Genomic DNA, 57,671 nt, shown 5'->3' on the forward strand with positions numbered 1-57,671 from the left:
AGTGCGGCTCGAGCAGCCAATCCTGCTTGCCGCGCGGCTTGGCAAGGTCGGCCGGGTCGTCTTCGACGAACACGGTCACCGTCTGCTTGCCGTCGGCCTGCATGGCCGAGGTGATGTCGGCCGAGAACGGCGTGTGCCCGCCCTCGTGGTCGGCCACCAGCTGGCCGTTGACCCAGACGCGGGCATGGTAGTCGACCGCGCCGAAGTGCAGGATGGTGCGCCCTTCGGTGGGCATGACCGTGAACTCGCGCTCGTACCAACAGAAGCGGTGGAAGCCGGTGTCGCCGATGCCGGACATCGCCGTCTCGGGCGCGAACGGCACTTCGATCTCATGGGTCCATTCGGAGACGTCGCCGGGCAGCTTGAAGCGCATCGCGTCGTCGAAACAGAAGCGCCACTTGCCGTTCAGGCTGATCCAGTTGTCGCGCACCAGTTGGGGACGGGGGTATTCAAACTGACTCATTATTTTCCTTTCGTTCAGTCGGTACCGGAATCAGGATGCGGCCTTCGCGGCCCTTCCGGTTGTATTCGGCAAGCGCGGCGGCGGCGGCGGCTTCGGCCAGGCCGGTCTTGCACAGCGCCACGCAGGCGCCGCCAAAACCGGCGCCGGTCAGGCGCGCGCCGACCACGCCGTCCTGCGCGCGCAGCAACTCGCACAACTCATCGAGTTCGGGGATGGATACTTCGTAATCGTCGCGCAGGCTGAAGTGCGACGCGTTCATCAGTTCGCCGAAGCGCTCGGCCGGCACGCCGCCGGCCGCCTCCAGCACCCGCAGGTTTTCCTGCACCACGTGGCGTGCGCGGCGGCGCAGCGGTTCGGGCAGCTCCTCGACCGAGGCTGGGTCCTTCACGTCGCGCAAGGCCTTCACGCCCAGCTTGCGCGAGGCTTCCTCGCACTCGGCGCGGCGCTCGTTGTACTTGCTGCCGGCCAGCTTGCGCGCGATGCCCGAGTCGATGACGATGATCTCGACGCCCTCCGGTAGCGGCGCCAGCCGGTGTTCGAGCGAGCGCGCGTCGATGAACAGCATGTTCGATTCGTCGGCCAGGCTGGACGCCATCTGGTCCATGATGCCGCAGTTGACCCGCGCGTATTCGATCTCGGCACGCTGCGCCAGGCGCGCCAGTTTCACGTCGTCGAGCTCGAACCCGAGCAGCTCGCGCAGCGCGCGCAGGGTCGCCACTTCCAGCGCCGCGCTCGAGGACAGGCCCGAGCCCACCGGCACGTCGGTCGAGACCCAGACGCGCAGCGGCGGCACCGTTACGCCTTCGGCCTCGACCAGGCGGATGCAGCCCTCGATGTAGCTGCCGAAGCCCGGCGGGGCGCTGCCGTCCGGCGCGAAGGTCACGTTGGCGTCGAGCGTGCTCGAATAGAAAATGAAATTGCCGTCGCCGCTGCGCGACAGGGCCACCGTCGTGCGCTGGGGCGTGGCCACCGGCAGCATGAAACCGTCGTTGTAGTCGGTGTGCTCGCCCAGCAGGTTCACGCGTCCCGGCGCCGCAGCGTGGACTTCGGGCGCACCGCCGAAAAAGGAATCGGTCGTCACCATCAGCTTATCTCCAGCCAAAGCGGCCGCTGGCGGCCCTGCACGGTCACGGCAGGCCACTGCGGGTCCAGGGTCAGGTTGTCCAGCCCCTGCGGGCCGAGGAGGAAGGTGTCTTCCATCTTCAGTCCCGCGAAGCTGGGGTTGAATGCGAATGCCATGCCGGTCTCCAGTTCGGTCGCCGTGCTGGGCGTGGCGACCAGTTCGCGCGCCAGGTAGCCGGTGATGCCGCCCTGGTGGTGCTCGTCCATCGCGCCCTGCCGGTCGGCGTGGTTGTAGGCCGCGGCAAAGGCGTGGTACACCGCCGACAGCGATTTGCCCGGCACCACGGCGGCAAGGCCGGTGGCCTCGACCTCCATCAGCGCCGCCTGGTCCTGCGGCGCCGAGCCCTCGCCGGCGAAACTCACGCAGCGCGTCAGGTTGGCATACAGGCCGTGGCGGCGCGCGCAGAACACGAGCATCGCCCGCGCTCCGATCCGTTCATGTGTGGGCGTCGGATGGCGGTACAAGGGCAAACGGCGTTCGCCGGCCGCCAGCACCAGCGCCGGGTGGATGCCGCGGCGCCAGAGCTCCGCCGCGCCGCTTGCCGCCAGTTCGTACTCGGTCCATTCCGGACGCGCGCGGCGCAGGGTGGCGGTCATTGCCTCGGCGGCCTCAAGTCCGAGCTGGCGGTAGCGCGCCTGCTCGGACTCGAGCAGCACCATGCGGCGCTGGCGCATCCCGTTCGCCAGCGGCTGCTCGTCGCCGTGCGGGCGGTCGGACAGCACCAGTCCGTCGCCGGCCAGGCCCAGCACGTAGCGTTCGCGCAGCTCGACCTGGGCCCAGGGAGAAGCGTGGAAGGTGAAGCCGGCCGGGATCTCCTCCTCGCGCAGACGCGCCATTTCGATCTCGTCCGTCAGTACGACGGCCTCGTCCTGCGTGACCAGCACTTCGGCCACGCCGGTGTCGGTCGTGTGCAGCACCGCATTCGAGCCGCCGGCGGTGATCCAGGCAAACCAGTCGACCCCGCGCAGGCGCACGGCGACGGCGCCATGCTTGCCGAGGTATCCGCGCAGCAGGGCCAGCTTGGCGCCGGCCTCCTGCGCGCGCTCGGGGCCGTTCATGCATCCTCCTCGATCGACACCGCCACCGCCTGCAGCTCGGCCGCCGTGTTCTCGGGCAGCACGTCCATCGCGAACATGCCGGCGCCGAGCTCGGTGCCGGCCAGGTATTTCAGGCGGTCGCGCGAGCGGTACGGCGGGTAGAACTGGGCGTGCAGCTGGGTTTCCGGATGGTCGGCGCCATCGGTCGGCGCCTGGTACCAGGCCATCAGGTAGGGGAAGGGTCGGTCCCACATCTTCTCGTACTTGAGCAGCACGGTTTTCAGCGCGCGCGCCAGGCCGGCGCGGGCTTCCGGCGTCAGGCTGGCGAAATCCTTGCAGGGCGCGGTCGGCATCACCCACACCTCGTAGGGATAGCGCGCGCAGGCCGGCACGAAGGCGATCGCATGCTCGTTCTGGTACAGCACCCGGCGGCCGTCGGCCGCTTCGTTCTTCGCCATGTCGCACAGCAGGCTGGTGCCGTGCTGCAGGTAGTACTCGCGCTCCTGCGCCAGCATGCGCTCGGGCACCTGGGGCACGAAGGGATAGGCATAGATCTGGCCGTGCGGATGGTGCAGGGTCACGCCGACCTCGCTGCCGCGGTTCTCGAACGGCAGCACGTACTGGATGTGGTGAGTGCCGCCGATGCGGCGGGTGCGGTCGCCCCACACCTGGAACAGCAGTTCGATGCGCGACAGCGGCAGGTGCACCAGCGCCGTGTTCGGGTCCTGGGTGAACACGACCACTTCGCAGTGGCCGTTGGCGGGCGCCGTCGGCACCGTCAGCTGCGGCGGATCGTGCGACGTGAGGGCGAGCGAGGGGAAGCGGTTGTCGAACACCGCAATCTCGTAGTCGCCCTGCGGCATCTCGGTCGGGAAGGCGGGATCCTTCGTCACCGCCAGCGGGTTGTACTCGGGCGGCGGCAGGAAGGTGCGGTTCTGCCGGAATCCGGCATAGGTGACCCACTCGCCGCGCAGCGGATGCCAGCGCAGGTGCGGGTTGGCCTGCAACGGATCGGGGAACGGGCTGGGCGCCTCGATCCCGTCCGGAATCGGCTCGTTGCTGTAGAGAGTAAGGTGTCTTCCGTCCGGCTTCGTCAGTTCTTTGCTGTGCATGTCATCTTTAAATGTCGGGCAGGTCACATACGCTCGCAGGCAGGGATGCCTCGCGAATCGCGGCTAGGGAACGATCCTAACATGGTGTTTTGGCCGCATTTTCCGAGCAGAATGTATGTTTTTTCCAACAGTTAATGACTCAGCGGAGCGTCAGGACGCCGCCCCGGCAGTGGAGAGCCGGCTCTCCTATGAAAAGTGCTTCAAAGCCGTGTTCGGCTGGAAGGGAATTTGAGGCCTTGTAGGATGAAGCCTACAAAACGATTGGAAGTATTTACACGATCCGGCAAGCAGGCCGCCGACAAGCTCAGCAGGGAAGATTTTGTGAGTTTTAAAGCATGGAGGGGTGTTGGGTGGGTACCGTCATGGAAGCTCCCGGCTTCGATGACGGTACCCACCTACGAAAACGACAAAGACGGATTACTTCGCCAGCTCGGCCAGTACCGCCGTGTACATCTGCAGGTTCAGCAGCAACTGCTTGAGCGTAATGAACTCGTGCTCGGAGTGGCCGGTGTACACCTTGCCGGGCATTGCCGGGCCGAAGCTGACCGCGTTCGGGAACAGGCGCGAGTTGGTGCCGCCGCCGATGGCGATCGGCTTCGGGTCCTTGACGCCGGTGAAGTAGGAGAAGACATTCATCAGCACCGGAAGCTGCGGCACGTCCTTGCGCACCCAGGGCTCGCCCGTGCGCACCGAGATGTTCGCCAGCGGCAGGTTGCGGCCCTGCCATTGCGCCAGCGCCGCGTTGACCTCGTTGGTGATCTGCTCGACGCTCTTGCCCTGCGGACGGCGCAGGTTGATCGACACCTCGATGCCCTCGGGCTTCTGGCGGATCACGGTCGGCGCCACCGTCATCGGACCCATGAAGCCGTCGCGGTAGGCGATGTTGCCGAATTTTTCGCCGTACAGCCCGGTCCCGACCAGCTCGTTGAGATAGTTGACCACGCCGCCGGCCGTCGTGTTCGCCCACGGACGCACCGCCAGCGCATCGGCCAGCATGGCGACCGCGTTCACGCCGTCCTCGGGTTTCGACGAGTGCGCCGACACGCCGCGCGCACGGACCAGCAGGTCGCTGCCCTTCCACTCGAATTCGTAGCGCATGCCGTCCTGTTTCGCGCCGCGCGCGCGGATCTGCTTCTCGAGCTCGGGCGTCGCGCTGGCGACCGTGGCGCTGGCGTCTTCCGGGATCTGGCTGCCGAAGAAGCCTCCCGCAAAGGCGGCGATGTGCGGCTCGCCCGCCAGCGCCGCCTGCGCGCCCGCCTTCGGGATCGTCACCGCGATCGTGCCGGACGCCTTTTCCGCGACTACCGCCGGGTATTCGGCGTCGAGCGTGATGTTCATCTGCGGCGGCTCGTGGGTTTTCAGGAAGTCCACCAGCGGCTGCCAGTTCGATTCCTCGCCCATGTAGACGTACAGCTCGATGCGCTTGGACAGCCGCAGTTGCTGCTGCTGGTCCTTCAGCGCCTTCATCGCGTACAGCGCGGTGGCGATCGGGCCCTTGTCGTCCTCGGCGCCGCGCGCCATCAGCTTGCCCGGCTCGCTGGTCTGGTCGAGCACGAAGGGCGACTTCTTCCACTTGCTCGGGTCGACCGGCTGCACGTCGCCGTGGGTCACGATGCCGACCCGCTCGCTGCCCTGCCCCATGCCGACGATCACCACCCAGCCGTGGTCGGCGAAATCGAAACCAAGGCGCCCGGCTTCGGCTTTCAGGTAGTTCTTGAAGGCGATGTGCTGCGGGTCCTGGTCGGACGGTACATCAGGGTTGGCGACGGTGTTGAAGCTGACCAGCTTTCCGAGCGTGTCGACCACCTTCGTGCGGTAGGTCGTGACGGCGTACTTGGCCGCATTCACGGCGGCGGGGCTGGGTACGGCGGCGGCAGGCGCGGACGGCGCAGGCGCCTGGGCCGCGGCATGCACCGCACATGCCAGCAGCAGGCTGGCGAGGATCGTTTTTTTCATGTCTGCAGGGTCTCCATTGCAAATGCGCAACGAGTCTAGCACAGGGTCCGGCCGCACAAATCCACGCGCAATCCTTTATCGTAGCGACATCGAAGACAGCTCCCAAACAAAGGACAACCATGAGCATCAAGAGCGTGCGCCGGATACACCCGGCCCTGCGGGACGACATCGGCGACCTGATCACCCAGCGTCCGGTGCCGAGCAGGCACCTGGACCAGATCGATCCCTTCCTGTTCCTGAACCACCATGGCCCGCAAACCTATCCGCCGCATAACCGCGGCCTGCCCTTCGGGCCGCACCCGCACCGCGGCTTCGAAACCGTCACCTTCATCCTCGAGGGCATGCTGACGCACCAGGACAGTGCCGGCCACGAGAGCATCATCCGCGCCGGCGGCGTGCAGTGGATGACGGCCGGCAGCGGCCTGATTCACGCCGAGATCTCGCCGCGCGAATTCATGGAGCGTGGCGGCCCGCTCGAGATCCTGCAGCTGTGGGTCAACCTGCCGCCGCACCTGAAGATGACGAAGCCGGCCTACACCGGCCTGCAGCGCGACGACATCCCCACCATGCGCCTCGATGAAGGCCGGGTGAGTATGCACCTCGTGTCCGGCGAATTCGGCGGCAGCACGGGGCCGGTGCGCTCGCTGACGGACGTCTTCATGAGCACCGTGGAATTCCAGGCCGGCGGTCGCCTGCGCATGCCGGTACTGGCCCGCCGCAGCGTCTTCCTGTACGTGGTGCGCGGCGCGGTGCTGGCCGGCGTGGCCGAAGACCGCGTGGCCGCCTTCCACCTGGCCGAGATGGCGATGGAGGGCGACGAGCTGGACGTGGTGGCGCCGGAAGGCGCCCTGGTGCTGCTGGGGCATGCCGAGCCGATCGGCGCGCCGGTGGTGTCGCACGGGCCCTTCGTGATGAACTCGCGCGCCGAGATCGAGGAGGCCATCCGCGACTACCAGCTCGGGCGCTTCGGCGCGCCGATGTAGAGATCGAAAGAGTAGAGTAGCCGGACAGTCAACTTCCGCGAGACCCCGCATGCACGCCGTCCCCCTCGTCGCCACCACCCGTGGCTACCCCGACTCCGGCTACGTCGTCGAGAACGTCCACGCCGGTTCGATCGCCGTCGTCGACACCGAAGGCCGCCTGCTGGCCTGGGCCGGCGACCCGCAGTACCCGACCTTCACCCGTTCGGCGCTCAAGCCATTCCAGGCCCTGCCCTTCCTGCTGGCGGAAGGCGCGGCAAAATTCGGGCTGGCGCAGGAAGAACTGGCGCTGTTGTGCGCCAGCCATTCGGGCGAGGAAAAGCACCTGGCGGGCGTGCGCTCGATCCTCGGCAAGATCGGCCTGGACGCCGGCCGCCTCGAATGCGGCTGCGGCGTTCCCCTGCACTACGAGGCGAACGGCCTGCCGGTGCCCCAGGACCGCGAGTGGACGCCGCTGCACCACAACTGCTCGGGCAAGCACAGCGGCTTCCTGGCCTGGTGCCGCATGCACGACGTCCCCACTGCCGGCTATGTCGATCCCGGCCACCCGCTGCAGCGCGCGATCCGGGGTACGCTGGCCGACGCCGCCGGCCTGCCTGAAAACGCGCTGCCGATGGGACTCGACGGCTGCTCGGCGCCGAACTACGCGCTGCCGCTCGCAGGGCTTGCGCAGCTGTTCGCGCGCCTCGGCCAGGGAGCAGCCGACGCGCGCTACGGCAGCGCCTTCGGCCCCCTGTTCGACGCCATGACCGGCCGCCCGGACATGGTCTCCGGCACCGAGCGCAGCGACCTGGTGCTGATGACGGCCGGCCGCGGCGACTGGGTCGCCAAGATCGGCGCTGACGCCGTGCAGGCGATCGGCATCCGCTCGAAAGGCATCGGCATCGCCATCAAGATCGCCGACGGCAACAACCGCGGCCTGCACACGGTCACCTACAACGTGCTCGATCAATTGGGCCTGCTCGACGACGCCAGCCGCGCGGCGCTCGAACGCTTCCGCCGCCCGGAAATCCGCAACGCGCGCGGCACCCTCGCGGGCGACATCCGGTCGGTGTTCAGCTTGCAAATGGCGTGACACTCGTGTCCACGCGTAACGTTCGCGTCGTGCGACAGTCCCGCGTTGCGCTGCATTCCGCATTGCCATAGGTGTCCGGTGAACCCGTAATTGAGGCCATTGGCCCCGATCACTCTACGCCACCAGCCTCCTCAGCATCGCCGCCAGCGGCTCGAGCACCTCCCCATCCTGCCAGTACGAGTTATGCGACAGCGGATTCCAGCTCTTGAGCATCCATCCCACCGCGCCCTGCCCGGCATTGATCGTGCGGTCCTCGACCAGGGTTCGGTAGCCGTTCGACAGGGGCTGCAGCGGCCAGCCGAGCACGTCATCCGGGTCGTACAGGTTCAGCCAGCGAAACAGCGGCGTCGGCGGCGCGATCGGCTTGATGTGCATTTCCTTGTGGGCGGCGACGAAGATGGGGATGTTGCAGCCGGTCGTGACGAGGGCGCTGCAGGTGCCGCCGGCCAGGAAGTGCCGCTCGTGCGCGCTCAGCAGCCGTCCCAGCGCGGGGCGCGACCAGGCATCGATGTCGCGCCAGATGCCGGCGTCGACCCGCCCGCCGCCGAGCGCCTTCTGCGCATCGTAGATGTAGCTGGAGAGCACCTGGCAGCCGAGCGAATGGGCCAGGAACACAACCGGCATGTCGGGGTTGGCCGCATGGGCGGCCAGCAGGGCGCGCGCGATCTCGCCCTGCGCCAGTTCGTAGACGGAACCCGGGTCTTCCTTGCGGTTCTCGAGCCCGGCGGCGTCGGCAAAGCCGAACAGCATGAACTTGCGCAGCCCGGCGTAATGCACCTCGCTGCCGGCGTCGACGCGCTCCCACACGACTTGCTCGTTGCGCTGGAGGATGTGCTGGTAGTAGACCGAGTAAAAGGCGGCCCGTTCGCGCAGCGCGGGGCCGAGCCGGGTGCGCATCTGCCCGAACACGCCGGCCGCATAGTCGCGCGGCGTTTCGCCCATTCCGTGGACGGTGATCAATGCGACCTGGGGCATGGCGGCCTCCTCGTAAGGACTGGGCAAAAAGCGCGGGCAAGTGTGTCAGAACCGGCCTCATCAATGAAGCGGATTCCTACCTCCAGCTTACCACCACACAGCCGGGAACGGCAGCATGGCAGCGCTCGCGCCCCGCAGAGACATAGTCCTTTACGACGTTTGTTATAGGAACTATAATTTTCCCAAATTTAACTATCTTGTCGGTTCATTATGTTTACACGCCCGCTCCCATCGCCATGCTTGCCGCCCCGGCAAGCCGCCGCATGGGACGCGCGTGGCGGGCTCCCGTATCTGTTCCCACACCCGCTGGGACCGGCACCATGACCCCGCTGCTGTTTCCCGACTACGCGGAGGCGATCGGCGCGCTCGACCTGGCGTCGATCGCCGGGCCGGCCGCCATTCCCGAGCGCTTCCTGCTGGCGCGCGAGGGGCGTTTCACGATGCATTACATCCCCTTCGAGCACGTCAATCCGCAGGCGCGCATCGTCATCGTCGGGATCGCGCCCGGTTTCGTGCAATGGAAGATTGCGATGCAGGAGACCCAGCGCCAGCTCGCCAGCGGCGCACCGCAGGCCGAGGTGCTGCGCGCGGCGCGCCTGACGGGCGCCTTCAGCGGCGCCATCCGCCCGAACTTCGTCGCCCTGCTCAACGCCATCGGCATCCAGCGCTGGCTGGGCATCGACAGCTGCGCCACCCTGTTCGACCAGGATGCGCACCTGGTGCAGATCAGCGCCATCCTGCGCCACCCGGTATTCGTCGACGACCGCAACTACAGCGGCACGCCCGGCATGGCAAAGCTGCCTTTCCTGCGCGAGACGGTGCTGCGCTACTTTGCGCAGGAAGCGGCGCAGCTGCCGGACGCGCTCTACATCCCGATGGGCGGCAGCGTCGCCGAAGGACTGGACTGGCTGGCGCGCGAAGGCGTGATCCGGCGCGACCGCATCCTGCATGGCCTGCCCCACCCGTCGGGCGCGAATGCGGAGAGGGTTGCCTATTTCCTGGGTCGGAAGGAGCGTGCGGCGCTGTCCTCGCGCACCAATCCGCGGCAGATCGACGCGGCGCGCGCTACCCTGCTGGCGCAGATGGCTGCTCTCACTGAAGCTTGATAGCGGGGCCTCAGTTTTCGGCGCGGCTGCTCGCCACCGACTGCAGTATCCGCACCAACGCCGCCATGTCGACCGGCTTCACCAGGTGGTGCGCGAAGCCCGCTTCGCGCGCCCGTTCGCGGTCGCGTTCCCCGCCGTAGCCGGTTGCCGCGATCAGCACTGTATCGCGCGTCTCGTCCTGCCTGCGCAGGCGCTCCGCCAGCTGGTAGCCGTCCATGTCCGGCAGGCCGATGTCGACCACCATCGCGTCCGGCCGCTCGGTGCTCGCGCACCGCAGTGCCGCCGCCGCCGTGTACTCGACCAGCACCGTATGGCCTTGCGCACGCAGCAGCGTGGCCAGGCTGTCGGCCGCGTCCTCGTTGTCGTCGACGATGATGACGCGCAGCGGGCGGTAGGCCGCCGGTTCCAGGCTGTGCGGCAGTCCCGCTTGCCCGCCCTCCGTGCCGGCCGCGCCGCCAAGCGGCAGCTCGATCGTGAACACGCTGCCCAGGCCGACGCCGTCGCTGTGCGCGGCCACCGTGCCGCCATGCAGCTCGACCAGCTTCTTCACCAGCGCCAGGCCCAGCCCGAGGCCTCCCTGCGAACGCGCCAGCGTGCGCGCGCCCTGGGTGAAGAGCTCGAACACGCTCGGCAGCAGGTCGGGCGGCATGCCCAGGCCGTTGTCGCGCACCTGCACGCGCGCGCGTTCCTCGTGCACGTCGAGCGCCAGCCGGATGGTGCCGGCCGGCGGCGTGTACTTCGCCGCGTTGTTGAGGATGTTGGCGACCGCCTGGATCAGGCGCGTCGCATCGCCCTGCACCATGACCGGCTGCGGCGGCAGCTGCACGTCGATGCGGTGCGATTTTTCCTCGATCAGCGGGCGCGCCTGGTCGAGGGCGCTGCGCAGCACATCGGCGAGGTCGACCCGGCTCACTTGCAGCGTCACCAGCCCGCGCGTCACACGCGAGACGTCGAGCAGGTCGTCGATCAGGCGGCTCATGTGCTTGACCTGGCGGCTGATGATGGCGCCCGCCTGGCGGATGCGCGGCTCGTCGCGGAACTGGATCGACAGCAGGGCCGCCGAATTGCTGATCGGCGCGAGCGGGTTGCGCAGTTCGTGCGCCAGCATCGCCAGGAACTCGTCCTTCATGCGCGAGAGGCGCTCGGCCTCGACGCGGGCGGCGCGCTCGCTCTGCAGCAGCGCGTCGCGCTCGCGCGCCGACTTCTGCGCGATCTCGTACAGGTGGGCATTGTCCATCGCCACCGCCGCCTGGGCTGCGACGCCGGCCACGACGCGTTCGGTGCGCTCGGTGAACATCCCCGGCTCGGGGTGGCCGAAGAACAGGCCGCCCAGCACCGCGCCCGAGCGCGACACCACCGGCACCGCCAGGTAGCTGCGCACCGGCAGGTGGCCTTGCGGCATGCCGTGGTGCGGACCCGATCGCCCATAGCGCGGATCCTGCGTGATGTCGTCGCTGCGCACCGCGGTCTGTTCGTGCAGGGTCGGATTGAAGATGGCGGTCGGCCCCGGACTGTCGAAATGGGCAAAGGCCTCGAGCGGCGCGCCGGACAGGGTGTAGGGGCGGATGCGCTCCCCGCCCTCCCCTTGCCCGTTGTAGAAAAAGGCGCCGAACTGGGCGCCGCTGAGCTGGGTCGCGGCATCGGTGATGGCCTGCAGCAGGGTCTCGAGGTCGAGCGTGGACGCGAGCGCCTGGCCGGTGCGGTGCAGCACCTCGAGGATGCGCGATTCGTCGCGCAGGGTTTCCTCGACCCGCGCGCGGCGCACCGCTTCGCGCGTATGACGCGCCACATCCTCGGCCAGCGCCGCCTCGCGCGCGGTCCAGTCGCGCGCCTGCGCTTCGTGCAGGTAGAAGATCGCCGCCAGCCGCCCGCTTTCGATGATCGGCACCACGATCATCGCGCGCGCACCGATGCTGGCGTAGCCGTCCGCATAGGGCGCGGCCAGCGGATCGGCGGCGATGTCGTCGAGGCGCAGCACCAGGCCCGCGCGCAGGCGCTCGATCAGCGCCGGGCCGAAGGAGTCCAGCTGCCGGGTCTCGCCGGCCAGGCTGGCGACCGTGCCGTCGGTCCAGTCGCGCTCGACGGTGACGCGCTGGCCGGCGGCGTCGATCTCGCCGTAGCCGACGCGGCCCACGGCCAGGTGCTTGCCCAGCAGGGCGCTGGCCGCTTCCATGATCCCGAGCGGATCGAGCAGTTCGCGCAGGGTCGCGGCCAGCTGCAGGTGGAAGCGGTGCTGCTGTTCGGCCAGCACGCGCGCGGTGGTGTCGGTCAGGATGCAGCAGGCGGCGACGATGGCGCCGCCTTCGTGCACGGGCGAGGCCGACAGGGTCACGTAACGCCGGGTTTCGTGCCCGTCCTGCTGAACGTTGAAGCGCCGGTCCTCGAGCAGCGCCGCCTCCCCCTTCAAGGCTGCGACGACGAAAGGCGCCAGTTCGGACCAGGCGGTCACACCCACCTGCGCCAGCGGCTGTCCGAACGCGGCCGGATGGCAGTCGCCGAGCAGGGCGGCGCAGGCGTCGTTATAGACGATGCGCAGCTCGCGCCCCCAGGCCACGAACATCGGCAGGCGCGCCCCGAAGACCGAGTCGATGACGACGCGCAGCCCGTCGGACACGCCCTCCGGCAAGACGACAGCGGCGCGCGCGGCCGAACGCCGGCATTCGCTGCCGTCGGCAAAGGATGGGGCGCGCATCGGTTCAGTCATGCAGGATGGATCACGGGAGCCAGAGGGATATCCGGGCGATTATAGCCGCCGATCGGCCCTCGCGCAGCGCCTTGCACGCCGGCGCCGACAGGTCATGCGAGGCGGATGAAGGCCTCCTCCGACCTCATGCGCCCCGCATGAAAAGGGGCATCCAGGCCTTGCTAACGCCTGCTCACACGGCCTTCATGGCTCCACGGAGAAGCGAAAGCGCGATTCGGTCTCGTAGGTCTCGCCGGGACGTAGGATGGTGTTCGGGAAGCCCGGCTGGTTCGGCGAATCGGGGAAGTGCTGGGGCTCGAGGCAGAAGCCAGTGCGCCAGGCATAGGTGCGGCCCTTGCCCTGCAGCGAGCCGTCGAGGAAGTTCCCGCTGTAGAACTGCACGCCCGGCTCCTGCGTGAACAGTTCCAGCACCCGCCCGGAGGCGGGCTCGCGCACGCGCGCGGCGCGTGTCATGGTCTTTGGAGCCGGCTTGTTCAGTGCAAAGCAGTGGTCGTAGCCGCCGCCGCGCTCGAGCTGCTCGTCGGGCGCGCCGATCGCCTCGCCGATGGGGCGCGGGGAACGGAAATCGAAAGGCGTGCCTGCCACCGGCGCCAGGCTGCCGAGCGGGATCAGGTCGGCGTCGATCGCGACGAAGGCGTCGGCGTCGAGCAGCAGTTCGTGCCCGAGGATGTCGCCGATGTCGCTTCCGTTCGCGGACAGGTTGAAGTAACTGTGCTGGGTCAGGTTGACCGGCGTGGCGCGGTCGGTCGCGGCCGAAAAGCGCACCACGATTTCGTTGTCGTCGTTCAGGCTGTAGCGCACCGTGGCGTCGAGCGTGCCCGGATAGCCCTGCTCGCCGTCCGCGCTGCGGTAGGCCAGCACCAGTTCGCCCCCATCGATGCGCGCGTTCCACAGGACGCGGTCGAAACCGGGCGTCCCGCCGTGCAGGTGGTTCTTGCCGTTGTTGACCGGCAGTTCGTAATCCTGGCCGTCGAGCGTGAAACGCCCGCGCGCGATGCGGTTGCCGTAGCGGCCGATCAGGGCGCCGAAATACGGGCTGTCGCCGAGGTAGGGATCGACCGTGTCGAAGCCGAGCGCCACATCGGCGAACACGCCCTGGCGGTCGGGCACGTGGATTTCGGTGATGATGCCGCCGAGGTCCAGGATGCGCACCGTCATGCCGCTGCGGTTGACGAGCGTGAACACGCTGACGGCGCGGCCGTCGGGAAGCACGCCGAATGGCGCTTGCAGGATACCGGGTTGCACGTTGTCGAGTCCTTCCTTGTGTTGTATTGGGCGATGCGCCGATCCTAGCATGGGGGCCTTCCGGCGGCGCGCGCCCTTGCCCCAGGCCACACCTTGGCAAGCTCGCCCGCGCGGCGCGATCTGCTACAGTGGTGGAGACATTCATCATGCATATGCCGGATCGACTCATGCCCGCCCCCCGTACGCCCCCCGATGAAGCCGAACGGCTGCAGCTGCTCGAATCGCTGGCCCTGCTCGATACCGAAGCCGAAGAGGTATTCGACCGCATCACCCGCCTTGTCAGCCGCCTGCTGAAGGTGCCGATCGCCCTGTTCTCGCTGGTCGACAACCGGCGCCAGTATTTCAAGTCGCGCGTCGGCATGGACGAGCGCGAGCTGCCGCGCGAACACGCCTTCTGCGCCCACGCCATCGCGCAGGACCAGCCGCTGGTGGTGACCAATGCCGCCAGCGATCCGCGCTTCGCCGACAACCCGCTGGTGACCGGCCCGCCCGACATCCGCTTCTATGCCGGGGTGCCGATCCGCAGCAGGGGCGGCCTGGCGATCGGCACCCTGTGCGCGATCGGCCAGGAGGCGCGCGTGCTGACCGCCGACGAGCTGTGCATCCTGATCGACCTGGCCGACATCGTGCAGCAGGAAGTGCAGTACCGCGAACGGCTCGCCGTAGCCGGACGCCAGACCCTGCGTTCGGCGGCGGTGCTCGACGCCAGCGAGGCGCGCTTCCGCTCGATCTTCGACCTCGCCAGCATCGGCATCGCGCTGGTGGCGCCGGGGGGTGCCTGGATCAGCGTGAACGGCGCGCTGTGCGCGATCCTCGGCTATTCGCAGGAAGAACTGCAGCGCTTGTCCTTCCAGGACATCACCCACCCCGAGGACCTCGACAGCGACCTGCACCTGCTCGAGCGCCTGCGCCAGGGCGAGATCGATCAGTACCAGATGGAGAAGCGCTATATCCGCAAGGACGGCCGGGCGGTCTGGGTCAACCTGAACGTCAGCGCAAAGCGCAACGAGGCCGGCGAGATCGAGTACTACGTGTCGGTCGTGAAGGACATCCAGGCGCAGAAGGAGACCCAGGCCGACCTGGCCGCGGTGTACGCCGAACTGGAAGAGCGCGTGGCCGTGCGCACGCGCGAGCTGCACGAGCGCGAGCTCGAACTGCGCAGCGTGATCGAGAACGCCAACGATGCCTACATCGGCCTGGACCAGGACGGCCTCGTCACGGTCTGGAACCGCGCGGCGGAGCAGACCTTCGGCTATGCGGCGCCGGAGGCCATCGGCCGCCCGCTCGACGACCTGATCATCCCGCCCCACTTCGCCGACCGGCACCGCACCGGCCTGTCGCGCAACGTGGGCGGCGGGCCGTCGACGGTGCTCGGCAAGCGACTCGAACTGCCGGCCGTGCGCAAGGACGGCTCGACCCTGATGGTCGAAGTGCGCATCAACGCGCTGGAAATGCGCGGGCAGAAGGTGTTCAGCGCCTTCCTACACGACATCTCGGAGCGCAAGCAGGCCGAGGCCCTGCGCGAATACGAAAGCCGCCACGACATGCTCACCGGCCTCTTGAACCGGCGCGCCCTGCTCGAGACGCTGCCGCTGGCCCAGGCGCGTGCGGCGCGCACCGGGCGCAGCATGGCGCTGCTGTTCATCGACCTCGACGGCTTCAAGCTGGTGAACGACACCCACGGCCACGAGGCCGGCGACCGCCTGCTGTGCGAAGTGGCGGCGCGCCTGCGCGATGTGGTGCGCAAGACCGACAGCGTGTTCCGCCTCGCGGGCGACGAGTTCACGGTGTTGGTCGAGGGACTGGCCGATTGCGAGGACGACGCCCACATCGTCGCGCTCAAGGCGGTCGAGGCGCTGGGCCGGCCGTTCCAGGTCGACGGCGGCCTGGCGCAGGTCGGCGCCAGCGTCGGCATCGCCCGCTTCACCCCGGGCAGCCGCGCCAGCGTCGACGACCTGCTGCGCGAGGCCGACGGCCACATGTACGACGCCAAGCGCGCCGGCAAGGGGCAGGTGTTCCCGCGCAGAACGCAGACTTAACGCTTGCAGACTTAACGCTTGACCCGCGAAAACGCGTCGCCTTTCTTCCAGGTCGGCATCGTCGGTGCGTTCGCCACCGCATAGCCCAGGTTCAGCGTGAACTGGGCCTGCTGCACCATGCCCGACAGGTCCCAGTCGGGGCGGTATTCGTCGGTCACCTGGTGGTAGTCCTTCTTGTAGCCGACCATCTTCGCGCTGCCCTGCTGCTGGGCGTGCTCGAACTCGAAGTGGCCGTCGCCCGAGAACACGGCCGAGCCGACGTTAAACGCTGGCACGCCGGCCTTGGCGAAGTTGAAGTGGTCGGCGCGGAAGTAGGCGCCGGACAGGTCGGGGATGGTCGGCGCCAGTTTGAGGCCCATCTTCTTCGCCACCACGGCGGCGGTGTCGTACAGGCTGCTGCGCTCGGCGCCGGGCACGCCGATGTCGCGCGTGCGTCCCACGAAGTTCAGACTGTCGAGGTTCAGGTCGGCCGCGGTCTGGGCCAGCGGCACCACCGGGTTGGCGACATACGCGGCGCTGCCCAGCAGGCCCTGCTCTTCGGCGGCCGGCCACAGGAAGATCTGGGTGCGGCGCGCCGGCTTTTTCACCGCTTCGGCGGCCATCGCCAGCAGCGCGGCGGTGCCGGTGGCGTTGTCGATGGCGCCGTTGAAGACGTGGTCACGCCCGTCCGCGCCGACCAGGTTCGGGTCGACGCCGAAGTGGTCCCAGTGCGCCGAATACACGACCGCCTGGGCCTTCAGTTTCGGATCGGTGCCGGGCACGATGCCGACCACGTTGACGTCGTCGACCTTGCGCACCGTCGACTTCATGACGATGCGGGCGCTGGTCTTCAGGTCGACCGGGCGGAACTCGCGCTTCTCGGCGTCGGCGCGGAGTTTATCCAGGTCGAAACCGCTGGCCGCGAACAGCTCGCGCGCCGTGTCTTCGTGCAGCCAGCCTTCGACCGGATTACCGGCGCCGGCCAGGCGGAAGCGCTCGTGCGAGAAGCCGTTGGCCGGCACGTCCCAGGCATAGGAGGCCGATGGCGTCGTGTGGATCAGCAGCGCCCCGGCCGCGCCGCGGCGCACGGCTTCCTCGAATTTATACAGCCAGCGGCCGTACCAGGTGTAGGCCTTGCCGGCAAAGCGGTTCGGCTCGGCGCTGGTGGGCTGCGGGTCGTTGACCATCATGACGAGGATCTTGCCCTTCACGTCCTGGCCCTTGTAGTCGTCCCAGTTTTCCTCGGGCGCCGAGACGCCGTAGCCGACGAAGACCAGCGGGGCGTCGACCGTCAGCTCGGTCTTGCCGGTCGCGGTGCCGAACACGATGCCCTTGCCGAGGGCCGGAGAGATGCGCTTGCCGCCGGCGACGAATTCGGCGGTACTGCCAGGCAGCTGCTTGGTGCCCTGGATCGGCACCGGCTGGCGGTAGCCGCCGCCGGGGATGGGCTTCAGGCCGATGGCCGCGGCCTGGGTCTCCAGGTAGCGCACCGTGAGCGTGCCGCCGCGCTGGCCGGTGCCGCGTCCTTCGAGCAGGTCGTCGGCGAGAAAGGAGAGATGGGCGCGCAGCGCCGTTTCGGATACCGCGGGCGCCTCCTGGGCGGCGGCGGTAGGGGACAGGCTGAGGGCGGAGGCGGCGGTCAGGGCGACGGCCGCGAAGGTGGGACGAAGGCGCATCGGGGCTCCATGAGGTGTTGGTGCCATCATGTTACCGTAGGGTGGGCACCCTGTGCCCACGCGGAAGCTAGCGCAGTGTTAACTCGACAAGAGCATCTTGCCAAACGCGTTTTGCTACCATTTCCACGAGCGTCGACGTAGCGCATCGCCCGGTACGGAATGCGGCCAACACGACGCCAATGTCCGCGTGGGGTAATTCAGGCCGGGGGCCTGAATTACGAGCCGCCCACCCTACCGTCAGGCAGTGGTGCCCTGCCGATGCAGCATCGCATACTTCACCCCATAAAACAGGATGAACAGGTAGCACGCCGCCGGCACCAGGAAGGACGGCTGCAGGCCGGCGCCGTCGGCCACCGCGCCCTGGGCGAAGGGCACGATCGCGCCGCCGACGATGGCCATGCAGAGGATGCCCGAGCCCTGGCCGGTGAAGCGCCCGAGGCCGTGCAGCGCCATGCTGAAGATGGTCGGGAACATGATCGAGTTGCACAGGCCGACCAGGAGGATGGCCGTCATCGCCACCTTGCCTTCGCCGAAGATCGCCACCAGCAGCAGGACGATGGCGCCGGTCGCATTGAAGGCCAGGGTCTTGCCCGGGCTGACGTAGCGCATCACGGCAAAGCCGATGAAGCGCCCGACCAGCGCGCCGCCCCAGTACAGGCTGACGTACTGCGAGGCGGCCGCATGCGAGAGGCCGGCAATGTGCGGCTCGCCCAGGAAGTTGACCAGGAAGCTGCCGATGCTGACTTCGCCGCCCACATAGAGGAAGATGGCGACGGCGCCCAGCACCAGGTGGCGGTGGCTCCAGGCCGAGCCTTCGCCGCCCGTTGCGGCCGGGCCGTCCTCGTGCACTACCTTCGGCAGGCGCGCCAGCGCGAACAGCACGGCGAGGACCGCCAGCGCGGCGGCCAGCGCCAGGTAGGGTCCCTGCACGGCGGCCGCTTCCTGCGCACGGTGGGCTGCCTGTTCGGCGGCCGACATGGCCGCGATCTGGTCGGCGCCGACGGCCGCCGCCGACAGGATCAGCACGCCGCCCAGGGCCGGGCCGACCGTGGTGCCGAGCGCATTGAAAGCCTGGGTCAGCGTCAGCCGGCTGGATGCGGTGCTGGCCGGGCCGAGCACGGTCACGTAGGGATTGGCCGCCACCTGCAGGATCGTGATGCCGCTGGCGAGCACGAAGAAGGCAAACAGGAACAGCGCGTAGCCGCCCTGGGAAGCCGGGTAGAACAACGCGCAGCCGGCGGCCGCGATCACCAGCCCCGTCACCACGCCCTTCTGGTAGCCGATGCGGCGTATCAGCGCGCCGGCCGGCATCGAGACGATGAAGTAGGCGCCGAAGAAGCAGAACTGCACCAGCATCGCCTGCACATAGGTCAGCGTGTAGATCGATTTCAGGTGTGGGATCAGGATGTCGTTCAGCGAGGTCAGCAAGCCCCACATGAAGAACAGGATGGTGACGATGACGAGCGGGCCGACGTTCGACTTCGTTGCGCCGGGCGAGGCCAGCGTGGTGGGGCGTGCGGTGTGGTCCATGAACATTCCTAGGTGTTGATTGGCTGCGGCGCGGCGCCAGACCGGTAGTCCGGCAAAAAAACGACAACAGTGAGCTTCCTGTCAATACTGTTGTTTTGTTTCACCCACGGGGCATGTTACTCTTTTGCGCGCGCCCAAAACAGTAACACTACTACATAAAGAGAACATTATGCACTCATCCATGGGAACGACGGAGATCTTCCTGATCGCGATGCTGGTGATTTTCACCCTGCCCTACCTGATCTGGCGGGTCGGCAAGACCGACTATTGGGCGCCGCTGGTCGTGGTGCAGATCATCACCGGCGTGCTGCTGGGGCCGGGCATCCTGGGCCGCGCCTATCCCGAGTACTACAGCTTCGTGTTCAACCCGCAGGTGATGGGCGCGCTGAACGGCATCGCCTGGTGGGCGGTGATGCTCTTCGTGATGATTGCCGGGATCGAACTCGATCTGAAGAAGGCCTGGGAGCACCGCCGCGAAAGCACGATCACGGCCACGCTGGCTCTCGGCGTGCCGCTGGTGTTCGGCTGCGTGGCCGCCGCCGGCATGCTCGGCTACGCCGGCTGGAAGGGGGCGAACGCCCATGACTGGCAGTTCGTGCTGGGCGTGGGCATGGCCTGCGCCGTGACGGCGCTGCCGATCCTGATCCTGCTGATGGAAAAACTGGAGATCCTGCGCGAGCCGATCGGCCAGCGCGTGCTGCGCTACGCCAGCCTGGACGACATCGCGATTTGGGGCGTGCTGGCGCTGATCCTGCTCGACTGGGAGCGCGTCGGGCGCCAGCTCGGCTTCATCCTGGTGTTCTCCGTCGCGGCCTTCGCTTTCCGCCGCCTGATGGTCTGGCTCGAAGAGCGCGACCGCTGGTTCGCCGCGCCGGTCTGGCTGGCCGCCTGCGCGCTGGCCGCCGACTGGGCCGGGCTGCACTACATGGTCGGCGCCTTCCTCTCCGGCGCGGTGATGGATGCGCACTGGTTCGACCAGAAAAAACTCGACCTGCTGCGCCAGCACGTGCTGCTGACCATGATGCCGGTCTACTTCCTGAGCACGGGATTGCGCACCGACTGGGACGTCGGCGGCACGGCGGTGTTCGCGGCGGCGGCGGTGCTGCTGGTGGCTTCGGTGGCGGGCAAGCTGGCCGGCACCCACCTCGCCGGGCGCATCCTCGGCTGGGGTAAGGGAGAAGCGTCGATCATCGGCTGGCTGCTGCAGACCAAGGCCCTGATCATGATCATCTTCGTCAACATCCTGCTCGACAAGGGCATCGTCACCAACGAAACCTTCACCGCCCTGCTCCTGATGGCGATTGCCAGCACCATGCTGACGGTGCCGGTGGTCTACCCGAAACTGCGGCGCGTGGCGGCGCTGGTGTTCAAGGCGAGCTGACAGGCTCCGGGTCGGCGGATTCGTCCAGCAGGCCGGCCTGCCCGACCGCGCGCGTGAGCGCGGCGAAACAATCGGCGTCGAGCGCGGTGCCGACCGTCTTTTCCATCATGTCCAGCGCCTGCGCCACCGGAATCGCGCCGCGATAAGGGCGCTCGGCGGTGATGGCGTCGAAGATGTCGGCGGTGGTGATGATGCGCGTCTCGATGTCGATCTGCTCGCCCGTCAAGCCGCGCGGATAGCCGCCGCCGTCGAGCCGTTCGTGGTGGGCGCCGGCGATGCGGCCCAGTTCCGCGAAGGCGGCGATGCGGCCGAGAATGGTTTCGGTGTATTCGGCGTGGCGGCGCACGGCGGCCCACTCGTCGCGGTCGAGCTTGCCGGCCTTGTCGAGCACGCTGTTGCTGACGCCCAGCTTGCCGACGTCATGCAGCAGCGCGCCGCGCTTGAGCCAGCGGCGCCGCTCGGCCGGCAGGCCCAGGGCTTCGGCGATCATGTCGGTGTAGAGCGCCACCCGGCTGCTGTGGCCACTGGTAAAGGGGCTTTTCGAGTCGACCACCTGGCCGAAGGCGGCGGCAATGTCGTCGAGGTAATCGTCGTCGAGCGGGATAGTGTGCTCGGCCGGCTCCATGGCGAAGACGGTCTTGTCGAGGCCGGGCGAGGCCAGCGTCTCCCAGAATCCCTCATGCGCGGCCACGCGCTCGAGCGCCGCGACCAGGCGCGGATCGAACCAGCTGCCGGCGCGGCGGCGCGCCTCGCCCAGCGCCGCGGCCGGTCCGCCTTCGGCGTAGAACACATCCACCACCTGGGCCAGCAGGGCAATGCGCGAATACACGGGAATCGCCTCCCCGGCCAGCTGCGCCGGCTTGCCCTTGCCGTTGAAATGCTCGTCGAGGCTGTAGATGCCGCGCGATACCGCCTCGGGAAAACGCAGCAGGCGCGCGATGTCGGCGCCGCGCTGGCAGCGGGTGGCGATCAGCTCCTGGGCAATGGCCGGGCCGTCGCGCAGGATCGTCATCACGCTGCGGAAGCGCTCGGCCAGGCCGGCCTTCAGGCCCGTATGCTTGAGCACGAAACCGAGCACCTGCGGCAGGCTGTCGCCGACGGTCTTGAAGCCGCGCTTGAAACCGAGGTCGTCGGTCATGTACAGCTCGCAGATGCGCGCGGCATTGCTGCTGCAGCCGAGGTCCTTGAGCAGCAGGGTGTAGTACAGCTCCCAGAGCTGGGTCGGGTTCATGCCGGCGTCGCGGCCGATGTGCATGCCGATCCAGCAGACGCGCACGCAATGCCCGGCGGGCTGGCCTTCGGTGAGGTCGAGCGCGTAGCTGAGCGCGCCGATCAGTTCCGACAGTTTCAGTTCCGTGGGGTGCGTGGCTGTTGCCGGGTAAGGGAATCGGTCCATGGCTCGCGATGTTGCCTAAATGAAAGAATCATTGTACGCCGCAATCTGCCCCAGTGCGCATGGGCCGGCCGGTTTGTCGTCAGGCCGCCACGGCGCCCCGCCGGGGCTGGGCGTGCAGCCTGACCGACCAGGTCACGCCGGCCACCAGCAGGCCGATGGCCATTAGCTCGAGCGGCCGCGGCGGCGTGCCGCGGTAGACGAAGCCGTACAACATCGCCGCCACCGTCTCGAACAGGATCAGCTGGCCGGTCAGCGTCACCGGCAGGCGGCGGCTGGCGATGTTCCACAAGCCGTTGCCGACGACCGAGGCGCCCAGCGCCAGCAGTCCGTTATAGAACCAGAACAGCATCCAGTCGCGTTCGACCGGCGGCCCCGCCTCGCCCCCGCCCGTCATCAGCATCGACGCCAGGCCGATCGGCAAGGCAATCAGGCCGCTCGCCAGGCCGTAGAGCGACGACCATTCGCCGCCGCTGAACTGCGGATTGGCCTTCAGGTAGCGCGCGTTGTCGAGCGCGTACCAGGTCCAGCACAGCAAGGCGCCCGCCGCGCAAGTTACGCCCAGCAGGATGACCGGCCAGCCCGCGCCGCTGGCCTGCGCATGCGCCAGCGCGTCGACGTTGATGCAGCCGATCGCCACCGCGACGACCAGCAGCGGCAGCGCCAGGCGGCGCAGCGGCACGGCGCCCTGGTCGCGGCGGCCCAGCAGGGTCACCGCCACCGGCACCAGGCCGATGATGAGCGAGGTCGGCGCTACGCCGGCCAGTTTGACGCCCAGCGCCAGCAGCATGTAGTAGACGAGGTTGCCGCTCAGGGCCTGGCGCAGCAGTGCCAGATAATCGCGCGCCACCAGGCGGCGCAGCAGGCGCCGCAGCCGGGGCAGCACCAGGCCGAGCGCGATGGCGCCGTAAGCCGTGTAGCGCCCGACCGCCAGCTCGACCGGGGAAAACCCGGGCAGCAATTCGGGGACGATGAACACCATGCCCCACAACGCGCCGGCCAGCACGCCACACAACACTCCAGTCAACAAACGCAATCCTCGGCAAACGATCCGTCGCGGCGCCAGTGGGCGCCTGCAAAAGGGCTATTGTGCCAGAAGCAGGGCAGCCACTGCTCATGCTTCCGCGTGGGCACGGAGCGCCCACCCTACGCCCGGGATGACGTCAATGGAATGCCCAGAAAAACGGAGGCGCCGGGGCTACCGGTCGATGGGACCGGCGCGGCGGCGCCATTTTCACGGTAGAGGAGCGACCTCTCCGCTTGCTACATACCCGCAGCTGTCATGCAGCACCTCGGGTCGGTACGACAAGGAATGATCACTTGTCGTTCTTGTGGCTCTGCGAGCCGGCTTTTGCGTGCTGCTCCGGCGAACCGCCGCGGGTGCTCTGGTTGCCACCCTGGTTACCGCTACCCTGGTTGCCGCCCTGGCCGCCGCTTTGCCTGCTGCCGCCACCGCTGCTCTGGTTGTTGCCGTCGTTCTTGTGGCTCATCGAGCCGGCACGGCGTGCTTCTTCCGACGTGAACTCGTGGGCATTGCCCGATGCGTGCGCCGCACGGCCACCTTCGCTGGCGATTTCGCGCTGGCGCTGTGGATCCATCGATGCGAAACCGCGGTTGCTGGTGTCGCCGCTCTGCTTGCTGCCCTGGTTGCCGCCACCACCACCTTGATTGCCCTGGTTTCCGCCTCGGTTGTTTCCACCTTGGTTGTTAGCTGCCATAGTTACCTCCTGTTATCAAGTGAAGTGCTCGCCTGTTACTGGCTGAGACAGGTACATCGTAGTCAGCGCTGGCCTGCCTGACCACCATGTGCATGCCGTGGAGCCGTAGGACTACGCCTTACCCAGACGTCAGTTGGGGCCGCCATTTCGGCTGCAACCTTTGCCTGGTAAAACTTCTCTTGTGCAAGATCTAACTGGGTGTCACGTTTGCCGGCCAGGCGCGCGAACCACTCTGTCTCCGTTCCGGTCTGGCGCGCTGGAGGCGGGTGGCAATGTCGCGCAGCAGTCTCGCCAGGTCTTCGCTGTCGACCGGCTTCACAAAGTGGAAGTCGAAGCCGGCCTGGCTGGACGCCGTGCGGTCTTCGACGCGGCCATAGCCGGTGACGGCGATCAGCACCGCGCCGGCGGTGGCCGGATTGGCGCGCAGGCACTGCGCCAGCGCCAGGCCGTCGATCTCCGGCAGGCCGATATCGAGCAGGTAGACGTCGGCCGGATCGCTCGCGGAAGCGATCAGCGCCGCCTGCGAGGCGTGTTCGGTACGCACCCGGTAGCCGCAGGCTTCGATCATCATCGCCAGCATCTGGGCGGCGTCGACGTTGTCGTCGACCACCATAACGCTCAGCGGTCCGCCGGCGCCCGCCAGCGGCTCCCGGGCGGGAGCCGGCGGCAGCGCTTCGCTGCTGTCGGCCAGCGGAATCGACATCGTGAAGCGGCTGCCCTGCCCCGGCCCGCCGCTCTCGACGCGGATCGATCCCCCGTGCAGGTCGACCAGCCGCTTGACCACGGCCAGGCCGATGCCGAGCCCGCCCTGGGTACGGTCGGCGCCGCGCTCGGCCTGGGCGAACAGCTCGAAGGCGCGCCCGATCAATTCCTCGCTCATGCCGATGCCGTTGTCGCTCACGCTCACCTGGGCGGAGGCGCCATCGATGCGGCTGTCGACCTCGATGCGCCCGCCGGGCGGCGTGTATTTCACGGCGTTATTCAGGAGGTTGGCCAGCACCTGGATCAGGCGCTTGGCGTCGCCCGACACCACCAGCGGCTGCGCCTGCGGGCGCACGTCAAGAAAGTGACGCCGCGCCTGCAGCAGCGGCGTCACCTGCTCGACGGCCTGGGCCAATACCGTGCGCAGGTCGACCCGCTGGCGGTCGATCACGACCAGGCCGCGCGTGACGCGCGAGACGTCGAGCAGGTCGTCGACCAGGCTGGTCAGGTGCTTCACCTGGCGCAGGATCACCGCGCCGGTGCGTTTTACCCGCTCGACGTCGACGCTCGCATGGCCCAGCAGTTCGGCCGCGACCATGATCGGCGCCAGCGGGTTGCGGAGCTCGTGCGCCAGCATGGCCAGGAACTCGTCCTTGCGTCGGCCGGCTTCGCGCAGCGCTTCCTCGGCCTTCAGGCGCTCGCTCATGTCGAGCAGCACCACCACGGCCGCCAGCACGGTGCCCTCGCGGTCGCGGATCGGCGCGGCCGAACACACGACCACGCGGCGATGGGGCGGCTCGTCGAAGGTTTCGATTTCGATCAGCCGGTGCGACTGCGTGACACCCTGCAGCGCCTGCGCCAGCGGCCAGTCGCCAGGCGCGACCGGTTGCCCGTGACGCTCGGAACCGTCGGCCCACCAGCCGCGCCACTCGGAAAAGTCCAGCGGCACGTCCCGCGGCAAGGCGCTGCGGCGCCACAGGGCTTCGTGGGCAGCGTTCGTTTCGAGCACTTCGCCATTGCTGGACACCATCGTGATGCCGACCGGCGCGGCCTCGAGCACGGCTTTCAGGCGCATGCGCCCGGCTTCGGCCTGCGCAGCCGCGTCGAGCGCTTCGCGCTGGCTCAGGCGCAGCGCTTCCTCGGCCTGCTTCTGCTCGGTGACCTCCGTGGTGACGTGATAGATGCAGCGCAGCTCGCCCTGCTGGTCGAAGACCGGGGTGTTGACGGCATTCCAGAAGCGTTCGACAAAGACTTCGGCACCGTCCGCGCCGATCGAGCGCACCGGGTAGCGCTGCGTCTCCATCGCCTGCGCCTCGCCGGTCTCGATGACGCGCGCCAGCGACCTGCCGAGCGCCGTGACGCCGGTATCGTCCTGGTCGTTCGGATCGGCGGGAAAGGCGGCGAACAGGCGCATGCCCACGATCTGCTCGCGGGTGTGGGCAACGTTGCGCAGGAAGGCGTCGTTGACGTCGAGGATCACCGGGTCGTCGCTGGGCGAGAGGATGCAGGCGCCGACCGGCGAACTGGCGAAAATCGGTTGGTAGAGAGACGGGTCCAGCATGCGGGGCTTTCGGGATGGGCAGACTAGTTGCCTAGGCTAGCCCACCCCACCCGCCCCGCCCGTGCGGTGCTTAACGAAATGACACAAATGGCTATTCCGGCGGGGTAAATACACCCCGCCGGAGAGTCGATCAGGCGTCGGCTCAGCCTTTCCGGCGGCGGCGCGCGGCCATGAAACCGGCCATGCACAGGGTCGGCAGCATCAGGGCCAGCGTCGACGGCTCGGGCACGTTGGCGGTGATGACGAAGGTGTCGCCCGCGTTCAGGCCGCGCGTGTCGAGGAACCAGTTGGCGCTGCCCTCGATGTCGAGCGGATTGCCGAAATGGAATTCCGCCCACTCGGGGCTGGCGAAGGCGATGCCGGCGTAGGAAGCGCCGTGCTCGACCTCCCCCAGCGTGCCGAAGGTCGGCGTGACGCTGCCGGGCGCGGCGAACGAGATGCCCTTCAGGCGGAACTGAAACTGGTTCAACGCGGTGCCGCTCAGGTTGCGGACGATGGCGTTCAGGCTCAGGGGCCCGAGCAGGTCGTCTTCTTCGAGCGAGAAACGCAGCGTGGCGGCGTTGAAGTTTTCCAGGTCGAGGTCGAAGGAGACGGCGCCCGGCGTGCTGTAGTCGGTGATCGTGTTGGCCGGCGAGCCGCCGGTGGTGAGGAGGACGGCGGCGTTGGCGGAACCGGCGCAGGCCAGCGCCAGCGTGGTGGCGCAGGCAGCGGCGAAGTGTTTGATGGTCATGGTTTTCCCCTGTTGTGTTGTTGGATTACAGCGGGCCGCGGGCCCAGGGGCCGGCGATCGCGAAGGTGACGCCCGGCGTCTGGATGTTGACGAACAGGTAGCGGCCGGTCGGGTCGAAGCAGGCGCCGCACAGTTCGTTGCGGCGATGGTCGCCCGCCAGGCTGGCCAGCTTGCCGGCGCCGACGAGCTGGGTTTCGCTCAGGACGATGTTGTTCTTGGCGAAGATATACGCGGCGCCGGCGTTCGTGATGCCCATCAGGCGCTGGCCGAAGCCGAACTGGTCGGTCGTGGCGGTCGAGGCGTCCTCGCAGATCAGGATCGCGTTGCGCGGGCTGACGGTCAGGTTGTCGCCCATGTTGCCGACCAGCGTGCTCGGGCTCGAGTAGATACAGGTCAGCACTTGCGTGGCCAGGTCGAGTTCCCAGATCGCACCGCGCGAGATGGCGCCGCCGGCGGTGTCCATCACGTACATCTTGCCCTGCGCATACCAGATGCCCTCGCCGCGGTTCATGCGCAGCGCACCCTGCGTCCAGCCCTGCACGAAGGGACCGGCCGCATTCGTGATCGTGACGCCGGCAGGCCCGGTCGCGTTGCCGCGGTCCTGGTCCGGATCGGCGATGGTCACCCACTCGAGTTCGTAACGCGCGTTGATCGGCGCGGTGCCGAGGTTGACGTTGGCCATGCCCTTGACCTTCGCCATCTGCAGCACGCCGCCCATCGCCAGCGAACCCGGCGCGCCGTTTTTGACGTCCGGCACATAGCGATAGAAGCCCGACTTGCCCGAGGAATCTTCGGTCTCGTAGACGTCGCCGGTAGCCGGATCGACGGCCGCCGCTTCGTGCGCGAAGCGGCCCATGCCGATGATCGGCAGGCCGGTGGTGCGCGACGGGTCGGCCGTCACCTCGAACACATAGCCATGCTTGCGGCCGGAGGCGCTGACGGCGTCGGAACCGACTTCCTCGCAGGTCAGCCAGGTGCCCCAGGGCGTGACGCCGCCGGCGCAGTTGGTCTGGGTGCCGCCCAGGCTCGGCGTCATGCTGACCCAGTTACCGTCGCGGAAAATCAGGTTGGTGGTGCCGCCGCCGAAGCGGTTGTTCGAGCCGACCGTATTCGGACCGCCATCGTAGACGCCCGGCGCATTGAGGAAATTGGCGGCCGACGCGGCGCCGATCTCGTGATTGCGCACCAGCACCAGCTCGCTGCTGCGCCCAACCTTGCGCGACACGATGACGCCCATGCCGTCATGCCCACCCGGGCACGGCTTCCCATCCGTCATCGTATCGCCGCGCCAGCCGAAGCTTTTATAAGTAAAGCCCGGCGGCAGCTGCAGCAGCGGCAGGCCGGTGGTCATGTCGTTGACCGGGCTGATCGGCCCGTAAGGGCTGTCGATCAGCGCGGTCGAGCCGTTGGCGGCCTGGGTCTGCTGCGACTGCATCGCCACGAAGGCGCCGACAAAGGGCAAGGCCGAAGCACCAGCGACGCCCTTGAGCAGGTTGCGCCGCGATGGCGAGATGTTCTTGTCTGTCATGCTGAGCATTCTCCGAAAGGTCAGTCGAACCGGGTCGACCCGGCGACGGGGTAGGACGACCAGCGCTTCCCTGCCGCCGGTCCTGCCGCGCCTGTGCAGCGCGGATGAGTCCATTACACCAGCCAAAAACTACCGTTCGATGACAGCAAAATGACAAGATTAAATATTTGCTACAGGATGGGGTGAAGTGGTGCGTCGCCTGCTTGATACGTGCAGGCGGCAGGATTCCGCTTGAACTGCCGAGAATTGTTGCTATAATAGGCGGCTTCGCGAGAGCGAAGCATGCAGGAGAGATGGATGAGTGGTTTAAGTCGCACGCCTGGAAAGCGTGTATAGGTTCATAGCCTATCGGGGGTTCGAATCCCCCTCTCTCCGCCAAGACAAGAGTAAGAAATTGGTCGAACGGGCTGTACCCCCCAAACGACCCCTCAAAAGAAATGAGATTGCGTGAAACAAGCGCTTCCCGAAGCCCGCCCTGTGCGGGCTTTGCTGTTTTTGCTGCAATTTTTTCGTTTCGACCTACGTGCTCTGTCAAAATCGGCCCGCAAGGCACGTTGCCACAACAAGTCCTTGTACAAGTGCTTATTCATTGCGAAACTGTAGGTCTTTCCTTAAAGACACTCTACTGGGCGCCCGCCCGCAACACCGTTAGGATTTTTCAATGCCCTTAACCTTACCCCAGCTCGAACGCCACCTGTTCAGGGCCGCCGACATTTTGCGCGGAAAAATGGATGCGTCCGAGTTCAAGGAATATATCTTTGGAATGCTGTTTCTGAAGCGCTGCTCCGACGTGTTCGACCAGCGCCGTGAAGACGTCATAAAGTTGGAAATCGACGCAGGGAAAAGTGAGGCTGACGCGAAGTTGTCCGCCGAGAACCCGCGTTGGTACAAAAAGGAAGGTTCCTTCTGGGTACCGCCACAGTCGCGCTACAAATTCTTGCTTAACGAGGCGCACCACAACGTAGGCGACTACCTGAATAAAGCGCTGACCGGCATCGAGACGGCCAACACTAGCTTGTCTGACGTTCTGGAACATATCGATTTCACCCGCAAGATCGGACAGAGCAAAATCCCCGACATTAAGTTGCGCCAACTCATCACCCACTTCGGTCTATACCGCCTACGCAATGAAGACTTCGAGTTCCCGGACCTGCTGGGCGCGGCCTACGAGTACCTAATTGGCGAATTCGCCGATTCAGCGGGCAAGAAAGGCGGCGAGTTCTATACGCCGCGCTCCGTAGTGCGGATGATGGTCCGGCTGATCAAGCCGGAACTCAAGCATGATATCTATGACCCCTGCTGCGGTTCCGGCGGCATGCTGATCGCTGCCAAGGAATACATCGACGAGCACGGTGAAGACGGTCGCAAGGCCAACCTGTTCGGCCAGGAATTCAATGGCACGGTCTGGTCCATCGCCAAGATGAACATGCTGCTGCACGGCATCAGCACTGCCAACCTACAGAACGAGGACACCTTGGCCGAGCCGCAGCACGTCGAGGGCGGCGAGTTGATGCAGTTCGACCGCGTCCTTACCAATCCGCCGTTCTCTATCCACTGGGGCAATACCGAGAAGGATGCCGACGGCAATCCTGCCTGGAAGCCGAAGTTTGAAACTGAGCGCTTCCACTACGGCCAGGTGCCGCTGGGCGCCAAGAAGGCCGACTTGATGTTCCTGCAGCACATGCTTGCCGTCACGCGCGACGGCGGCATGGTGGCGACCGTTCTGCCTCACGGCGTGCTGTTCCGGGGTGGTGAGGAAAAGACCATCCGCGCCGGCATCATCGAAGACGACCTGCTTGAAGCAGTCATTGGCGTCGCCCCCAACCTGTTCTACGGGACTGGCATTCCAGCCTGTATTCTGGTCCTGCGCCAGCGGGTGCAGAACGGCGCTAACCGCGTCAGCGGCAAACCCTTTGATCGCCAAGGCAAGGTGCTGTTCATCAATGCCGATCGCGAATTCTTCGAAGGCCGCGCTCAGAACTACCTTCTGCCCGAGCACATCGAAAAGATCGTCACCACCTTCGATGGATTTCGCGCCATCGACGGCTTCTCGTCCATCGTCGACAATGCCATACTCAAAGCCAACGACTATAACCTCAACATCCGCCGCTATGCTGACAACGCACCGCCGCCCGAGCCGCACGACGTGCGCGCCCATCTGGTGGGCGGTATCCCCAAGGCTGAGGTGGCAGACAAAGCCGGACTGTTCAATGCCCACGGACTGAGCCCGATGGACCTGCTTGTCGAAAGGGACGCCAAGTATTACGACTTCGCGCCATCCCTCGGCAAACGGCATGCCCTCAAAGCGAGCATCGAGGGCAATGCCGGATTGGTCGCGAAGGAAGCGGCCATCCGTGCCGCTTTCGAGCAGTGGTGGGAAGAACACAGCGTACGCATCACTGCGCTGTCCGGGCAAATGGATAATGCAGCTAGCTTGGTGGCTCTGCGCAACGACCTGCTAGCCAGCTTCAGCCAAAGCCTGGAGGCCATCGGTTTGCTCGACCCCTTTCAGGTGCGCGGCATCGTTGCCGGCTTCTGGTACCAAACAAAGTACGACTTCCTCACCCTAATGGCGCGCGGCGCCAAAGGCGTGGCCGATGCCTGGCGCACCAGTATCGTCACCGCCTTGGAAGACAAGGCCAGCAAGGACAGGCCGCTGGAGCACAAGCTCGTTAAGTTTCTGATGAGTGATTTTGTCGAGGCCATCACCGAGCTTGAAGCCAAGAAGGTCGAACTGGACAGCCAGATCAAGGCAGTCAGCCCGAAGAATGGCGAGGGCGAGGGCGAGGGCGAGGGCGAGGGCGAGGACGGCGAAGCCGACGCTGCGGAGGAAGGTGGCGACGAGGAAGACGGCGTAGACGAAGCTCAACTCAAGGCTTGGAAAAAAGAACTCACCGCCGTCAAGAAGCAACTCAAGGCCAAGAACGACAGCTTCAAGCAGCACATCGCCACGGCCGTTGAAGGGCTGACGCCGGAAGCCGCCGCCGACTTGCTGCTGACCATTCTGCACAACGACATGCAAGCCATCGTCGAGCGCCACATGGCTGCTCAGCGCAAGCAAATTGTGGCCGCGTTCGAGAACTGGTGGGACAAATACCGGGTGACGCTGACCGAAATCGAAGACAAGCGCGATGCAGCGGCGAACGCGTTGCAAGGGTTCTTGAAGGGGTTGCAATATGTTTAAGGTCGATTGGAACCAGCCGACTCTGGGCGACGTGGCTGAGGTTATTGACCCTCACCCAAGCCACAGGGCACCTCCAGAGGTGGAAGGCGGTATCCCGTTCGTTGGTATTGGAGACATAACACCAACCGGGGAAATTCTTGCGTCTTCAGCTCGTAAGGTTAGTCCGGCAGTCTTGGACGAACACAAGAATCGTTATTCGGTTGCCAAAGGTGATATTGCTTATGGACGGGTTGCGACTGTTGGGAAGGTGATGCGCTTTGGAGAAATAACTGAGCCTTTTGCGCTCTCGCCAACAATGGCGTTGATTAAACCATACAGTGTTATTCCCAGCTTTTTAGCCCAGTTTCTACAGTCAAAAGAATGGGATGACGCCGTGGCTAAGCTGCTTACCGGTACCACCCGGTCATCCCTCGGAATTCAGTTGCTTCGAAAAATCCGGTTTTCGTGCCCTCAGCAACCTACTGAGCAGCAACTCATTGGTGAAATACTCGACACCCTTGACACCGCCATCAACCAAACTGAGGCGATCGTCGCTAAGCTCAAGGGCGTCAAGCAGGGGCTGCTCCACGACTTGCTGACCCGCGGCATTAACGTCAACGGCGAACTGCGCCCCCCACAAGCCGAGGCACCGCATCTCTACAAGCCGTCGCCCCTTGGATGGATTCCCAATGAGTGGGAAGTAAGTCCGTTGCAGGAGTTGGCAGACGTTGTAGACCCACAACCGGACCACAGAACCCCCAAAGAACAGGAAGACGGCGCGCCATATATCGGCATCGGTGACTTTGATTCTGCTGGCAATATTGATCTGATTTCGTGCCGGAAAGTTGTTTGGCCCGCCTTAGAAAAGCAAGAGCGCCGCTTTTCCATTCGAGAAGGAGATATCATTTTCGGAAAGATAGGAACGATCGGAAAACCAAAGTTACTTCCCAAGGGACGATATGCAATCACAGCAAATGTCCTATTGATCCAGCCGAAGCACAAAAACTCTTTTCTTTACTGGACGATTTGTTCTTCACCTTTCGAGCGACAGATTCTTGATATTACAAACACAACCTCACAGCCTGCGCTCGGCATTGAAACCGTCCGAGAGTTACTTGTGCACAATCTCCCCTATGACGAGTCAATTGCAATCTCATCACGGATGGATGCATGCTCAGAATTGCTTGCGTATGAGCAAGAACTCCAGAGAAAGCTGATCCGACAAAAGAGCGGCCTGATGAACGACTTACTCACCGGCCGCGTCCGTACGACTCCTCCGCTGCCCGAGGCAAAACAACACGGGGATACCTGATGGGCTGGGAACTCGAAGACGTCGAAAAACCATTCGTGGCCCAGCTGCAGACACTGGGTTGGTCACATATCGTAGGCAGTCTTGACGACCCCGCAGTAACAGGGCGATCCGACTTCGCCGAGGCAATTCAGGAAGGGGTCTTACGCAGCCAACTGCGTGCGCTAAACCCAGGCGTAGACGGTGCGCCATGGTTAGACGATGAAAGACTATTCGAAGCCGTGGCGGCCATCACACGCTTGGGCACGCACAAGCTAATGGAGGCCAACGAAAAGGCTACCGCACTCTTAGTCCGTGGCTTGACGGTCGAGGGACTGACCGGTTGGGACGGCGGCCGGGGTCAGACCATCCGCTACATCGATTGGGAAACCCCGGCCAACAACCGTTTCACGGTGATCAATCAGTATCGCGTGGACTGCCCTCCCGGCTTTAACAGCGGCAAAGCTTTCATCGTGCCCGACTTAGTGCTGCTGGTGAACGGCATCCCGCTGGTGGTCGTCGAGTGCAAGAGCCCATCCATTCCCGAGCCACTGGCCGAGGCTGTTGATCAACTGCGGCGTTATAGCAACCAGCGCAAGGCCGCTTTCGAGGTGGATGACAATGAGGGCAATGAGGCCCTCTTTGCCACCAACCAGTTGCTAGTGGCTACCAGCTTTGACGAGGCACGCGTAGGCTGCGTCGGCGCCGCCTTTGAGCACTACGCTCAGTGGAAAACGGTGGTCGGCCCCGATGGCAAAGGTAGTGAGATCGAGGTGACGCACGGCTTGGACAAGCCCGCGCTCTCGGAACAGGAACGTCTGATCGCTGGGCTGCTCACGCCCTCGCATCTGCTGGATATTGTGAAGAACTTCATGCTGTTCATGCAGGCAAGCGGCCAGACCATCAAGACGGTGTGCCGCTACCAGCAGTACCGAGCGGTCAACCGCGCGATTGCCCGGCTCAAGACCGGCCAGACCCGCTTACAGCATGGCGAACACGATACGCGGGGCGGCATCATCTGGCATACCCAAGGTTCGGGCAAGAGCCTGACCATGGTGTTCCTGGTGCGCAAAATGCGCGCGGACACACAACTGCGGCGCTTCAAGGTCATTGTCGTCACTGACCGCAAGGACCTGCAGGGGCAGTTATCCGTTACTGCCACGTTGACCGGCGAGGCGGTGGACGTGGCCGAGAGCACGGTGGGCGTCAAGGCGCTGGCGCGGCGCAAGGGTCCGGGGCTGATCTTTGCCACGATCCAGAAATACCGCGACCCGGATACTGCCGGAGACGCGCCGCTGACAGCAGCCGATCTGCCTAAGGTGGAAGATCCGAAGGCTACTTACAAAGTCAGCGAAAAATTCGAGGTGCTGAACGAGGACGACAGCATCCTCGTGCTGGTGGACGAGGCGCACCGCACCCAAGCCGGCGATCTGCACGCCAACCTGCTGGCAGGCCTGCCCAACTGCGCACGCATCGGCTTTACCGGCACCCCAATCATCATGGGCGAAAAGAAGCGCACCCATGAGATTTTTGGTGAGTTCATCGACCGTTACACCATCAAGGAGGCCGAAGCCGACGGCGCGACGGTGCCAGTGCTCTACGAGGGCCGCACGGCCAACGGCGCGATCAAGGACGGCGCCAGCCTGGACGAATTATTCGAGGACCTTTTCCGTCAGCATACGCCTGAGGAACTCGAGGCGATTAAGAAGAAGTACGCTACCAAAGGCCACATTTTCGACGCGCCAGCGATAATCGCCGACAAGGCCCACGACATCATTCGCCACTACGTCACCAACATCTTGCCCAACGGCTACAAGGCGCAGGTGGTGGCATATAGCCGGTTATCGGCCATTCGGTATTTTTCTGCCTTGAAGCAGGCCCGCGACGAGTTGCTGGCCGAGGCCGAGGCGCTTTCGCCCGAAGACAAGGCACTGGATGACGAGTCGTTGTGCCAACGTTCGGCCAAATTGCAAGCGATGGTGCAGGCATGGCGCTACCGCGACACATTGGCGCGCATCGAGTTCGCGCCCATCATCTCGGGCAGCAATAATGATGACCCGGGTTGGAAGAAGTGGACAGATGGCACCGCGCACGAGCAACTGATCAAGCGGTTCAAGAAGCCGCTGTTTAATGCCAAGCCCGAGAGGACTGACCCACTGGCCTTCTTGGTCGTGAAGTCGATGTTGCTGACCGGCTTTGATGCGCCGATCGAAGGCGTGATGTACCTCGACCGTCCTATCCGCGAGGCGGAGCTGCTGCAGGCGATTGCCCGCGTCAACCGTACCGGCTTCGGCAAACGCTGCGGCATCGTGGTGGACTATTACGGCGTAGCCCAGCATTTGAAAGAGGCGCTGGCGGCCTACGCAGATGAGGACGTAGAAGGCGCACTGGCCAGTCTCAAGGACGAGGTTCCAGTGTTGCGCAGCCGGCATCTGCGCGTGGTGGATCTGTTTCGCCAGAGGGGCATCGAATCGCTGGACGACATCGAAGCGTGCGTCGAGGTACTGGGCAGCGAGCAACTGCGCGCCGAGTTCGCCGTGAAACTCAAGGCTTTCCTGGGCTCGCTCGACACGGTGTTGCCGCGCCCCGAGGGACTGCCCTACTCCGGCGACGCCAAGCGCCTGGCTTACATCTACGCCCGCGCGCGCAACCGCTACAAGGACACCCCGGTACTGGGTAAGGATGTCGGCGCCAAGGTCCGTAAGCTGATCGACGATCACGTGATCTCGTTGGGAGTTGATCCGAAAATCCCGCCGATTCAGCTGACCGATGCCGAATTCGATACGCACATTGCTCGAGAAGCAAACGACCGCGCGAAGGCTTCCGAGATGGAGCACGCAATTCGGTCACATATCAGTAAGCACGCTGATGAAGACCCGGTTCTGTACCGTAAGCTCTCCGAGCACTTGAACGACATTCTCAAGACGCTAGGTGAAAAGTGGGACGAGGTGATCTCGCAACTGCAGAAGATTATTGGGGAACTGCGCACTGGCACGGCAGGCAGTGCCGATGCGCCAAGCGACTTGCCCGAGCATTGCGCGCCGTTCTTGCGCACCGTCCTGGACGTGATTTGTAATGGCCAGACGCCGTCGGCGCCCGAGTTGCTGCGCCTGAAGGATGTCACCGTGGATCTGGTCGACCTACTAGTGCAGGAACTGCAAGGCAACCGCGATATTTGGAGTCCCTACAAGCGCGCGGCACAGGAAGGTCTGAATACGCAGCTATTCGAGTACCTGATGCGCCTACGCCCGCCATTGGTGGATACCGACAAAGCCGGCCTACTCGCTGATAAGTTGATGGAACAGGCTCGCGCGAACCACGATAAGCTGGCACAACTGTAAAAATTCCCGCATCACCGATGAACCGCAACCCAGAGCGAGCCGACCGTCCCGCTGCAGACGCAGCCCGTCCGTTGAAGGTCGATGACCTTTATTTCACGATCCGCCACAGTGCGCGGCGCAGGACGATTGAGATAACCGTGGAACGCGACGGCGCCTTGGTGCTGTCCGCGCCACCGAGCGTAGATGAAGCCGAGTTGCGGGCGTTCGTTCTTGAAAAGCGGTTTTGGATCTATACCAAGCTGGCCGAAAAGGACCGACTGCAACGACAGGTCCCACGTAAGGAATTTGTGGGTGGTGAAGGGTTTCTGTACCTCGGACGCAGCCACCGGCTGAAGCTGGTGGACGAACAGGATGGGCCCCTAAAGCTGATCAATGGTCGTTTTGCCCTGCGTCGCGATGCGTTACCAGATGCGCGAGACCACTTCATCCGTTGGTACAGCGAGCGCGCTCGGGCTTGGCTCGCGGGTCGGGTGTCCGAGTATCAGGCACGGATGGAAGTGGCACCTGCCGGGGTCAAGGTGCAGGACCTGGGTTACCGCTGGGGGTCCTGCGGCAAGGGCAACTGGCTGTACTTCCACTGGAAGTCTATCTTGCTGCCGGCGCGCATCGCCGAATATGTTGTCGTGCACGAGATCGCCCACCTGCACGAACCACATCACACACCAGCATTCTGGCTCCGCATCGAGCGAGCGATGCCCGATTTCGCGCAGCGCAAGACCTGGCTGGCCGAGCACGGAATCGACGTTGAAGGGATTTGAGAACGGCGACAGACTACTTCACTTAGAGCAGAATCTTTAGTGGATCTTCGGGATTCGCCTTTTGCATCGTAATCCGCCTGATGCCGCATCGACCTAGACTACGCCGGTCGAAATGGTCGCGCGATTACTTCTCTTTCGAGTTAGAACTGATCAAAAGGGACAGCGATTCCCAGATTTTCTTGGGCCCACTGTGCTGCCTCATCGAGATCACTGAAGCGCAACTCCCCGGTTCCGCCGCTCGTGTGAAGAATAATCACAGCAGTTACTGACTCCCGTGACGGTGTACTCCTCGGTACGGACGGGTCAGAAAAACTTTCAATGTTGAGCCCACCACCAGTCTGATGGCGCCTCACCGTACACGAGACCTTCGTCACTTGGTCGAGGTCGATAAAATCGCACGTCTCTTCCAAGTCTGCAATTTTGATAAAGTTAGCCATAAATCAACCTTGTGGAAATACGGCCTCCGGCCGTCTGCGGGCGCTGAGCACCGAATACTTGTTGTCGACTCCGGCAAACTACCGTGAAATGTGCACGATCGCAAGCTCTTGAGCTGGACCCAGGCGGTACAGACGACGGCGTTGGCGCGGCTACACTGATGCGCTCATCGCCAGCTCCATCCTGCTGCAGTAAGCTGGTCAGTCCGAGGCCACCAGGTTCATCATCTGCATATCAACCTCGCGTCCATCGGGTCGCGGCCGACTTTGTTCCGAACCTCCTTTTCCACGCCCCCTGCGCCTTATGCAGCGGCGTACCAGACGTGTGACCTGCTTCAGCTCTGCCTCGATCACGGCCAGCTCCTGGCGGCACGGGTTCGGGCTACGACCATTGCGGCTTGCAATCGCCTTTCCGTCAGATGTGCGCGGGCCAGTCGACTTGCGCCACGGCTCCCAACGACGAATTGCCTCCGCCTGTTTGGCCCTACGTTCAGGTGTCCAGCCGTTCGAGTTCTTCATGACGCACCCATTAGTTCGACGCACAAAATTTGCGGACACTGCGTCAGTTTTCCTGGTTGGACCAGGTTCAGAGATTTCCTGCTTTTGCCGTCAACTGGGATTACGCGCCTTTTGTGTGTCGATTGTGTCGATTGTGTCGATGCGCGTTGATGGTCAGGTTGACCGTACACTAAGCTAGGCGGACTCAACAGTACCTGAAGTGGCGCGGGCGGGGAAGTACGGCTGCTTTGTAGGAAGCCATGGCGTTATTCGCACTGCATGCGGAACCTCAACCGTGCGCTGAGCGTGGGTCAGTAGAGTGCCTGCGTTGTCGGGTTATCCGCCGTATGCGCCCGCGCTAGACGGTCGCGCTGGTGGCTGTTGCCGCTAGGCAGGTTGAAGCTGATCTGGTTTTCTAGCCCCCTCACATTGGAGCGCACAATGTCTAAAAGTCCATCACACAGCAGAGCCGATACTGACCAGCGTGCCGCCACGCGGATTTTCTGGTTCGGCGTACTCGGGGCGGTGCTGGGTACCCTCGGCACGTTCTGGCTCCTTCGCTCCATCGGCCTTTTGGACGACATACCGCCAGAACTAGATGTCTTCATGATAGTCGTGTGCTTAGTGGCCGTATTGGCCTTTATGTTCACACACCGCAACGCCGACGGCACGATCCAGTTCACTCGGTCTGCAGGGGCTACATCGCCGATTAAGCCGCCTCAGGGCCGCAGGACCGCATTGCTGATTGCCGCCACCTGCGCGCTGTACTGGCTGCTCGCGAACGTGCTGCACCTGTCGGGAGGCATGCTTGCCCTCGCGAAGATCCTTACGTGCGCGACCATTGCGTTTCTGTGTACGCGTTACGTGCTCCGGTCGCGCAAACCAGATGTGGACACGCACTAGCGGTGTCGCCCCTCAAGGGCTCTTCCATTTTTTCCTCCCACAACAAGAGGTGCCGCGCCATACCCGACCCGGACACTTCAAGGTGGAGGTAGGCCCGCCGCAAGGAACCTCCCACTGCGGTGGGATAGCTGTACCCATCTGCGACCGGCACGTTCGACACTATCGACACCGGAGTAAGCGACCTGTGGGATCGAGGCTGAAAAAAATTAGTCTGATCCCTTACAGCACCACATCGCCGTCGAGTTCGTCATGGCGCACCCATTAGTTCGACGCACAAAAGCTGCGAATGCCGCACCAGTTTGGCTTAGTTCCGCTATAAGCACGCATCTGCGAAATTCTCCGCTTTCAACTGGCATTTGACTAGTTCGTCATACGCCGTCTCAAGATTGAAGGTTCGTAAAGAGTTTGTCTGGCGAGCATTGAACGTGTATGGCGTCATGTCGGCGTCGCCATGCAATGCCGGCGGAAGAGAAAGCTGTTCTAAAGGATACTCTAGCCCGGCGGGAAAGATTTTTTTGAAGTTCTCATAACCACAGATAGCGAACGATTTAATTGATTGCAACGCTGAGGTTGATAATTCCGCCTGCAGATTCTCAGCCTCTTGGTACGATCCGCGTCTTATTTTCTCGATACTGAGACCGACAGACCTCAAAGCAATCTCCAGGCCGGAAAGGAACATTTTCTCTGACTCAAGTGAATCTTTTGGAAGCAAGACGGCAATAAGAAAAAAAAGGGCTCCTCTGTCATATTTTTCTAGAGCAGACTTCATTCTTTCAACTTCCAAGCTCGTTTGGGGCAGCCTTATTTTATCAGCGTATGCTTTAATGCCTTTGCTCGCCGTTATAAAGGCGATTTGGGGCGCATTAAGAACGATACGGGATAATTTACCAACGGCTCTGGAGACAATTCCGAGATCTTTTTCATTCTGCAAATTTGCTAGAAGATGGAAGCATGCAGAATATTCGGTGATTTCTGGATTGTAGATGTAGTTCAGGAGTTCCTCACGTAAAAGATGCTCTTCCACCTTTTTTTCGGGCTCTTGCAGGTGTGCGATCAATCGCATGCGAACTTCGATCTCCTTGGCCATAGCAGATGCCTCCAGAAGCGATACGACGGAGAGCGGGGAGCGGACGATCCGGTCCCCATCCGTTGTAAGAAAATTCATAAAGATGACTGGCCGATCAGTAATTCTCCCGTCGCTTGAGAATAGTACTCCGCTTGTGATATCGCTGCCCCAAGGACGTTGAGATGGAAGCTTCCGATTGATCGTGGTGTAGTAATCCGGAAGCCGTATGGAACGCATGTAATCATAGGCATGCTTTAAAACAAAGAATTCAGCCTCGCTCCGGCTACCGACATTATGGCACGCATTGATGTAGCTTAAGTGACGCATTCCCCAGAGGGAGGAAGTGGCATCCACGAAATGCGCGTATTCGTGAGCTGCGAGCGCCAACACTCTCTTTCTGCGTTCATATTCGGCGTAGTTGAAGATTGTGCCTTTGGGGAGTTGAAGGTCGTCCACACTCAAGCCAGCAGTGTCCGTTGGACTCAAGGCATCAAGGCTGATCGTCAATGTCCAAAAATCGATGGCCCCAAGCTGGTCTACTTTTGACAGGATACTCCAGCGTGAGCGTGTGTCTTTTAATTGATCAAGTGGCATATTTAAAAAGGGGTGGTGGGGCTCGTGGTTTTTCTCAGCCCAGTTGGCGATGTATTTGACGCGCTCCATCGTTTTGCGTCGACCGATTGAATGCGCAGGCGGCAGCGCTCATCCGTCATTGAGGGACGTGGTTTGTTCCTTGCGGGGAGGCCCCAGGCAATCATGCTGTCTTGGCTTAGCGCAGTAGCTATAACAAGGACTGGTAAAGTGCATAGTGAAGGGCCAGGCCTTCCCTGTCGGGCCGATCGGGTAGGATTTTCGGCAAAGGAAGAGTCTGATTTTCGAACTGAGTGTACTCTGGCCTTAATCGGGGATTGACTTTCACGAGAAGGGTGTCGGGACAAACGGATAGCAGGTGTAAATCGAATACCGTGTGGATGTCCGCGCGCATCAGCAAACCATTCGAACCGGCATAGCTGGCATTGATCGAATGCGGAACAATATGTGCCGCCTCTAGCGCTTCGACGACGCCGCAGCCAGAGATGGCGCACCGGCCACCATAGGCCGAGATCAGCCGCTGCCGGAACTCATCCTGGCCGCGCCGTTCCTTGATCGCGCGTAGGACCACTTGGTCTGTCGTAGATTCCGGATCAGGCGCGGGTGGCTCTTGGTCAAGAAGGAAAGCGGTTATTTCCTGCACAATCCGCTTGCCGGCGGCAACCGATGTAAAACCAATTGCCGGCCAGGTGTAACGTCGATCCCCTTGTACGGCCACGCCATGCTTGCGGCAGATTTCGCTCACCCGGGCACGCAACGCAGCGGCGCGATCGCCAACCGCATCGTCGCTGATCGAGAGCGCGACGACACCCCTTTCGAACTTCGGCCGGCTCGCAAAGAACGAGAACTGGCCACCGCTATTCCGCCCAGTGGTATTACGCCCTTTGATCTCGAAAAGAACGCCATAGCCGGGGTCCGAAGTATTTCGCGCTTGATCACAGCCCAGCGCAACCGCCATATCGATGACCATGCCAAGGCACGAGTTATACAGCTCGGTTGTCCCGGCTTTGCTGGCGCAAGAGGCGAGCCGTGCAGCATGCTTTTGTGCTTCCTGAATCATCCGCATCTCAAAATCCTTCACCGTGTGCAAATTTATAAGCTCAAAATTGTACGCATTAACGATGAATTTGTGGCATTACCTTGATGAGAAAGTTTCAATGCGTCGTTCCCACCTTCTCACCGCTGGTGCGGATACTTAAAAATGGAGGTAGACCCGCTTTAAAGGACGGGTCATCTGCAGTGGGATAGCTGTGCCCATTGGCGTCGGCATAATCGACACTATGGACCAGCGCGAAGCGATCCGTCGGCCACCAATGCAAAAATCTAGTCAGATTCATTACCGCGCCACATCGCCGCGGTAATCACGTAGACACGCGTTTCTCCCAAGCCCGGCAAGGACTTTTTCTGCGCCGATTTCTGGTCCTTCCCCGGCTGGAGCCAGCCTGCCTCGAGCAACACTTTGGTGACGGTGCGTTGGTCGAATCCCGCGCACACTTCACGCTTATAGGCTTCGGGCAGCACATAAAATTCCTCTCCCGCGTCGCTCCACTTCCGGAAACCGGCACGGTTGATCGTCGCACGGTCATTCTGGGGCATCAACTCCGTGAAGCGGGCGTCACCATGCGTTTCGAAGAAGGCCCGTACCGCCGCCAGAATTTTTTCCCGCTCGCTGTTGCCAGCGCCGCCGCGCTGGTCGAGCCACGCCCGGAAGCATGTTGCAGCGGCCTGCTTTGCGCTGCCCCGTTCCCAGCCCGTTACGCCGTATGCCGTCGCCATTTCACCAGCTGCTGCCATGATGGCGAAGCGAGCGCAGACCCGGGCAGCTTGGCCGCCAGCGTTTTCCGGCAAGTTTGCATTGACGAAGGCCGTAATGGCTTGGTTAATGTGGGCCGGGAGCGCGGCAAGCTGCTCGGTCACGGCTTCGATAAATGCCAGCCCGGCAACGCCATGGTATTGCCGGGTTGCCTCCTTGAGCGCATTGGAAAGCGCGCCGCCGTTGCCGAACCCGTGCAAGTGCTCAAAGACCCCGTGACCGGCGCGCGCGTCAGCCGGGAGGTCGATCAGCCGCACCTCCTGCCCAGCGCGGGCCACCTTGCCGCCTTCCGTCATGTGCTGGGCCAGCCCCACCTCCCCCGAACTGAGGAACATGAGGCGCCAAGTTTTCTTAATGCGCGCATCGCCGTTACGATCCGAGCGGGTCTTGCCGGCCCCATTGCCGATCATGTAGGCGATCGAGCCAGCATCTTTCGCGTCAACCTCGCCCATTTCGTCCAACACCAGCAGGGTGTCATTGTGCAGCTCACACAGTCCTTCCAGGCCATTGCCGGTGGCGCGCCAGGTCTGGATGTAGCTGGGGCCACCGAACACCGACGCGCCAACGCCGAGCATTGTGGTCTTGCCGATGCTGCTTGATCCGACAAAATGCACGCCACCAGAATCCTGCCCGACGAAGTGCAGCAACGGGCCCGCGAACGCGGCGCACACCGACAGGGCCAAGCGGCTGTTGCCACTGCACAGGCGGCTAACATGGTACTTCCATTCGTCGAGCGTACCGGCCTGAGCGTAGTGCTTGCCGGCCCTCTCAGACTGGTACAACACGTTTTCGGTACCCTTCCCGACCGTGCGGTCAGGCAGCACGAACACGCTCTGGTACCAGCCCGTCTTCTGTACGCACCTGCCACGCGAGTCCGGTTTGCAGCTGGCGATGTACTTGATGAGCAAGGCCCGAGCACGTGGTCCCGTGTCGATCTCGAGGCCTTGTTGCGCGAGTTCGCGACAGAGCTCCAGGCCGTCCCCGACCAGTGTGGCCATTGGCATCACCCATTTGTGTGGGATGTCATCGGCATCGACGAATTCCAGCACGCGTCCCCAATTGGCGGATGCCGTGTCGCGCACCAAAGCCGTGACGCGCAGTGCTGCGCAGACACGCACTACGTCCTCCTCGCGCCCGCTGCGGCTACACGAGTAAACCCCGTCACTGGTGACGACGAAGTCGGGTGGGACCCCAATCGTGTATGCGGCGTCGGAGGTCAAGTGTGCCTCCGCCTCCTCGTTGCCGTCATTCTGCTCATCCTGTCCGCGGCACAGCTGCTGCCGCGCTTCTGCCACCAAGTTGTCGAGCGTGCCCAGACGGAGATCGAGCTTCTTCGCTTCGTCTTTGCGCACACGGTCGTACTCGACCGGCCCGAGTGCGGCAAGGCGGTTGACCGAGACGGCGACTGGGGCGGGCGTAGGGACCTGCGTCGCCAAACCGGGCGATGGCATTGCGTCCGGCATTGCTTCCTGCACCGTCGGCGTCGCGCCTTCCACCACCGCCGGTTCGATCGGCGCCACAGGCTGTGCAGCAGCGATACACTCCGCAATCAAGCCGCGGTCACGCAAATCGTTGAAGTCGGTGAGCTTGTTCACTGGGCGCCCCCACACGTGAAGATCGGCTTCGCGATCAGGCCATTGATCGCCTTTGCTGCTTCGGTCGCCTTGGTCAACCCCGGGTTCCCGGCCGTGTAGCGGTCGTCGTCGGCGCAGAGGATGATGCGGACAGTCGGGTATTTGGCCCGCAGTTCCAGCGCCACCGGCAGCAGGTTGTAGCAGTCGAAAGCGATAGCGACCGCGTAGCCAGTCGCGTCATAAACGCTCACGCCCGTGGCGAAGCCCTCGGTGATGCACACCGTATCAACCACCACTCCCATCGTGTAGTAGCAACCGCGTTTGCGGCCACCGAACAGGAAGTCCTTGCGACCATCGGGGGCAATGGCTGCCAGGCTCATAATCGTACCGTTGGTGTCGCGCATCGGGATAATGAGCGACTGAACCGGCGTGCGATCGCGCTCGCCCGACGTCGGGTCAATGAACCCCTGCGGCCACGCACATACGCGTGCCCCGCCGGCGCTGATGCCTTTGGTCGTCAGGTATGGGTGATCGGTACAGGGTTTGGCGCGCAGCCAGAGATCTGCCGCGCGGTGCGCAGCTTTCTGGTGGCGCGCGTGTTGGACTTCAGCGCGCGCCTCCTTGGCCGACTCGACGCGGATGCGGAACGCCTCCGCTTCAGCTGCCGACATGCGCATCGGCGACTTGGCGCACCAGTTCTTCGATTCACCCGTGGTCCAGTTGGCGACTACGCCAGCGACGCGGTCGTCCGCGTGCAGCACGTACCATCCGTTGCGGCGGCCACGCTTGTCCTTCTCCAGCGCGGTACGGTGCAGCAAACCGTCGGCTTCCGCCTTGAAGTCAGCCCTGAAGCCGAAGTCGATTGCCATGCGCTCGAACTGTTGAACTCCCTCCTGGTAGTCGGCATACCCGCCAACATTGGCGTAGTGGTTCTTCTTCGTAGTGGTGTTCATCGTCGCCCCCTTACACGTTCACGATCTTCAGGGCGCGGCGCAGCTCGCCGACGTTCCATGCGGTGACGCGGCCGGCGAAGCGGCTCGGTGCCGGAATATCGCCGGCCTTGACGCGGCGCCAGACGGTGGCGGCCGAGCAGCCGTAGAGCCCCTCTACGACGGGCTGACGCACGTGTGCTGAGTCGGGGAGCTCGTCGAAGTGCTTGAGCGCGGTGGGGATGCGATCGTTTTTGGAACCGTGTCCGGATGCTTCCGGTTGGTGATCCTGGATGACTTTTGCTGCCATGGTGTGCCTCCTTGTGAGTAAAACACCCATGGTCCTCAGGAAATCAGGGTAGCCCGGCTAATATTATTTTTCCTTACGATGACCAGATACCAAGCAGGCAAAATACCCCAGTGAAATAGTCCTGTTCTTGCCCTTGAGATCATACGTGCAGTTGAGGTCGCCACGTTTGGAGTTACCTTCCACGGGATCGAAATGGTTGACTCCCATCTCGCCCAGGAAAGCAGGCCAAAGCTCCTTCGCGCTCCAGTCCTTATACTGCTTCGCGCCAGCCAGCTTGGTGATGATCTCGGCGGGGGACAGCTGGCCCGAACCCTCGTCAACCTTAACGCGGGGCTTTTGCGCGCGGCCCGACTGGCGTTGACGTTCCTCTGAACCGTAGTTGAAGTTGCGGTGCAGTCGCTGCTGCTCAGCAAAGTCTTCCTGCGCCGTCAGCTGGCGAATCTGGTCGCGCGCAGCCGAAAGACGGTCCAAGGGCGTGGTAGTCGGCTCAGCTCGGTCGATCAACAGAGCCCAGACTTGTTTTTCGCTAATATTGCACCTGCTTGCGAGGTCGGCGAGCACGGTCGGAGCTTGCTTGCGGAGCAGGAGGGCGGCCGTGATGGGGTCGGGCGCCTTGGGATCACGACCGGACAGGAATGGGGCCAGGTCGGAGGACAGCGCGGCCCAGACCCGCGCGGTAAATTGGGGGGGCCAGCGCAAAAGATGTACCGCCACTTCATGCTGATACTGGAACCACATCGAGTAATTTTCCATAGCGCTCATTGCCCCAGGAGAGGTTTTATTTAGAACTGGCGCCGGTGAACAGACGCTCGATGCAGCTGCGAATCTGTTCAGATCGGCTGCTGTTCGGTATGCGGGCTGGCATTTATGAACGCGGCCCAGTCCGCCATCATGGAGACTCGCTTTACGAACAGGTCGTCACGCTGATAAGCGCGCACGGTGTCGCTGCCCACGGTATGCCCGAGCGCCATTTCGCGCACCTCGGAGGGATAGGCGGTGGATGATGCAGCCCAGCTCGAAAACGTCGAGCGGAACCCGTGCGGGACCGCATCGAGCGCCATGCCACGCATGAGCTCCGTAAGTGCCATGTCGGACAGTGGCTGACCTTTCTTGTGCGGGAAGATGAGTGCCTCACCTTCACCCTGCGGTACGGACTTCAGCAGGGCGATGGCAGGATCAGACAGCGGGACACGCAGCGGCCGTTTCATCTTCCGACCCGGCTCGGCCGGGATGTTCCAGACGCGGTTCTTCCAGTCGATCTCATCCCAGGTGGCAAGCCTGGCAGCGCCAGAGCGGCATGCGGTGAGGACGACAAATTCGAGGCAACGTGCGCTCACGCCCGTGATGGCCCGCAGACGACGCATGAACTCATACATCCCTTCCGCGGGCATAGCGGGATGATGTTCGACCGGTGCGACATCCGAGGGCTTGGGCAACAATTTGTCGATGCAGCCACGCCACCGGGCGGGGTTGACCTGTTCGCGGTAGCCATGCACGGCCGCCCAGTCGAGGACCTGCTCGATGCGGTTACGCACACGGTTCATGGTTTCGTTCTTGGTTGTCCAGTGGGGCTCCACGACCTGCATGATGTGCTCAACACGAATGCTCGCTACGGCCATGTCGCCGATCAGCGGGTAGGCGTAGCTGGCCAGCGTGTTATGCCATTGCTGCGCGTGCTTGGCATTACGCCAGCCCGGCTTCTTCACATCGATAAACTTTTCGGCGCAACGGTAGAAGGTCCAGGCCAAGCGTTTTTCGGCTTCCTGTTGTTCGTGCAGGGCTTGCCTGTTCGACTTGCGTTTGGAAACAGGATCGGTACCGGCAGCGATTTCGTCGCGCATCGCCTGGGCCTTTTCGCGCGCCAGCGCCAGCGAAACAGCAGGGTATGAGCCAAGGCCGATTTCACGGCGTTTGCCAGCCACCATGACCCGCAGGACCCACGAGCGACTGCCCGATTCCATAACCTGCAGTAACAAGCCCGGCACCCCACCGACGGAATGATAGCCAGGCGTCGTCAAGCGGCGCACTTCAAGAGCACTGAGTTCCTTTGCAACGCGTGGCACAGCTACCCCCTTTCCTACCCCCCAAAAAGGGCTGCGCTTTTATGCTAATGCATGAGCCGTATTGACACAACGGTTTACGGCTTTTTTCTCGTGTTGACACGCTCGTTTTCGATTTTTCCTAGAGTGTCGGAAGACGATCCAGCCAAGATGCAGGTCTCGCTACAGCTCAGCTCGTTTCAGGCCGGATCTTTGGTCTCGGCGGACCCTCTCTCCGCCAGGACAACAATGAAAAAGGGCAACCCGAGGGTTGCCCTTTTTCATTGTTGTCCTGGCGGAGAGAAGCAGAGCCCTGCGGGCTCTGCGCGGTCGCCAAGGCGGCAGGTTCGAAAGCCGTCGCCCTGCAGGGCGCGGCGGGGTCGCGGGACGTGACCGAATCCCCCTCTCTCCTGCCGCCCTTCGGGCGGCCATTTCAATCTTTTCACGCCGCTGGCCCTCCGGCTCGCTCCCAACGGCCAGAAGCAGAGCCCCCTCTAGCAAAGCGCCCAGCTCCGCGCCAGTCATCGCCCCCGCCAATCCACGGACTTAACTGATCCGTAACTCTGATACATTAAGCCAATGGCACCACGTAACAGCCAAACAACCACACCGCACAAGACCGCCCCATGCCCACCGACTGGCTTTTCTACTGGATGACACTCCCCTTGGGCATCGTAGTAACAATCGGCGTCGCCGCCCTCCCATTCGCCCTGTGGCGCTCCTTGCTCGGCCCGACCTATCAACACATCGGTATCCGCCCCTATCTCATGGGCTATGGTGCAGGCCTGCTCGGCCTGGTGCTTCTCAGCTTCACTTCTTCCTATCTCAACTTCAACGAACAAGCCGCCGCCGGCTTGCTCCGTGAAGCACAACGGTGGACCATCGTCCCGGGCTGGACCGTGTATATCGCGGTCATCTCGCTCGTGATCGTCCTGCCCTTGCTCGGACTAATTGGCGTGCCGGTGTCGGCATTCCTCCTGAAACGCAGCCGGTTTAGCGTTCGCAACATGATCCTGGCGCTCGCTGCATGCTGGCTGGCGCTCACGGTTTTGCTGTGGCTTTTCCCGACGAACGACTGGCATCGCAACCATCGTCTCGCGTCGTTCACGATGATCCTGAGGGAGCTATTCCCTGGCATCGCGTTTGTCGCCGGTCCCTTTGCAATGGCGATTCATTGGGCAACGCGGCATGGCCGGAATCGTCCATCGTAAGCGGCGGGTACCGGGCCTTGTTCCTTCGCTTTTCCTGTCGAACCCGCGCCGTATTTACCGCTTGAACCCCCTCCCCAATGATGGCAAACTGACAGTTCAAGCATGCCCTACCACCCAGGAGACCCCAATGACCACCATGACCGGCGGCGCAAACCACCCAGTAAAACATTTCGATTCGAAACAGCTGCTGCGCATCGTCCTCGCGACCGCGGCGCTCCTGATGATCCCGCTGGTGGCCATGCAGTTCACGGGCGAGGTGAACTGGACCGCGAGCGACTTCGTGATCATGGGTGTGCTGTTGTTTGGTACCGGGCTGCTACTGCAGTTGGCTGCGAACAGGATTCGCAGCGGCAAGAATCGCTTGTTGGCCCTGGGTGCGATTGGGTTCGCCTTCCTGTTTATCTGGGCTGAGCTGGCGGTGGGGATTGTCGGTAGCCCGTTTGCCGGGTCGTAAATCAGTCGCAGGTTAGCCTGCTCGTCAGCCAAAAACGCCGCTTCGATTCACATCGCAGCGGCGTTTTTCATTGATCGCGGCATTTCATCGTTTAGTTTTCTGCCGGCGCAGCAACACGTGGAGTCGGGACTCCACCCTACATCTGGCGCAATGCGTAGGGTGTGAGGGGGGGCGCCGAGCCTCCTGACTCCACGCGTTTTTAGTTCAGCCAACGGTTCAACCGACTAGCCCCACCTGGCGAGGCAGGGTGATGACAAAGGTACTGCCCCGCCCCGCCCCGTCGCTGCGGGCGGCTACCTCGCCGCCGTGCATGGCGACGATGCTTTTCACCAGCGCGAGGCCCAGGCCGAGTCCGCCCTGGGAGCGGTCCGGGGTGCGTTCGCCCTGGCTGAACAGGTCGAACACTTTCGGCAATAAGGCGGGGGCGATGCCGATGCCGGTGTCGGTGACGCTGATTTCGACGCTGTCCTCTCCGACGTCGAGCGCCAGCGTGAGCCGGCCGCCGGGCGGGGTGTACTTGGCGGCGTTGTTGAGCAGGTTGGAGACGGCCTGGATCAGGCGGGTGCGGTCGGCGTGGACGAAGACAGGGTCGGGGCAGATCGCCGCCTGGAAGCCGTGGCCGCGCGTGTCGATCAGGGGCCGGGCCTGCTCGACGGCGTGCGACAGCACCTGGCGCAGGTCGACGTCGGTCTTTTCCAGCGTGATCAGGCCGCGCGTGACGCGCGAGACGTCCAGCAGGTCGTCGACCAGCTCGGTCATGTGGGCGGCCTGGCGCGTGATGATGCGGGCGGCGTGACGGACCCGGGTTTCGTCGTGCGCGGACATGTCGAGCAGGCGGGCGCCGGTGACGATGGGCGCCAGCGGGTTGCGCAGCTCGTGCGCCAGCATGGCGAGGAATTCGTCCTTGCGGTGGTTCTCGTCGCGCAGGCGCTGCTCGGCGCGCTTGCGGTCGGTGGTGTCGCGCGAGATGCCCAGCAGGCCGACGACCTCCCCCGCCGCGTCGCACAGGGGAATCTTCATCGACAGCCAGATCCGCTCTTCGCCGTCGGGCATCGGCACCAGCTCTTCCAGCTCCTCGCCGTTGCCGCTGCCCATGATGCGGCGATCGTTGTCCATCACCTGCCGCGCGACTTCAGGGTCGGCCAGCAGTTCGGCGTCGGTGCGGCCGAGGATCTGGGCTAGCGGCTTGCCGATCAGCGCCACGGTGGCCGGGTTGGCGAAGCGCAGCCGGCCCTGGGCATCCTTGGCATAGATCACGTCGGGCGAGCTGTCGCTGATGGCGCTCAGCAGCACAGTGCTTTCGCGCAGCGCCTGTTCTGCATGATGGCGTGCCGACACGTCGCGGAAATACACGGTCAGGCCTTCGGCCGAGGGGTAGCAATTGCACTCGAGCCAGAGGTCGAGCGGCGCCGGATAATATTCCTCGAACTGGACCGGCTGGCCGGTTTCCATCGCCTCGTGATAGCCGTCGTAGAACTTCGATCCCGGCGCATAGGGGAACAGGTCCCAGACGCGGCAGCCGACCAGGTCTTCCTGGCGCATGCCGAGGATGGTCGCGGCGCGGTCGCTGACCACGGTGTAGCGCCAGTCGCGGTCGATCACCAGCAGGCCGTCGGTGATGCTGTCGATCGTGTCGCGCAGCTTCTGGTTCGAGCGGCGCAGAGCCTCTTCGCTGGCGGCCAGCGCGCGCTCGACACGGACGGTCGCGGTGACGTTGCGCGCGAACACGACGACCGAGGGCACGGGATCGCCGCTGGTGGCGGCCGGCACGACTTCGCCTTCCCAGACCCGCAGTTCGCCCCTGTCGCTGACGGCCTCGAAGCGGTGCGCCTTCCATGGCTCGCCGGTGCGCATGACGCGCTGCAGCTGGACTTCCAGCTCGCGGCCGGCGCGCGGGAAGACGTCGAACAGCGCCCGCCCCACCATCGACATGCCGGGACGCAGGGCCTGGCAGGCGCGGTTGGCGAAGGTGAAGCGCAGCTCGGGCCCCGTCAGGATGGCAACGCAGGCATCGACCGTGTCGGCCGCGACTGCCAGCAAGGTAGCGGGAAGTGCAGGAGGCGCGGCGGTATCGACTGCGTTATCCGGGTATGGCATGGGGTCGGGGTTGGCCGTGCCTCTCGTCAGGAGCTGGCGATATCAACAATCAATGCGGGAGCTTGCCAGTGTACCCGTTCTCCAGCGATGTCACACCTGCTCTTTTCCATGCTGCAATCGAATTGCGACCCGGCGACACGATGCACGGCGCCCAGGATTCGACGTGCACATATAAAAACAGGCGGCCCGCAATGACTGCACGGGCCGCCTGTGACGGTCGTCGACGCTGACACCTTAGCGCATCATGCCGATTCCTTGAGCTGGTCGAGGATGGCCGGGTTTTCCAGCGTCGAGACATCCTGCGTGATGGTCTCGCCCTTGGCCAGCACGCGCAGCAGGCGGCGCATGATCTTGCCCGAGCGGGTCTTCGGCAGGTTGTCGCCGAAGCGGATTTCCTTCGGCTTGGCGATCGGGCCGATTTCCTTGCCGACCCAGGCGCGCAGTTCCGCCGCCAGCTTCTTCGCCTCTTCGCCGGTCGGGCGCGCCTGCTTGAGCACGACGAAGGCGCAGATCGCCTCGCCGGTGGTCTCGTCCGGCTTGCCGACCACCGCCGCTTCGGCGACGATCGGATTGGCCACCAGCGCCGACTCGATTTCCATCGTGCCCATGCGGTGGCCCGAGACGTTGAGCACGTCGTCGATGCGGCCGGTAATGGTGAAATTGGCCGTGTCCTTGTGGCGGATCGCGCCGTCGCCGGCCAGGTAGTACTTGCCGCCCAGTTCTTCAGGGAAGTAGCTGGTACGGAAGCGCTCCGGATTGTTCCAGATGGTGCGGATCATCGACGGCCATGGACGCTTGACGACCAGGATGCCGCCCTGCCCGTTCGGCACGTCGGCACCCGACTCGTCGACGATGGCCGCCATGATGCCCGGCAGCGGCAGCGTGCAGGAGCCCGGCACCATCGGGGTGGCGCCCGGCAGCGGTGTGATCATGTGGCCGCCCGTTTCGGTCTGCCAGAAGGTGTCGACGATCGGGCAGCGTTCCTGGCCGACGTTCTTGTAGTACCACATCCAGGCTTCCGGATTGATCGGTTCGCCCACCGAGCCCAGCAGGCGCAGCGAGGACAGGTCGTAGTTCTTCGGATGCACTTTCTCGTCCACATCCGAGGCCTTGATCAGGGAGCGGATGGCGGTCGGCGCGGTGTAGAAGATCGTCACCTTGTGCTTGGCGATGGTTTCCCAGAAGCGGCCGGCGTTCGGGTAGGTTGGGATGCCCTCGAACACGACTTCGGTGGCGCCGACGGCCAGCGGGCCGTAGGTGATGTAGCTGTGACCGGTGACCCAGCCGATGTCGGCGGTGCACCAGAACACGTCGTCCGGCTTGACGTCGAAGGTCCATTTCATCGTCAGCGCAGCCCACAGCAGGTAGCCGCCGGTCGAGTGCTGGACGCCCTTCGGCGTGCCGGTCGAGCCCGAGGTGTAGAGGATGAACAGCGGGTGCTCGGCATCGACCCACTCCGGCTCGCAGTCGGTGCTCTGGTTGTCGACCAGCTCGTGCAGCCAGAGGTCGCGGCCTTCGGTGAAGGCGATGTTGCCGCCGGTACGCTTATAGACGATAACGTCCTTGACGGTCTCGCAGCCGCCCATGGCGAGCGCTTCGTCGACGATGGCCTTCAGCGGCAGCGGCTTGCCGCCGCGCAGTTGCTCGTCGGCCGTTATGATGGCGACGGCGCCGGCGTCGATGATGCGTTCCTGCAGCGACTTGGCCGAGAAACCGCCGAACACGACCGAGTGGGTGGCGCCGATGCGGGCGCAGGCCTGCATCGCGGCCACGCCTTCGACCGACATCGACATGTAGATGATGACGCGGTCGCCCTTTTTAATACCGCGCGACTTGAGGCCGTTGGCGAACTTGCAGACGCGTGCGTGCAGGTCGCGGTAGGTAACGTTGGTGCTGCTGCCGTCGTCGGCCTCGAAGATGATGGCCGTCTTGTCGGCGTTACCGTTGATCAGGTTGCGGTCGAGGCAGTTGTAGGAGGCGTTCAGCTGGCCGTCGGCGAACCATTTGTAGAACGGCGCGTTCGATTCGTCGAGGGTATTGGTGAATGGCTTTTGCCAGTCGAGGTGCTCGCGCGCCAGGCGCGCCCAGAAGCCTTCGTAGTCGCTGGCGGCCTCGGCGCACAGCTTGTCGTAGGCTTCCATGCCGGAAATGGCGGCGTTCGCCTTAAATTCGGACGGCGGCGGGAATACGCGGTTCTCCTGCAAGCCATGGTTTTCCTGGTTGGTCTCGTTCTCGGCCATGCTAGTCTCCATCGTAGTAGTTTTGCCCTTACCTTAGGCGCGCTCGCTTACTGAGCCCTTACATGCTGCGCGGGTGCGCCCTCCCTATTCAGGTGCGATTTTACCAACCTCGGGGGATTCCGACGCAGCCGTCTGCAAGCGCGCGCCAGCCGTGTAAAATGATGGGCTGTATTTTGCCGAACTCTGGAGCCGCACCTGATGTCGCAACACATTCCAAGCAACGACCGCCCGAAGCTGACTCCCCTGAACAACCTGATTTTCGCAAGCCGCTGGCTGCAGCTGCCGCTCTACCTGGGCCTGATCCTGGCACAGTGCGTGTATGTATTTCACTTCTGGGTCGAGCTGAAGGACCTGATCGGCGCGGCGATGGGAAATGTCGCTTCGCTGAACCATATCCTGGACGTGGTGACCGTTCCCGGGGCTGCCCGCCCGACGAAGCTGACCGAGACCACGATCATGCTGGTGGTGCTGGGCCTGATCGACGTGGTCATGATCTCGAACCTGCTGATCATGGTCATCGTCGGCGGCTACGAAACCTTCGTCTCGCGCATGCATCTGGAAGGCCACCCCGACCAGCCGGAGTGGCTGTCGCACGTGAACGCTTCCGTGCTCAAGACCAAGCTGGCGATGGCGATCATCGGCATCTCCTCGATTCACCTGTTGAAGACCTTCATCAACGCAGCGAACTACACCGCGGAGACGATGATGTTCCAGACCATCATCCACTTCGCGTTCCTGCTGTCGGCCATGGCGATCGCCTATACCGACCGCATCGTCATGACGACCCACCAGTCCAAGCACCATTAATTTTTCATCCACGAGAATTCCCATGACAGTCATTAAACAGGAAGACCTGATCGAATCGGTCGCCGCCGCGCTCCAGTACATCAGCTACTACCACCCGGCTGACTACATCGAACACCTGGCGCGCGCTTACGAGGCCGAGCAAAGCCCGGCCGCGAAGGACGCGATCGCCCAGATCCTGACCAACTCGCGCATGTGCGCCGAGGGCAAGCGCCCGATCTGCCAGGACACCGGCATCGTCAACGTGTTCCTGAAAGTGGGCATGGGCGTGCGCTTCGAAGGCTTCAGCGGCACCGTCACCGACGCCGTCAACGAAGGCGTACGCCGCGCGTACAACTTCGCCGACAACAAGCTGCGCGCATCGATCGTGGCCGACCCGCATTTCGAGCGCAAGAACACCAAGGACAACACCCCGGCCGTGGTCCACATGGAACTGGTCGAGGGCAACACGGTCGACATCAAGATCGCGGCCAAGGGCGGCGGCTCGGAAAACAAGACCAAGTTCGTCATGCTCAACCCGTCCGATTCGCTGGTCGACTGGGTGCTGAAGACCGTGCCGCTGATGGGCGCCGGCTGGTGCCCGCCGGGCATGCTCGGCATCGGCATCGGCGGCACCGCCGAAAAGGCGATGCTGATGGCGAAAGAGTCGCTGATGGAAGACATCGACATGTACGAGCTCAAGCAGCGCGGCCCGCAGAACAAGCTGGAAGAACTGCGTATCGAACTGTGCGACAAGATCAACGCGCTGGGCATCGGCGCCCAGGGCCTGGGCGGCCTGACCACGGTGCTCGACGTGAAGATCAACATGTACCCGACCCACGCCGCCTCGAAACCGGTCGCCATGATCCCGAACTGCGCCGCCACCCGCCACGCGCACTTCGTGCTGGACGGCTCGGGCCCGGCCTACATCGAGCCGCCTGCGCTGTCGACCTGGCCTGACGTGCAGTGGATGCCGGACACGGAAAAATCGAAGCGCGTCGACCTGAACACGCTGACGAAGGAAGAAGTCGCTTCCTGGACGCCGGGCCAGACCCTGCTGCTGAACGGCAAAATGCTGACCGGCCGCGACGCCGCGCACAAGCGCATCCAGGACATGCTGGCCAAGGGCGAGCCGCTGCCGGTGGATTTCACCAACCGCGTGATCTATTACGTCGGCCCGGTCGATCCGGTGCGCGAAGAAGTCGTGGGCCCTGCCGGCCCGACGACCGCGACCCGCATGGACAAGTTCACCGACATGATGCTGGAGAAGACCGGCCTGATCTCGATGATCGGCAAGGCCGAGCGCGGCCCGATGGCGATCGAATCGATCCAGAAGCACAAGTCGGCCTACTTGATGGCCGTCGGCGGCTCGGCCTACCTGGTCTCGAAGGCGATCAAGTCGGCCCGCGTGGTCGGCTTCGAAGACCTGGGCATGGAAGCGATCTACGAGTTCGACGTGACCGACATGCCGGTGACGGTGGCGGTCGATTCCAACGGTACCTCGGTGCACAACACCGGGCCGAAGGAATGGTCGGCGAAGATCGAATCGCTGAAGGGCATTCCGGTCGCAGTGGTATAAGCTGCGTGGACGGCTTGTCATTCAGGCCCCCGGTCTGAATGACTTCAGGCCCCCGGCCTGAATGACTCCACGCGTCCAACGCGCGTTCGCACACATCCTTGGCATCCATGTCCCCCTCCCCGTCCGACGCCCCCATCGGCATCTTCGATTCCGGCGTCGGCGGCCTCTCGGTCCTGCGCCACATCCGCGCGCAGCTCCCTCACGAACACCTGATGTACTTCGCCGATTCCGGCTTCGCCCCCTACGGCGGCAAACCGGAACACCAGGTCATCGAACGCGTGCTCGCCATCGGCGCCTTCTTCGTGGCGCAAGGCGCGAAAGCCATCGTCGTCGCTTGCAACACCGCCACCGTGGCGGCGATTGCCGTACTGCGCGAACGCTATCCCGGCATGCCCATCGTCGGCGTCGAACCCGGCCTGAAACCCGCCGCCGCGGCAACCAAAACCGGCATCGTCGGCGTGCTCGCCACCGAGCGCACCCTGCTTGGCCCCAAATTCCTGCTGCTGCGCGACCAGGTCGCGGACAGCACCGGCGCCCGCTTCCTGCTGCAACCCTGCGTCGGCCTGGCGGACCAGATCGAGTTCGGCGAGCTCGAGTCAAGCACCACCGACACCCTGCTGCGCCGCTTCGTCACACCCCTGCTCGACCAGGGCGCCGACACGCTGGTGCTGGGCTGCACCCACTACCCGCTGGTGCAGGCCTCGATCGAACGCGTGATCGCCGCGCACACGGCTTCGCCGGTGACGCTGATCGATACGGGTGAAGCCGTCGCGCGCCAGCTGGAGCGGCTGCTGCTGTCCGGCGAACTGGCGCGCCCCGCCACGGCGCCTGAACCTGCCCGCCTCGACGGCTACACGAGCGCCAGCGCAGCCGCCCTGTCGGCCGCTTTCGCCGGCCTGCTGGGCCTCGATCCGCCTGTGCATGAGGTCGCCTCCGGGGACGGCGGTACGATGTTGACCCGACAGAACAATTAGATTTGCCAGTTTGCTTCGGAGTTTGTATAATCTCGTTCTGTCTCGGCAGTGCTGAGATAGTTAAGCAAAGAAGTGATGTAAGACAGTGGTGGCTGTAGCTCAGTTGGTAGAGTCCAGGATTGTGATTCCTGTTGTCGTGGGTTCGAGTCCCATCAGCCACCCCAAGATTTCAAGCGAAAGCCCAGTTCATGCAACTGGGCTTTTTTGCGTTTAGAGGCCGAATCCTGCATGCCAGGACAGCAAGCATCTTTCCAAGATAAAACTGCTAGGGACTTTCCTCTCCGACCATGAGAAAATGGTGTTTTAACTTTTGGTCAATTCCATGCTTGATCTTTCCGTTTTCTCCGGCAACCCAGCCGCAGTTGCGGCCACCGTTGCCGCAGCCGTCACCGGTGCATTCGCCAGCCTGAAGTTTTATTCAGATAAAGCAGCGAAAGTTACCGATTTCCGTAAAGCATGGATCGAAACCCTACGGCTCGCAGTTGCCGAGTTCAGCGGCAGCATGCATACGGTCGCGGGCAGGATCAAAATCCGGAATCGGCACGACACGAAAGGCAGTAAGGCAGGGCAGGATAAAAAGTCGCAACCCGAATCCGATTGCCTCCTCAACGAGCCTGCGACACCAGAAAAGTCGACGTTCGACAAGCAATTCGAGTCCGAGCTTCTGACTCAGTGGTCGACGCTTCGGCTCTCTTACAACAAGCTTGTACTTCATTTAAACCCCGCCGAGCACCTGGCATATATCCAGGCAGAAGCGGCGCTCGCCGCCTTCGTCAAACTCAACCCCGACGACACTCCCGACACTCGCGAGCGGGTCTCGGATTTCTTATATTCGTGTATCGATTGCGCAGAGCGTAATAGCGCAAAGCCTGCCCCCAAACCGGATAGCCGTCAGGATTTCGGCAAGGCTTATCGTTCGGCAACTGCAACGGATCTGGATCTCTCGACTTCGGATCCGTTCTCGAAAGAGAGGAACAAGATTGAAGTCCTGGCAAGTGGCGCGGGTTCATGCTTGCTGCTCTCTGCATTTGCGACCCGACAGCTACTGCACGCGGACTACGACGACGTTCTCAAGGATATTCCGAAGATCGAGCACGGTATCCGTGTTATCGATACCGCGACTGCCGTCGTGATCAAGGGGGTGTGGGAGGATATCAAACGCGGCGAGCCCGGCTACCGGAGGACAAGCTGGGCAGCTCTCCTGGCATCCCCGATTGTGATTGTCGGAGTTGTCTGGATTCTCCTTGCCTTCCCAGCGAAGAGTACGCAATCACAGCAATTCAAGGCGACTTGTACGCTACCAGCGTTTTCTCATTCCCCTGGCGGGACGGTGCCGGCGAATGTCGTACCGCGCGATACCCGGCTTTCGTGCGAAGCCATGATCGTTCCGTGACAATTGCCACTGCACTTCCGGTGCTTTCAGGCATGAATGAGAAAAGCCACAGGTGGGTTAGCACCTGTGGCTCTTGTTTATATCAGCTTACGCCAGCCCTGCCCCATCAATACCGGTTCGGGTTGTTCGGACGGTTATCGACGCGGTTCGGGACGCCGTCGTTGTCGCGATCGCGGTCGACGCTGTTGCGGACGCCATCGTTGTCGCGGTCGCGGTCGTA

Annotated in this window: 43 protein-coding genes and 2 tRNA genes (2 of these 45 running past the window's edge); 18 read left to right on the forward strand and 27 right to left on the reverse strand. The window is 63.8% G+C overall.

Going from position 1 to position 57,671, the window contains the following annotated elements; genetic code table 11:
* From ACWCIA_RS17755 to ACWCIA_RS17775, 5 genes are all read right to left on the reverse strand, one after another.
* On the reverse strand, window positions 1-463 hold the start of the coding sequence (locus ACWCIA_RS17755) for a glycoside hydrolase family 2 protein (protein WP_454165369.1). Its footprint begins 1,340 nt before the window's first position; only the first 463 of its 1,803 coding nucleotides appear in the window; it begins with the start codon at window positions 461-463; the stop codon falls past the left edge of the window.
* Entirely contained in the window at window positions 450-1,547 is a 1,098-nt protein-coding gene (gene galK / locus ACWCIA_RS17760; RefSeq protein WP_454165371.1) for a galactokinase, read from the reverse strand. Before galK ends, ACWCIA_RS17755 begins: the two co-directional genes overlap by 14 nt.
* Window positions 1,547-2,644, reverse strand: coding sequence for a M24 family metallopeptidase (locus ACWCIA_RS17765; RefSeq protein ID WP_454165373.1), 1,098 nt, complete (start codon window positions 2,642-2,644; stop codon window positions 1,547-1,549). The genes galK and ACWCIA_RS17765 overlap by 1 nt, the downstream gene beginning before the upstream one ends.
* Entirely contained in the window at window positions 2,641-3,735 is a 1,095-nt protein-coding gene (gene galT, locus ACWCIA_RS17770; RefSeq protein ID WP_454165375.1) for a galactose-1-phosphate uridylyltransferase, read from the reverse strand. Before galT ends, ACWCIA_RS17765 begins: the two co-directional genes overlap by 4 nt.
* A 417-nt stretch (window positions 3,736-4,152) precedes the next feature.
* The gene (locus ACWCIA_RS17775; protein ID WP_454165377.1) at window positions 4,153-5,691 is read right to left on the reverse strand and encodes a dipeptidase; all 1,539 of its coding nucleotides are present in this window, start codon (window positions 5,689-5,691) and stop codon (window positions 4,153-4,155) included.
* Between the two features lie 119 nt (window positions 5,692-5,810).
* Here ACWCIA_RS17775 and ACWCIA_RS17780 point away from each other — a divergent pair, with 119 nt between their 5' ends.
* Window positions 5,811-6,674, forward strand: a complete 864-nt coding sequence (locus tag ACWCIA_RS17780) for a pirin family protein (RefSeq protein ID WP_454165379.1) — start codon at window positions 5,811-5,813, stop codon at window positions 6,672-6,674.
* A gap of 49 nt (window positions 6,675-6,723) precedes the next feature.
* Entirely contained in the window at window positions 6,724-7,746 is a 1,023-nt protein-coding gene (locus ACWCIA_RS17785; RefSeq protein WP_454165381.1) for an asparaginase, read from the forward strand.
* Between the two features lie 114 nt (window positions 7,747-7,860).
* Here the strand turns inward: ACWCIA_RS17785 and ACWCIA_RS17790 are convergent, their stop codons facing one another.
* Entirely contained in the window at window positions 7,861-8,721 is an 861-nt protein-coding gene (locus ACWCIA_RS17790; RefSeq protein WP_454165383.1) for a hypothetical protein, read from the reverse strand.
* Window positions 8,722-9,041: 320 nt separating this feature from the next.
* Here ACWCIA_RS17790 and ACWCIA_RS17795 point away from each other — a divergent pair, with 320 nt between their 5' ends.
* Window positions 9,042-9,827, forward strand: coding sequence for a hypothetical protein (locus tag ACWCIA_RS17795; RefSeq protein WP_454165385.1), 786 nt, complete (start codon window positions 9,042-9,044; stop codon window positions 9,825-9,827).
* A gap of 10 nt (window positions 9,828-9,837) precedes the next feature.
* Here ACWCIA_RS17795 and ACWCIA_RS17800 read toward each other — a convergent pair whose 3' ends face one another.
* Window positions 9,838-12,531, reverse strand: coding sequence for an ATP-binding protein (locus tag ACWCIA_RS17800; RefSeq protein ID WP_454165387.1), 2,694 nt, complete (start codon window positions 12,529-12,531; stop codon window positions 9,838-9,840).
* Window positions 12,532-12,714: 183 nt separating this feature from the next.
* Window positions 12,715-13,776 (reverse strand): aldose epimerase family protein, encoded by a 1,062-nt coding sequence (locus ACWCIA_RS17805; RefSeq protein ID WP_454165389.1) that lies wholly within the window; start codon window positions 13,774-13,776, stop codon window positions 12,715-12,717.
* Window positions 13,777-13,943: 167 nt separating this feature from the next.
* Here ACWCIA_RS17805 and ACWCIA_RS17810 point away from each other — a divergent pair, with 167 nt between their 5' ends.
* Window positions 13,944-15,815 (forward strand): PAS domain S-box protein, encoded by a 1,872-nt coding sequence (locus ACWCIA_RS17810; protein WP_454165391.1) that lies wholly within the window; start codon window positions 13,944-13,946, stop codon window positions 15,813-15,815.
* Window positions 15,816-15,826: 11 nt separating this feature from the next.
* Here ACWCIA_RS17810 and ACWCIA_RS17815 read toward each other — a convergent pair whose 3' ends face one another.
* Window positions 15,827-17,470: a M28 family peptidase gene (locus ACWCIA_RS17815; RefSeq protein ID WP_454165393.1), complete on the reverse strand. Its 1,644-nt coding sequence runs from the start codon at window positions 17,468-17,470 to the stop codon at window positions 15,827-15,829.
* 237 nt (window positions 17,471-17,707) lie between these two features.
* Window positions 17,708-19,000: a sugar MFS transporter gene (locus ACWCIA_RS17820; RefSeq protein ID WP_454165395.1), complete on the reverse strand. Its 1,293-nt coding sequence runs from the start codon at window positions 18,998-19,000 to the stop codon at window positions 17,708-17,710.
* A 169-nt stretch (window positions 19,001-19,169) separates the two neighbouring features.
* On the opposite strand from ACWCIA_RS17820, the gene ACWCIA_RS17825 reads away from it, so the two are divergent.
* Complete coding sequence (locus ACWCIA_RS17825) at window positions 19,170-20,381, forward strand: cation:proton antiporter (protein WP_454165397.1); 1,212 nt, start codon at window positions 19,170-19,172, stop codon at window positions 20,379-20,381.
* On the opposite strand, the gene ACWCIA_RS17830 is transcribed toward ACWCIA_RS17825, so the two are convergent.
* From ACWCIA_RS17830 to ACWCIA_RS17855, 6 genes are all read right to left on the reverse strand, one after another.
* The gene (locus ACWCIA_RS17830) at window positions 20,368-21,777 is read right to left on the reverse strand and encodes an HD-GYP domain-containing protein (protein ID WP_454165399.1); all 1,410 of its coding nucleotides are present in this window, start codon (window positions 21,775-21,777) and stop codon (window positions 20,368-20,370) included. The two genes, ACWCIA_RS17825 and ACWCIA_RS17830, sit on opposite strands and share 14 nt — an antisense overlap.
* 79 nt (window positions 21,778-21,856) lie before the next feature.
* The gene (locus ACWCIA_RS17835) at window positions 21,857-22,804 is read right to left on the reverse strand and encodes a DMT family transporter (RefSeq protein WP_454165401.1); all 948 of its coding nucleotides are present in this window, start codon (window positions 22,802-22,804) and stop codon (window positions 21,857-21,859) included.
* A 286-nt stretch (window positions 22,805-23,090) separates the two neighbouring features.
* On the reverse strand, window positions 23,091-23,492 hold the full coding sequence (locus tag ACWCIA_RS17840) for a KGG domain-containing protein (RefSeq protein WP_454165403.1): 402 nt from the start codon (window positions 23,490-23,492) through the stop codon (window positions 23,091-23,093).
* Between the two features lie 190 nt (window positions 23,493-23,682).
* On the reverse strand, window positions 23,683-25,755 hold the full coding sequence (locus ACWCIA_RS17845; protein WP_454165405.1) for a hybrid sensor histidine kinase/response regulator: 2,073 nt from the start codon (window positions 25,753-25,755) through the stop codon (window positions 23,683-23,685).
* Between the two features lie 142 nt (window positions 25,756-25,897).
* Window positions 25,898-26,485 carry a PEP-CTERM sorting domain-containing protein gene (locus ACWCIA_RS17850; protein ID WP_454165407.1) on the reverse strand — a complete coding sequence of 196 codons (588 nt, stop codon included), beginning with the start codon at window positions 26,483-26,485 and terminating at the stop codon, window positions 25,898-25,900.
* A gap of 25 nt (window positions 26,486-26,510) precedes the next feature.
* Window positions 26,511-28,013 (reverse strand): PhoX family protein, encoded by a 1,503-nt coding sequence (locus ACWCIA_RS17855; protein WP_454165409.1) that lies wholly within the window; start codon window positions 28,011-28,013, stop codon window positions 26,511-26,513.
* 287 nt (window positions 28,014-28,300) lie between these two features.
* Here ACWCIA_RS17855 and ACWCIA_RS17860 point away from each other — a divergent pair.
* The 5 genes from ACWCIA_RS17860 to ACWCIA_RS17880 all read left to right on the forward strand — a co-directional run bounded on the left by ACWCIA_RS17860 (window position 28,301) and on the right by ACWCIA_RS17880 (window position 36,563).
* A tRNA-Ser gene (locus tag ACWCIA_RS17860) sits at window positions 28,301-28,391 on the forward strand.
* 283 nt (window positions 28,392-28,674) lie between these two features.
* The gene (locus ACWCIA_RS17865; RefSeq protein ID WP_454165411.1) at window positions 28,675-31,197 is read left to right on the forward strand and encodes an N-6 DNA methylase; all 2,523 of its coding nucleotides are present in this window, start codon (window positions 28,675-28,677) and stop codon (window positions 31,195-31,197) included.
* Window positions 31,190-32,488 (forward strand): restriction endonuclease subunit S, encoded by a 1,299-nt coding sequence (locus ACWCIA_RS17870; RefSeq protein WP_454165413.1) that lies wholly within the window; start codon window positions 31,190-31,192, stop codon window positions 32,486-32,488. The genes ACWCIA_RS17865 and ACWCIA_RS17870 overlap by 8 nt, the downstream gene beginning before the upstream one ends.
* A complete protein-coding gene (locus ACWCIA_RS17875; protein WP_454165415.1) occupies window positions 32,488-35,805 on the forward strand; it encodes a type I restriction endonuclease subunit R in 3,318 nt (1,105 codons plus the stop codon). Before ACWCIA_RS17870 ends, ACWCIA_RS17875 begins: the two co-directional genes overlap by 1 nt.
* A 17-nt stretch (window positions 35,806-35,822) precedes the next feature.
* The gene (locus ACWCIA_RS17880) at window positions 35,823-36,563 is read left to right on the forward strand and encodes a M48 family metallopeptidase (protein ID WP_454165417.1); all 741 of its coding nucleotides are present in this window, start codon (window positions 35,823-35,825) and stop codon (window positions 36,561-36,563) included.
* 140 nt (window positions 36,564-36,703) lie between these two features.
* On the opposite strand, the gene ACWCIA_RS17885 is transcribed toward ACWCIA_RS17880, so the two are convergent.
* A complete protein-coding gene (locus tag ACWCIA_RS17885) occupies window positions 36,704-37,000 on the reverse strand; it encodes a hypothetical protein (protein WP_454165419.1) in 297 nt (98 codons plus the stop codon).
* A gap of 936 nt (window positions 37,001-37,936) precedes the next feature.
* Between ACWCIA_RS17885 and ACWCIA_RS17890 the strand changes: the two genes are divergently transcribed.
* Window positions 37,937-38,398 (forward strand): hypothetical protein, encoded by a 462-nt coding sequence (locus ACWCIA_RS17890; RefSeq protein ID WP_454165421.1) that lies wholly within the window; start codon window positions 37,937-37,939, stop codon window positions 38,396-38,398.
* A 313-nt stretch (window positions 38,399-38,711) separates the two neighbouring features.
* Here ACWCIA_RS17890 and ACWCIA_RS17895 read toward each other — a convergent pair whose 3' ends face one another.
* The 7 genes from ACWCIA_RS17895 to ACWCIA_RS17925 form a co-directional block, all read right to left on the reverse strand.
* On the reverse strand, window positions 38,712-40,127 hold the full coding sequence (locus tag ACWCIA_RS17895) for a hypothetical protein (protein ID WP_454165423.1): 1,416 nt from the start codon (window positions 40,125-40,127) through the stop codon (window positions 38,712-38,714).
* A 118-nt stretch (window positions 40,128-40,245) separates the two neighbouring features.
* Entirely contained in the window at window positions 40,246-41,136 is an 891-nt protein-coding gene (locus ACWCIA_RS17900; RefSeq protein ID WP_454165485.1) for an HNH endonuclease, read from the reverse strand.
* Window positions 41,137-41,378: 242 nt separating this feature from the next.
* Window positions 41,379-43,463 (reverse strand): DUF927 domain-containing protein, encoded by a 2,085-nt coding sequence (locus ACWCIA_RS17905; protein WP_454165424.1) that lies wholly within the window; start codon window positions 43,461-43,463, stop codon window positions 41,379-41,381.
* On the reverse strand, window positions 43,460-44,395 hold the full coding sequence (locus ACWCIA_RS17910; RefSeq protein WP_454165426.1) for a toprim domain-containing protein: 936 nt from the start codon (window positions 44,393-44,395) through the stop codon (window positions 43,460-43,462). The genes ACWCIA_RS17905 and ACWCIA_RS17910 overlap by 4 nt, the downstream gene beginning before the upstream one ends.
* Before the next feature lie 10 nt (window positions 44,396-44,405).
* Window positions 44,406-44,681, reverse strand: coding sequence for a helix-turn-helix transcriptional regulator (locus tag ACWCIA_RS17915; RefSeq protein WP_454165428.1), 276 nt, complete (start codon window positions 44,679-44,681; stop codon window positions 44,406-44,408).
* Between the two features lie 63 nt (window positions 44,682-44,744).
* On the reverse strand, window positions 44,745-45,434 hold the full coding sequence (locus ACWCIA_RS17920) for a hypothetical protein (RefSeq protein ID WP_454165430.1): 690 nt from the start codon (window positions 45,432-45,434) through the stop codon (window positions 44,745-44,747).
* A 77-nt stretch (window positions 45,435-45,511) separates the two neighbouring features.
* Complete coding sequence (locus ACWCIA_RS17925; protein WP_454165432.1) at window positions 45,512-46,744, reverse strand: tyrosine-type recombinase/integrase; 1,233 nt, start codon at window positions 46,742-46,744, stop codon at window positions 45,512-45,514.
* Between the two features lie 602 nt (window positions 46,745-47,346).
* Here ACWCIA_RS17925 and ACWCIA_RS17930 point away from each other — a divergent pair.
* Together ACWCIA_RS17930 and ACWCIA_RS17935 are read left to right on the forward strand one after the other, a co-directional pair.
* Window positions 47,347-47,931, forward strand: a complete 585-nt coding sequence (locus ACWCIA_RS17930) for a hypothetical protein (protein ID WP_454165433.1) — start codon at window positions 47,347-47,349, stop codon at window positions 47,929-47,931.
* A gap of 127 nt (window positions 47,932-48,058) precedes the next feature.
* Window positions 48,059-48,385 carry a hypothetical protein gene (locus ACWCIA_RS17935; protein WP_454165435.1) on the forward strand — a complete coding sequence of 109 codons (327 nt, stop codon included), beginning with the start codon at window positions 48,059-48,061 and terminating at the stop codon, window positions 48,383-48,385.
* Between the two features lie 216 nt (window positions 48,386-48,601).
* Here the strand turns inward: ACWCIA_RS17935 and ACWCIA_RS17940 are convergent, their stop codons facing one another.
* Together ACWCIA_RS17940 and acs are read right to left on the reverse strand one after the other, a co-directional pair.
* Window positions 48,602-50,482: a PAS domain-containing protein gene (locus ACWCIA_RS17940; RefSeq protein ID WP_454165437.1), complete on the reverse strand. Its 1,881-nt coding sequence runs from the start codon at window positions 50,480-50,482 to the stop codon at window positions 48,602-48,604.
* 242 nt (window positions 50,483-50,724) lie between these two features.
* Window positions 50,725-52,722 (reverse strand): acetate--CoA ligase, encoded by a 1,998-nt coding sequence (gene acs, locus ACWCIA_RS17945; RefSeq protein ID WP_454165439.1) that lies wholly within the window; start codon window positions 52,720-52,722, stop codon window positions 50,725-50,727.
* A gap of 198 nt (window positions 52,723-52,920) precedes the next feature.
* Here acs and ACWCIA_RS17950 point away from each other — a divergent pair, with 198 nt between their 5' ends.
* From ACWCIA_RS17950 to ACWCIA_RS17970, 5 genes are all read left to right on the forward strand, one after another.
* The gene (locus ACWCIA_RS17950; protein ID WP_454165441.1) at window positions 52,921-53,529 is read left to right on the forward strand and encodes a TIGR00645 family protein; all 609 of its coding nucleotides are present in this window, start codon (window positions 52,921-52,923) and stop codon (window positions 53,527-53,529) included.
* 22 nt (window positions 53,530-53,551) lie between these two features.
* Window positions 53,552-55,084, forward strand: a complete 1,533-nt coding sequence (locus ACWCIA_RS17955; protein ID WP_454165443.1) for a fumarate hydratase — start codon at window positions 53,552-53,554, stop codon at window positions 55,082-55,084.
* Window positions 55,085-55,191: 107 nt separating this feature from the next.
* A complete protein-coding gene (murI, locus tag ACWCIA_RS17960) occupies window positions 55,192-56,058 on the forward strand; it encodes a glutamate racemase (protein WP_454165444.1) in 867 nt (288 codons plus the stop codon).
* A gap of 88 nt (window positions 56,059-56,146) precedes the next feature.
* A tRNA-His gene (locus ACWCIA_RS17965) sits at window positions 56,147-56,222 on the forward strand.
* A gap of 158 nt (window positions 56,223-56,380) precedes the next feature.
* A complete protein-coding gene (locus ACWCIA_RS17970) occupies window positions 56,381-57,451 on the forward strand; it encodes a hypothetical protein (RefSeq protein WP_454165446.1) in 1,071 nt (356 codons plus the stop codon).
* Between the two features lie 106 nt (window positions 57,452-57,557).
* On the opposite strand, the gene ACWCIA_RS17975 is transcribed toward ACWCIA_RS17970, so the two are convergent.
* Window positions 57,558-57,671, reverse strand: the 3' portion of a protein-coding gene (locus tag ACWCIA_RS17975) for a thrombospondin type 3 repeat-containing protein (RefSeq protein WP_454165447.1). 366 nt of this gene lie beyond the right edge of the window; only the last 114 of its 480 coding nucleotides appear in the window; its start codon lies off the right edge, out of view; it ends in the stop codon at window positions 57,558-57,560.

The sequence above is a fragment of the Massilia sp. SYSU DXS3249 genome (assembly GCF_053668055.1).

What these genes read in the sequence shown, in the direction of transcription:
- galK (WP_454165371.1), bottom strand. Translation starts at nt 1,547, where the DNA reads ATGGTGACGACCGATTCCTTTTTCGGCGGTGCGCCCGAAGTCCACGCT.
- ACWCIA_RS17765 (WP_454165373.1), bottom strand. Translation starts at nt 2,644, where the DNA reads ATGAACGGCCCCGAGCGCGCGCAGGAGGCCGGCGCCAAGCTGGCCCTG.
- galT (WP_454165375.1), bottom strand. Translation starts at nt 3,735, where the DNA reads ATGCACAGCAAAGAACTGACGAAGCCGGACGGAAGACACCTTACTCTC.
- ACWCIA_RS17775 (WP_454165377.1), bottom strand. Translation starts at nt 5,691, where the DNA reads ATGAAAAAAACGATCCTCGCCAGCCTGCTGCTGGCATGTGCGGTGCAT.
- ACWCIA_RS17780 (WP_454165379.1), top strand. Translation starts at nt 5,811, where the DNA reads ATGAGCATCAAGAGCGTGCGCCGGATACACCCGGCCCTGCGGGACGAC.
- ACWCIA_RS17785 (WP_454165381.1), top strand. Translation starts at nt 6,724, where the DNA reads ATGCACGCCGTCCCCCTCGTCGCCACCACCCGTGGCTACCCCGACTCC.
- ACWCIA_RS17790 (WP_454165383.1), bottom strand. Translation starts at nt 8,721, where the DNA reads ATGCCCCAGGTCGCATTGATCACCGTCCACGGAATGGGCGAAACGCCG.
- ACWCIA_RS17795 (WP_454165385.1), top strand. Translation starts at nt 9,042, where the DNA reads ATGACCCCGCTGCTGTTTCCCGACTACGCGGAGGCGATCGGCGCGCTC.
- ACWCIA_RS17800 (WP_454165387.1), bottom strand. Translation starts at nt 12,531, where the DNA reads ATGACTGAACCGATGCGCGCCCCATCCTTTGCCGACGGCAGCGAATGC.
- ACWCIA_RS17810 (WP_454165391.1), top strand. Translation starts at nt 13,944, where the DNA reads ATGCCCGCCCCCCGTACGCCCCCCGATGAAGCCGAACGGCTGCAGCTG.
- ACWCIA_RS17815 (WP_454165393.1), bottom strand. Translation starts at nt 17,470, where the DNA reads ATGCGCCTTCGTCCCACCTTCGCGGCCGTCGCCCTGACCGCCGCCTCC.
- ACWCIA_RS17820 (WP_454165395.1), bottom strand. Translation starts at nt 19,000, where the DNA reads ATGGACCACACCGCACGCCCCACCACGCTGGCCTCGCCCGGCGCAACG.
- ACWCIA_RS17825 (WP_454165397.1), top strand. Translation starts at nt 19,170, where the DNA reads ATGCACTCATCCATGGGAACGACGGAGATCTTCCTGATCGCGATGCTG.
- ACWCIA_RS17830 (WP_454165399.1), bottom strand. Translation starts at nt 21,777, where the DNA reads ATGGACCGATTCCCTTACCCGGCAACAGCCACGCACCCCACGGAACTG.
- ACWCIA_RS17840 (WP_454165403.1), bottom strand. Translation starts at nt 23,492, where the DNA reads ATGGCAGCTAACAACCAAGGTGGAAACAACCGAGGCGGAAACCAGGGC.
- ACWCIA_RS17845 (WP_454165405.1), bottom strand. Translation starts at nt 25,755, where the DNA reads ATGCTGGACCCGTCTCTCTACCAACCGATTTTCGCCAGTTCGCCGGTC.
- ACWCIA_RS17850 (WP_454165407.1), bottom strand. Translation starts at nt 26,485, where the DNA reads ATGACCATCAAACACTTCGCCGCTGCCTGCGCCACCACGCTGGCGCTG.
- ACWCIA_RS17855 (WP_454165409.1), bottom strand. Translation starts at nt 28,013, where the DNA reads ATGACAGACAAGAACATCTCGCCATCGCGGCGCAACCTGCTCAAGGGC.
- ACWCIA_RS17865 (WP_454165411.1), top strand. Translation starts at nt 28,675, where the DNA reads ATGCCCTTAACCTTACCCCAGCTCGAACGCCACCTGTTCAGGGCCGCC.
- ACWCIA_RS17870 (WP_454165413.1), top strand. Translation starts at nt 31,190, where the DNA reads ATGTTTAAGGTCGATTGGAACCAGCCGACTCTGGGCGACGTGGCTGAG.
- ACWCIA_RS17875 (WP_454165415.1), top strand. Translation starts at nt 32,488, where the DNA reads ATGGGCTGGGAACTCGAAGACGTCGAAAAACCATTCGTGGCCCAGCTG.
- ACWCIA_RS17880 (WP_454165417.1), top strand. Translation starts at nt 35,823, where the DNA reads ATGAACCGCAACCCAGAGCGAGCCGACCGTCCCGCTGCAGACGCAGCC.
- ACWCIA_RS17885 (WP_454165419.1), bottom strand. Translation starts at nt 37,000, where the DNA reads ATGGCTAACTTTATCAAAATTGCAGACTTGGAAGAGACGTGCGATTTT.
- ACWCIA_RS17890 (WP_454165421.1), top strand. Translation starts at nt 37,937, where the DNA reads ATGTCTAAAAGTCCATCACACAGCAGAGCCGATACTGACCAGCGTGCC.
- ACWCIA_RS17895 (WP_454165423.1), bottom strand. Translation starts at nt 40,127, where the DNA reads ATGGAGCGCGTCAAATACATCGCCAACTGGGCTGAGAAAAACCACGAG.
- ACWCIA_RS17910 (WP_454165426.1), bottom strand. Translation starts at nt 44,395, where the DNA reads ATGAACACCACTACGAAGAAGAACCACTACGCCAATGTTGGCGGGTAT.
- ACWCIA_RS17915 (WP_454165428.1), bottom strand. Translation starts at nt 44,681, where the DNA reads ATGGCAGCAAAAGTCATCCAGGATCACCAACCGGAAGCATCCGGACAC.
- ACWCIA_RS17920 (WP_454165430.1), bottom strand. Translation starts at nt 45,434, where the DNA reads ATGGAAAATTACTCGATGTGGTTCCAGTATCAGCATGAAGTGGCGGTA.
- ACWCIA_RS17930 (WP_454165433.1), top strand. Translation starts at nt 47,347, where the DNA reads ATGCCCACCGACTGGCTTTTCTACTGGATGACACTCCCCTTGGGCATC.
- ACWCIA_RS17935 (WP_454165435.1), top strand. Translation starts at nt 48,059, where the DNA reads ATGACCACCATGACCGGCGGCGCAAACCACCCAGTAAAACATTTCGAT.
- ACWCIA_RS17940 (WP_454165437.1), bottom strand. Translation starts at nt 50,482, where the DNA reads ATGCCATACCCGGATAACGCAGTCGATACCGCCGCGCCTCCTGCACTT.
- acs (WP_454165439.1), bottom strand. Translation starts at nt 52,722, where the DNA reads ATGGCCGAGAACGAGACCAACCAGGAAAACCATGGCTTGCAGGAGAAC.
- ACWCIA_RS17950 (WP_454165441.1), top strand. Translation starts at nt 52,921, where the DNA reads ATGTCGCAACACATTCCAAGCAACGACCGCCCGAAGCTGACTCCCCTG.
- ACWCIA_RS17955 (WP_454165443.1), top strand. Translation starts at nt 53,552, where the DNA reads ATGACAGTCATTAAACAGGAAGACCTGATCGAATCGGTCGCCGCCGCG.
- murI (WP_454165444.1), top strand. Translation starts at nt 55,192, where the DNA reads ATGTCCCCCTCCCCGTCCGACGCCCCCATCGGCATCTTCGATTCCGGC.
- ACWCIA_RS17970 (WP_454165446.1), top strand. Translation starts at nt 56,381, where the DNA reads ATGCTTGATCTTTCCGTTTTCTCCGGCAACCCAGCCGCAGTTGCGGCC.